Genomic DNA, 53,537 nt, shown 5'->3' with positions numbered 1-53,537 from the left:
TAATCGTCCACCACCAACGCCCCCCGCACCTCTCCCAGGCGCTCAAAGCGCCGCCCCACCCCGGGGAAGCGGGCGAGCCCCCGGAGGATGGCCCCTTCTTCCACCCCGAAGGCCAAGGCGGCCAAGGCGGCGGCCAGGGCGTTTTTCACGTTGTGCGCCCCGGGGACCTGGAGCCTGGCCTCCCCCAGGTCCTTTCCCTGGTAGACCAGGCGGAAGCGGCTTCCCGTGGGCGTTAGGGCCACCCCTTCCGCCCAAAGCTCCCCACCCTCCCCGAAGCGAAGGGGCCTGAGCCCATGGGCTGCCTGGGCCAAGAGGGGGTCATGGGCGGGGAGGACGGCCACCTCCGCCTTCCCCAGGAAGCCAGCCATGGCGGCCAGGAGGGCCTCGAGGCTCTCGTGGTAGTTGGGGGCCTTCCTTCCCTCGGGGGCCACGTGCTCCTTCTCCAGGTTGGTGGCCACCGCCACCCTTACCCGCACCCCTTGGAAGAGGGGGTCCGACTCGTCCACCTCCGCCAGCCGAGGGCCCAGGCCGAAGCGGGCGTTCCCGGGAAGGAGGGAAAGCTCCCCCCCAAGGAGCACCCAGGGGTCAAGCCCTGCCTCCAGGAGGATGCTCGCCAGCATGCCCGTGGTGGTGGTCTTCCCGTGGGTGCCCGTGACGCCCAAGGAGGGCTGTTGCGCAAGGAGGTGGGCCAAAAGTTCCATGCGCCTGATGACCCGCAGGCCCCGCCTCCTGGCCTCCAGGACCTCGGGGTGGTCCAAGGGGATGGGGGTGGGGACCACCAGGGTGTCCTCCTCCCCCAGATGGGCGGGGTCGTGCCCCCGGTGCACGGGGACCCCAAGGGCCTCCGCCCGCTTGCCTGGGGCCAGGTCACACCCCGTCACCGCCACCCCTTCCTCCAGGAGGAGGCGGGCTAGGGCGCTCATCCCCACCCCTTCTATGCCCATGACGTGTGCCCGTTTCATAGGAACTCCTCCAGCCAATCCGCGATGCGGCCTGCCGCCCCTTCCGGGGAGAGGCGGGCCATGCCTTCTTGGTAAGCCTCCCGCCGGGTGAGCATGGCCTGGACCTGTTGGGGTAGCCTGGCATAATCCCCGAGTTCCGCCCCCCCTGCCTTCCGGTAGGCCTGGGCGTTGGCGGCCTGGGCGCCCCCGTCTAGCCGAGGGTCCAAGGGGAACAGGAGGGCGGGCAGGTGGTGGAAGGCGGCCTCCGCCAGGGTGCCCGCCCCGGCCCGGGCCAGGAGGAGGTCGGCGGCGCTCATGGCCAAGGGCGCATCCACGAAGCCGGCGATGCGGTACTCCTCCTCCTCCAGGAAGCGGTAGCGCTCCACCCACCGTTCCCCCACCTGGTGGAGCACGGGAAGGCCCAAGGGTTTGAGGAGGGGAGGGAGCCGCTCGTTGAGCTCCAGGCTCCCTTGGCTTCCCCCCAGGGCCAGGAGGAGGGGCTTGGCGGGGTCGAAGCCCAAGCGGGCCTTGGCCTCCGCCTTGGGGTAGCGCACCTCCCGTACCGGGTAGCCCAGGACCCGGGCCTTGCGCCTAAGCCAGGGGGGAAGGCCCACGGGAACGCTTAGGGCGAGGCCCTCGGCCCAGGGGGTGAGGGCCTTGATGGCCAGGCCCAGCTTGGCGTTTTGCTCGTGGAGGAGGAGGGGAATGCCCCTAAGCCCCGCCAGGAACGCCCCGGGAAAGCCGGCGTAGCCCCCGGTGGAGAGCACCGCTTGGGGCGGGTGCTCCCTAAGGACCTGCCAGGCGGCCTGAAGCCCCTTGACCAGCTTGAGGGCTTCCCCTGGCCGAAAGGCGCTCCGGTCCAGCTTGCCTGCGGGGATGAGGGCGTGGGGGAGGGGGCTTTGCGGGAGGAGGCGGGCCTCGAGGCCTCCCTCGCTCCCCAGGTAGAAGACGGCGTGGCCCCGCCTTCGCAACGCCTCGGCCACCGCCAGGGCGGGGAACAGGTGCCCCCCCGTGCCTCCCCCGGTCAGGAGGACCATGCGCCCACCTCCTTCCTCGCCCCCTCCTTGGCCAGGCGCAGAAGCACCCCTAGGGCGAAGCCGGAAACCAAGAGGGAGCTTCCCCCGTAGGAGACGAAGGGCAAGGGTACCCCCGTCACGGGCAGAAACCCCACGGTAACCCCGATGTTGATGGCGGCTTGCAGGGTCAGGTACAGGGTGAGGCCCAAGGCCAGAAGGCTCAGGGGCCCCTTGAGGCGGAGGGCCAAGGCCAAGCCCCGCAGGAACAAAAGCAGGTAGAGGAAAAGGACCACCATGCCCCCAAACCAGCCCGTGGCGAAGACCACGCTGGCGAAGACCATATCGTTATGGGCCTCCGGAAGGTGGGGGAGCTCCCCCCCAGGGCCTTGCCCCAAAGGACCCGCCAGGAGGATGGCCTTTTGCGCTTGCAGGACCTGGTAAGCGGTGTGGGCAGGGCTGGCTTCTCCCTGAAGATAATCCAGAAAATTCGTGAAGCGCTCGGAAACGTAGCGGAAGCGGGCCAGGTAGTAGCCGGAGAAGGGGAAAACCGCCAAGAACCCCGCCAAGCCCACCATGAAGAGCCTGCGCCAAGGTACCCCGGCCAGGATGAAAAGGAGGGCGGCCAAGGTCACCAGGAAAAGGGCGGTGGCGAAGTCCGGCTCCACCAGGACGAGCCCCGCGGTGACCCCCGCCAGAACCGCCGCCCCCACGATGGGGGTATCGTTCCCCTTGCGGCCCACGAAGGAGGCTAGGTAGAAGACCAAGACCACCTTGGCCAGCTCGGAAGGCTGGAAGGCCACCGGCCCCAGGTAGAACCACCGCCTTACCCCTCCGGGCCCATCCCCTAGGAAAAGGACCAAGAGCAAGAGCCCCAGGGTGAGGAGGAGAAGCCCGAGGGCGTAACGGAGGAGGCGGGCCGGGGGCAGAAGGAACCCGAAGAGCATGGCGGCTAACGCAAGCCCTACCCGCACGAGGTGGCTCGGGAGGAGGCTCGGCTCCGCTACCCCCACCCCCAAAAGGCCAAAGGCCATGAGGAGGAGGCCGCTTAAGAGGAGGACGGGGTCCATGGCTCACCTCCTAGGGCCAAGACCGCTTCCCGGAAGGCCTGGGCGCGGTCTTTGTAGTCCTTGAACTGGTCAAAGCTGGCGGCCAGGGGGGCGAGGAGGACGGAGCCTTCCCTTAGCCGGGCCAAGGCCTCGGCCACCGCCTGCCGCATGGCCTTGCGCCCCTCTTTTTCCTTCACCACCACCACCTCCACCCCCCCGCCCAAGGCCTCCGCCATGCGGGCCCCGTCCCGGCCCAGGGCCACGATGACCCGCACCCGAAGGAGGAGGGGCCTTAAGGGGGCAAGGTCGGCCCCCTTGTCCTCCCCCCCCAGGATCCAGGCGATGGGGGCGGGGGCGGCCCTCAAGGCGGCGGCCACCGCCGGGGTGCGGGTGGCGATGGAATCGTCGATGAAGACCACTTTCCCCTTCCTGGCGAAGACCTGGAAGCGGTGGGGGGGACGGGGGAGGGTTCTTAGGCTTTCCGCAAAGGCCCCTTCGTCCAAGGGGCGGCCCAAAAGGTCTAGGTAGGCCCGGGTGGCGGCCAAGGCGGCCCGCAGGTTGCTCTCCCGGGGGTCTTCCGCCGGGAGGAAGGGGTAGAGGCGGGCCGGGCTCCTTTCCGCCGCTTGGCGCACCCTGGCGTCGTGGGCGTTGTAGACCAGGGCGTCTTCGGGGGTGAGGTTCTTGAGGAGGTTGAGCTTGGCGGCGTGGTAGGCCTCGAGGCTCCCGTGGCGGTCCAGGTGGTCCACCCCCAGGTTGAGGAGCACGGCCACCCGGGGACGGAGGGTGGACACCCGTTCCAACTGGAAGCTGGAAAGCTCCGCCACCGCCACCTCCGCCTCGTCCACCACACTCACCAGGGGAGGGTCCACATTCCCCCCCTCCAGGGCCTTTAGGCCTTGCCCCCGCAGGAGGTGGGCGGTGAAGAGGGTGGTGGAGGTCTTCCCCGCGGTGCCGGTGATGCCGAGGATGGGGGTTGGGGCGAGGCGGTAGGCCAGCTCGGCTTCCCCCATCACCTCCGCCCCCCCCTCCCGGAGGCGCTTGAGGTTGGGGTGGTCTAGGGGTACCCCGGGAGCGGCCACCACTTGGGCGTAGCGGCCCTCCAGGGCGAAGTCGGGGGTGAAGCCCAGGGCCAGGGCTTCCCGCACCTCCTCTTCCTTGGGCCGGTCGTCGTGGAAGCGGGCGGGGAGTCCCCGCCGCTTCAGGAAGCGCAAGACCCCAAGGCCGCTCCGTCCCAGGCCGTAGACCAGGATCATGCCCCACCTCCCAAGCCGAAGGCCAAGGCGGTGGCCAAGGCGGTGAGGACGGCGAAGCGGAAGACCACCTTGGCCTCCTCCCAACCCATGAGCTCAAAGTGGTGGTGCAGGGGGCTCATGCGGAAGAGCCGTTTTCCCGTGCGGCGGAAGTAGAGGACCTGGGCCACCACGGAAAGCACCTCCAACACGGGGACGATGGCGGCTACGGGCAGGAGCCAAAGCTTCCCCGTAAGGACGAAAAGCCCCGCCACCATGGCCCCCAGGGCCTGGCTGCCCGTGTCGCCCATGAAGACCTTGGCCTTGGGGGCGTTGTGCCAGAGGAAGCCCAGGAGGCTTCCCAAAAGGGTCTGGGCGAAGGGGTAGGGGTAGAAGGGGAGGAGGAGGATGGTCGCCACGCTGGCCAGGAGCCCGTCCAGGCCGTCGGTGAAGTTGAAGGCGTTGGCCGCCCCCACCACGGTCAGGAAGACGAGAAGGACGTCCAGGATAGGCCAAGGGGTGTAGGCCACCTGCCTTGCGGCGTAGAGGGCGAAGACCAAGGCCATAAGGCTTTGCAGGGCGAGCTTCTCCCGCGCCTTGAGGGGCCGGGAGAGGCTACCCGCCAGGTCGTCCAAAAGCCCCAAAAGGGCAAAGCCCAGGCCGAGAAGCCAAAGGGGAAGGAAAGGGTCTTTGCCCTCGAGGTAGTAGGCCAAGAAGGCGGCGAGGAGGAAGGCCACCCCTCCCATGCTGGGGGTCCCCTCCTTGGCCAGGTGGGTTTGGGGCCCCTCCTGGCGCACCCGCTTGCCCAGGCCCAGGCCCCGCATGAAGGTGATCCAGAAGCCGGTGAAAAGCCAGGCGAGCAAAAGGGCTAGGGCCATACCACCTCCCGGCAGGAAAGGACGCGTTCCCCCGGCACCAGGTAGACCTGTTCCCCAAAGGCGGCCATGTCCTCTGCCTCGGCCAAGGCCTTCACCCCTTCCTTCCGCACCAGATAGACCTTCTTCCCCAAAAGCGCCACCACCCCGCAGGCCCCCGCCTGGGCTTTGAGGGCGGGGGAGGGGAGGGGGAGGGTTCGGCCCTCGGGGTAGAAGAAGGCTTCCTCCCCGAGGGCCACCGCGCCCTCCCAGGCCACCACCTGGGCGTACCTTCCCCGATGGAGAAGGGTTCTTTCCCGATAGAGCCCTTCTTGGCCCACCCAGAAGAGCCCCTCGTCGCCAAGGAAGGCGTCCTTGGCCGGGTAGGGAAGGAGGCCCCCTTGGGTCCACACCGCCTCCCCCAGGCCCACGGCGAGCCGAGGGCGTGCCCGAAGGAAGCGGGGAATGCCAGGAAGGGGAAGGCTTTCCAGGCGGCCTTCCCTGAGGACCAAGAGCTGGTAGGGGTAGGCGGCGTACAGGGCTTCCCCGTCGGCGTCCAGGAAGAGGGGGGAGCCAGGGAGGATGGCCTGGAAGCGGCCCTCCACCAAGCCCCCTCGGGCGAAGCCTCCGGGGTAGGGAAGGGCGGGGGGGGTGGCCTGAAGGGGAGCGCAGGCGGCGAGGAGGAGGAGCAGGAAACCTAAGCGTTCCATAGGTCTAGGATCCTTTCCAGGCCCACGGCCCTCGAGGCCTTGAGGTAGACCAGGTCCCCCGGCAACACCCGGGCCTTGAGCCAGGCCACCGCCTCTTCCAGGCTTTCCACCGCCTCGCCCCCTAGGGCGGCTTGGGCCTTGGCGAAGGGCCCCAGGTACAGGGGCTTAAGGCCGAGCCTCGCCGCTTCCTCCGCCACCTCCAGGTGGAGGCGCTCTGCCAGCCCACCCAGTTCCCGCATCTCGCCCAAAACCACCCACTTCCGCCCGGGCTGGGCGGCAAGCCAGGCAAGACCCGCCTTTACAGAAAGGGGGTTGGCGTTGTAGGCGTCGTTCAGGAAGACCACCCCCCCTAAGGCCCGCCGCTCCATGCGGCCCGGGGGCAGGCGGAGGTGGGCAAGCCTTTCCACCACCCCTTCCAGTTCCTTTCCCAAAAGTTCCGCCGCCGCCAGGGCGGCCAAGGCTCCCAGGGAGGGCCCCAGCCCAGGGTAGGGCACCCGAACCTCCCTTCCCCGGTAACGGAAGCGGCTTTCCGCAGGGAGGAGCTCCAGGTCTTTGCCGGCAAAGGTGGCTTCCCCGAAGCCATAGGTGGGCTCCCCTTTGTAACGGCCGAAGGCCTGGAGCACCTCCTTGGCTTGTAGGCTCACCAGGGTCTGGGGAGCTTGTAGGAGCCCCGCCTCTTCCCGCACCACCCCTTCCAGGCCGCCGAAGGCCAGCAGGTGCTCCTCTCCCAAGGCGGTGAGGACGGAAAGGGTGGGCCTCGCCAGCCCCATGAGCTCCGCCATCTCCCCCACCCGGTCTATCCCAAGCTCCACCACGGCCCCTTTCGCCCCAGGGCTTAGGTGGAGGAAGAAGCGGGCCAAGGGCGGGGCGGTGTTCTGGTTGCCCATGGGGGCGGGGAACCCTAGGCCTTGGGCCAGGGCCTCCTTGGTGGTGGTCTTGCCCGAGCTCCCCCCCACCGCCACCACCGCCCCTGGGAAGAGCTCCCTCAGGGCGCTTCCCAGGCGGAGAAGCGCTTCGTAGGGGTCCTTCACCTCCACCGTGGCCTCGCCGGGGACGTCCGCCAGGATGAGGCTCGCCCCCTTGGCCCGGGCCTCGGGGATGAAGGAACGCCCGTGGGTCTTGGCCCCGGGGAGGGCGACGAAGAGGCTTCCTGGGGTGACCTCCCGGCTATCCCAGTGCAGGTCCCGCACCGACGCCCCCCCCGGGTGGAGCCGCCCTCCCGTGGCCTCCGCCACCCACCTGGGCGTTAGTTCCCTAACATGCGCAAGATACACAACTACCTCACCGCTCCTCAGCATAGGGGGGAAGGCCCCGGTAGGCCAAGAGACGGGCGGCGATCTCCCGGAAGATGGGGGCGGCCACCTGGCTGCCGTGCACCTCCCCCTTGGGGTGGTGCACCGCCACCACCACGGTGTACAGGGGCTTGTCCCCGGGAACGAAGCCGGCAAACCAGGCGGTGAACACCTCCCGGGAGTAGCGCCCGTTCACCACCACCTGGGCGGTGCCCGTCTTGCCCGCCAGGCGGTAGCCCGCCAGGTGGGCCCGGGGGGCGAGGCCTTCCTCCAGGGCTTGCCGCACCGCCTTCGCCGTGGCTTCAGAAAACACCCTCTCCCCCTGCCGGAGGCTTCCGGCAAAGAGGATGGGGGGGCGGTAGACGCCGTCCACCAGGGCGTTGAAGGCTGCCGCCAGGTGCAAGGGGGTGATGAGGAAGCCTTGACCGAAGGTGTGGTTGGCGTAGGCGGCCCGGCTCCAGGTTTCGGGGGGCTTCACCACGGGGGACGCCACCCGGATGCCGGGGAGAAGCTCGGGGTCGGTGAAGTGGAGCTTCTCCAGGTATTGGTGGAAGATTTCCTTGGGCAAAGCCTCGGCTAGCCGGCTAATGCCCACGTTAGAGGAGTACTTGAGCACCTCCGCCAGGGTGAGGACGGGGGGGTGGGGGACCACGTCGCGGATGGTCCAACCGTCCACCACCCGGTACATGGGGGCCTCCACCCGGGTGTGGAGGCTGGCCCGTCCTTCTTCCAGGAGCATGGCGGCGGTGAGGGCCTTCATGGTGGAGCCGGGCTCCAGGGCCACCAAGAAGGCGTGGTTGCGCCAGGAGAGGTCCTTTTCCGGGTCCTTGCGCGGGGCCAGGGGATCGAAGGCGGGGCCGTTGGCCACGGCCAGGAGCCTGCCCTCCCGGTCAAGGACGAGGGCGGTGGCGAAGCTTCCCTGGCTCTTCTCGAGGCCTTGCCAAAGGGCCCGCTCCGCCATGGCCTGGATCCAGGGGTCCAGGGTGAGGGTGAAGGAGCGACCCTGGGCCAGGGCGGCGTTCAGGTCTCGCTCCAGGCCCTCGAGGCCCCTACCCGTGCTCCTCTCCCCGAAGCCGAGGAGTTGGCTTGCGCTTTCCCCCAAGGGATAGTAGCGGCCCGTTCGCAGGGTGAGGGCCAGGGGGGTGCCATCCTGGGCGTAGAGGGCTCCCCGGGGTGGGGGTGGCGGGGGTGGAGGTGGGTTGAGGCGGGGCGGGTGGGTAAGGAGGGCGTAGATGCCCAGGGCAAAGAGGAGGAACCAAAGGGCGAGCCCGGCGAAGACCAAAGGCACCCGACTCACCGCCGTCATGGCGCCCACCTCCCTTGGCTCATGGGGATAAAGCCCTCCTGTTCCGCCCACTCCAGAACCTCCAAGGGGCGGCTTGACCGCCAAGCCTCCTTGCGGAGGGCTTCCTCCTCCGCCTGGAGCTTGGCAAGCCGTTCCTCCATCCGGGCGAGGGCCGCCTTTTCCGCCTGGTTGCGGTGGCCCAAGGCGAAGAGGAAAAGAAGGGTCAAGAGGTACAGGAGCCCAAACCGCACCGCCGTTCTCACGCCGCCTCCTTTTCCGCCGCCCGCAGCTTGGCGCTCCTCGCCCGGGGGTTCTTGGCCACCTCCTCGGGGCTTGGGGTGAGGGGTTTTTTGGTGAGCACCTTGAGGCCGCTTCCCTTCAGGAAGCGCTTGACCAAGCGGTCTTCCAGGGAGTGGAAGGTGATGACCACCAGCCTGCCCCCAGGTTTGAGCACCCCCTGGGCTTGCCGCAGGAATTCCTCCAGGGCACCAAGCTCGTCGTTCACGTACATGCGCAGGGCCTGGAAGGTCTTGCGGGCGGGGTGCCCCGCCTTGCGGAAGCCCACCGCCTCTTGCACCACCTGGGCCAGCTGGGTGGTGGTGCGGATCCTCGCTTTCTTCCTGGCCTCCACGATGGCCTTGGCGATGCGGTACGCCTGCTTTTCCTCGCCCAGGTCCCGCAGGATGCGGTAAAGCGCCTCCAGGGGAAGGGTGTTCACCACCTCCTCGGCGGTGGGGCCCGTAAGGCCCATGCGCATGTCCAAGGGGCCTTCCTTGTGGTAGCTGAAGCCTCGCTTGGGGTCTTCCAGGTGGAAGCTGGAAACCCCAAGGTCCGCCAGGATCCCCGCCACCTCCTTCACCCCGGCTTCGGCCAGAACCTCCTGGAGGTGGCGGAAGTTCTTCTGGAACACCCTTAACCCAGCCAGGCCAAGGGCTTCCGCCCGGGCTATGGCCTCGGGGTCCTGGTCCAGACCCAGAACAAGCCCCCCCCGGGCCAAAATGCCCCGGGTGTGGCCAGCCCCGCCCAAGGTGGCGTCCACGTAGACCTCCCCCGGCTTCACCGCCAGGAGGTCCAAGGCCTCTTGGTACATCACGGGAATGTGCTCGGCAATACCTTCCATAAATCCCTAAATCCCTATCCGATAAGTCCCCGCAGGGCCTCGGGGGCCGGCGGGTTGTGCAAAATTTCCTCGATGGCCTTCCACCAGCGCTCCAGGCTCCAAATCTCCAGCCTTCCCGGGGCTCCGGCGATGACCACTTCCCCTCCTTCCGCAAGCCCGGCGAACTGGCGCAGGGGCGGGGGGATGAGCACGCGGGAGGCGTTGTCCATGCGGGTCTTGTGGGCGCCCGAGTAGAAGAAACGCACGAAGGCCCGGGCCTCCTTGTCCGTGAGGGGCAAGTTGACCAGCTGTTCCTCAATCTTGCGCCAGCGGTCGGAGGGGAAGACGTAGAGGCAACCCTCCATGCCCCGGGTGAGCACCAGCCCGTCCTCGAGGAAATCGCGAAAAGGGCCGGGGATCACCACCCGCCCCTTGTCGTCCAGGCTGTACTGGTACTCGCCGAAGGGCATTCTCCCACCTGCTCCCACCTTCCGGTGGCCAGACCCGGTGCGCCTGGATCGCGGATGGCCGTGGCCGGGGAAGGTTTTCGCCGGGAAGTATACCACGGACTCCCCACACTTTTCCACTCTCTCCCACTTGTGACCCACTTCTGTCCCACCTTGGGGGAGTAAAAAAACCCCGAGCCGAAGCTCGGGGTCCGGGATAGGGCGTAAGCCGGGTTCTGTTTCTGCGGTCATCTCTCTGGGACCGGTGTCGCCACCGGCCTCAAGCGGCCCATCCCAGGGGTTCTGACGGGCCGGGCAAGCCCTTCCCCTCTACTGGGCCTTGCACCGGGTGGGGTTTGCCGTGCCCCAGCCTGTTGCCAGGCCAGGCGGTGGGCTCTTACCCCACCGTTTCACCCTTGCCCGCACCGGAAGCCTCCGGCCGCTGGCGGTCTTTTCTCTGTGGCACTTTCCGTCGGGTTACCCCGCCCAGCCGTTAGCTGGCACCCTGCCCTATGGTGCCCGGACTTTCCTCACCCAAGGGGGGTTGGCCCCTCGAGCGCGACCGCACCCCTATCCCGGGGCATCCTTTAGCTTAGCAGCTTTTTTTGCTAGGGTGAAGGGGTGGACACGCGTCTAGCCTGGTACGTACCCTTGGCCCTACTCCTTCTAAGCTTGGTGGGCCTTGGGGTTTTGGCCACCTTGTGGTTTTTAGGGGCGCTGGCCCTTCTGGGAGGCGCTACTTTGTTGGTGGCGCGAAGGCTTCGGCGGCTTTGGGGTCCCCGCTGGCGCAGGTTGCCCCCACCCCGCTAGCCCTTGCGCCGAGGCCGGGTGCGCCCTACACTAAGAAGCGGTTTTCGCACGGCCAAGACCGTGCGGGAGGAGGCAAGCGTGAAAGAAGGCATCCATCCCAAGCTGGTTCCCGCCCGCATCATCTGCGGTTGCGGCAACGTCATCCACACCTACTCCACCAAGCCCGAGATCCACGTGGAAGTCTGCAGCAAGTGCCACCCTTTCTACACGGGCCAGCAGCGCTTTGTGGACACGGAGGGGCGGGTGGAGCGCTTCCAGCGCCGCTTCGGCGACTCGTACCGCAAGGGGCGCTAAGTCCACCGGACCCGGCCGGGGGCTTAGGCCCCCGGTTCTCTTTAAAATGCCCCCTGGAGGAACGCATGCCCCCGGTACTTCACCGACAAGGCTGGATTGAGGTCATCGCTGGGCCCATGTTCTCCGGCAAGAGCGAGGAGCTCATCCGGCGGGTGCGGCGGGCCCTGATCGCCCGGCAAAGGGTCTTGGTGTTCAAGCCCCGGTTGGACGACCGCTACCACGAAAGCCACGTGGTGAGCCACGATGGGGAGAAGGTGGAGGCCATTCCCGTGGAGCGGGCGGCGGAGATGGAGGTCTACCTTGTGCCCCTGCCCCAGGTGGTGGCGGTGGACGAGGTGCAGTTCCTGGACCGGGGCTTTTTGGACTTGGCGGAAAGGCTGGCCCAGGAGGGGGTGCGGGTCATCGCCGCGGGGCTGGACCTGGACTTCCGGGGGGAGCCTTTCGGCATCATGCCCGAGCTCTTGGCCCGGGCGGAGTTTGTGGAGAAGCTTACCGCCATCTGCCCCCGTTGCGGGGCTCCCGCCACAAGGACCCAGCGCCTGGTGGACGGGAAGCCCGCCCGTTATAGCGACCCCGTGATCCTGGTGGGGGCCATGGAGCGCTACGAGCCCCGTTGCCGCGCCTGCCACCAGGTGGTCTACTGAGCCAGGGGCAACGGAGCGCCCTTCTTTTTCCGGAAACGCACCTCCAGCACCCCCTGGCGGAGGCTCGCTTGGGCGGTGCCCTCTTCGATGGGACCGGGCAGGTCCAGGGTGCGGCGGAAGGTGCCCATGGGCCTTTCCTCCAGAAGGTAGGTGCCGGGGAGGGGGTGGCGTACCCCGGCCAAGGTGACGCGGCTTCCTTCCTCCAGAAGCTCCAGGTCCTCGGGGCGGACCCCGGGTAGGTCCACCAGGAGCACGTAATGCTCCTCTTCCTCTAGAAGGTCCACCCGGGGCACCCAAGCGGCGGGCTCCTCCCCCGTGAGCTGGTAGGCCAGCTCGGCGATGCGCTCCTGTAGCTCTTTTAGCTTGCGCAGGGTTTCCAGGCGGTCCAGGCGCTCCAGCATGCCCTTAGCATAAGGGATGTGGAAGCGGTGCCGGTGTTGGCGGGCCCCACGGGAAGCGGGAAGACCCTCCTCGCCTTGCGCTTAGGGGAGGAGCTACCGCTGGAGGTGGTGTCCGCCGACGCCACCATGGTTTACCGGGGGTTAGACATCGGCACGGACAAGCCGAGCCCGGAGGAGCAGCGAAGGGTGCCCCACCACCTGGTGGACGTGTTGGAGCCTTCCGAGGCCATGAGCGTGGCCCGCTTTCTGGACATGGCGGAGGAGGCCATTGGCAGCGTTCTCGCCCGGGGCCGCCTCCCCCTGGTGGTGGGGGGAACCGGCTACTACATTCGTGCCCTTTCCGAGGGGCTTTATGACCTCCCCCCGCCCGACCCTGAGGTCCAGGCCCGGCTTTGGCAGGAGCTGGAGGCCAAGGGGTTTGCGGCGTTAGCGGCGGAGCTGGCCCAGGCTAGCCCTTCCGATGCCTTACGGGTGGGGAAGAACCCCAGGCGGCTGGTGCGGGCCCTCGAGGTCCTACGCCGCACCGGCATGCCCCCCGCCCGCTTCCCCAAACGCCCACCCCGCTTTCGCTACAAAAAGCTGGTGCTTTGGCCCGAGCGGGCTTGGCTTTGGCCCAAGCTCGAGGCCCGGGCCCGCTCCCAGTTCGCCCGGGGCCTGGTGGAGGAGGTGAGGGCCCTCCTCGCCCGCTACCCCACCATGCCCACCGCCCTCCAGGCCATTGGCTACAAGGAGGTGGTGGGTTACCTCAGGGGAGCGTACTCCTTGGAGGAGGCCTTAGAGCGGGACATCCAGGCGGTGAAGGCCTACGCCAAGCGGCAGTACACCTGGTTCCGCCACGAGCCGGGGGACGTCACCTACCTGCCCCGGGGTGGGGAGGAGGCCTACCCCGGTTTTCGCGACTGGCTACGCCTTCACTTCGGGCTATAGTGGGGGCATGTTGGCCTATGAGATCCGCGCCCGGGTGGCCCGAGGGGAGCTCACCCCGAAGGAGGTGGTCCAGGCGTACTGGGAACGGGTCCAGCGGCTTGACCCAGAACTCGGCGCTTTCCTGACCTTGAACGAGGCGCTCTGGCAGGAGGCGGAAAGGCTCGATCCCACGCTGCCCTTGGCGGGGGTCTTGGTGGCGGTGAAGGACAACATCGTCACTAAGGGGCTTCGCACCACGGCGGGAAGCCGCCTTTTGGAAAACTTCGTCCCTCCCTACGAGGCCACGGCGGTGGCCCGGCTGAAGGCCCTGGGGGCCTTGGTCCTGGGCAAGACCAACCTGGACGAGTTCGGCATGGGCTCCTCCACGGAGCACTCCGCCTTTTTCCCCACCAAAAACCCCTTCGACCCGGGAAGGGTCCCGGGGGGGTCCAGCGGGGGAAGCGCCGCTGCGGTGGCGGCGGACCTGGCCCCCGTGGCCCTGGGCTCGGACACGGGGGGAAGCGTGCGCCAGCCTGCGGCCTTTTGCGGCGTCTACGGCCTCAAGCCCACCTACGGCCGGGTGAGCCGCTACGGCCTCATCGCCTACGCCTCCAGCCTGGACGGGATCGGCCCCCTGGCCCGCTCCGTGCGGGACCTGGCCCTCCTCATGGACGCCATGGCGGGCCCCGATCCCTTGGACGCCACCAGCCTGGACCTCCCCCCTCGCTTCCAGGCGGCCCTGGAGGAACCCCTTCCCCCCTTGCGCCTGGGGGTGGTGCGGGAGGGTATGGCGGGCAACAGCCCCGGGGTGGAGCGGGCCTTGGCGGAGGCGGTGGAGGTGTTCCGCCGCCTGGGGTTTCGGGTGGCGGAGGTGTCCTGGCCCTCCTTGCCCCTGGCGCTAAACGCCTACTACATCCTGGCCCCGGCGGAGGCCAGCTCCAACCTGGCCCGCTACGACGGGACGCTTTACGGCCACCGGGCGAAAGGGGAGGAGCTTTGGCCCATGGTGGAGGCTACCCGGGCTAGGTTTGGCCTCGAGGTCAAGCGCCGCATTCTGGTGGGCACCTTCGTCCTTACTAGCGGCTACTACGAGGCCTACTACGGCCGGGCCCAGGCGTTCCGGCGCAGGCTTAAGGCGGAGGCCAGGGCCCTGTTCCAGGAGGTGGACCTCCTCCTCCTTCCCACGGCTCCCCATCCCGCCTTTCCCTTGGGGGGGCGGCCCGACCCCTTGGCCATGTACCGGGAGGACCTCTACACCGTGGGGGCGAGCCTGGCGGGCCTGCCTGCCCTTTCCTTCCCCGCAGGGTTTGAAGAGGGGCTTCCCTTGGGGCTTCAGCTCCTCGGCCCCTGGGGCCAGGATGAGGTTCTCCTACGGGCGGCGTTGGCCTTTGAGGAGGCCACGGATCGGGCTTTCCTAAAGACCCCCCTGGGCGAGGCCCTCTAGCCCTATGGAGGAGCCTTTCCTGCGCTACCGTTTGGCCACGCGGCTGGCCCGTACCCTGCGGGCGTGGGGCCAGCCCCTGCCCTTACCCCGCCTGGGAGAGACCTTGGGTCTTAGGGGGCCGGTGGAACGGGTGGTGCGCCCCCTTCTGGACGGGCGCTTCCTTGTGGGCGAGGAGGTGGGCTTGTGGGAGTGGCACTACCCCTTTCCCCACCCGGGGGAGGCGGTGGTGGTCCTGGACCTGGAGACCACGGGCTTAGCCCCCGGCGTGAACGAGATCATCGAGGTGGCCCTGGTGCGCCTGGAAGGGGAAAGGCGCATCCCCTTTCAAAGCTTGGTGCGGCCCACCCGCCCGCCAAGCCCGTTTATTGAGCGCCTTACGGGCATCCGGGGGGAGATGCTGGAGGACGCCCCTCCCCTGGAGGCGGTCTTGGAACGGGCCTATCCCCTCTTGTCTGGGGCCACCTTGGTCATCCAAAACGCCCCCTTCGACCTCTCCTTCCTGCGCCCGGCCCTGGAAGGCATGGGCTACCGCTTGGAAAACCCCGTGGTGGACTCCGTGCGCCTAGCCCGCAAGGCTTTCCGGGGGCTAAAGCGCTACGGCCTGGACGCCCTTTCGGAGGTGTTGGAGCTTCCCAGGCGGGAGGCGCACCGGGCCTTGGCCGACGTGGAACGCACCCTTGCCGTGGTCTACGAGGTGTATTATATGCTCACTTCAGGGAGCCCCCGCCCGCTTCAGGACCTTGGGAGGTGATATGACCGCACGGTATGTCCTTACCAGCACCTGTATTCAAACCGGGACCATGGCCCTCACCCTTTCCCTGCGCCAGCGGCTTCTGGGCCGGGAGCGGGTGCGCTTTGTAGACGAGGACGGGGAGGTCTACGAGGCGGAGGTGGATTGGAAGGCGGGGGTGGTGCGGGGGCTTGGCCCCTATTACGCCAAAAGGCGGCTGGCGGTGAACGAGGCCATCCTCCTCCACTTCCGGGGGGAGGAGGTGGAGCTGAAGGCGGCCCCGAGGAGCCACGGGCGCTCCCCTGTCCCCGAGCCCGCCCGCCCGGAGCGCCAGCCGGAGAAGGAAGAGGGCCGGCTGGAGAAGCGCCGGGTCCGCGTGACCCCCTACCCCAAGGAGGTGCTTTTTCCCCACGAGCCGAAGGCGCTAGAACCCCCGGGCGTCACCGAGGACCTGCGGCGGCTCGGCTTTGTCCTGGAGGGGGGGCTTCCTTGGGTCTACAAGGCGCCCTTGGGGCGGAGGCAGGTGGTGCTCGCCCTTCTGCGCCTGGGGGAAGGGGAGCCTGGCCTTCTCAAGCCCTACCGCCAGGAGGGGAGCTATGCTGTGTACCTGGCCCCCGAGTCCCAGAAGGAGGCGGTGCCCCCTGGCTTTGGCTACCTTTCCCCGGAAGCGGTAAGCCGCTTGGTGCGCCTGAAGGGCCGTTTCCCCCTTTCCGCCTTGGACTTGGAGGACCTCTTGAAGGCGGGCCAGGTGGACCTCGAGGCGGTGGAGGCCCTGGAGGACCGGCTGGTGGCGGAGCTGGCCGAGCGGGGGGCCTTTGCCGCCTTGCTCCTACTTCTCGCCAAGAAGCCCTTGGGGGAGGTGTTTTTGCTTTCCGAGTTGGAGGCGGAGGCCCTGGAGGAGGGGCTCATCCCCGAGGTGGTGCGCAAGGGGGTGGAGCTTCTGGCCCAACCCCCCTTCCTGGTGCTCAAGCGCCTTTCCCCGGGGGAGTTCCTCTTGCGGCAGGAGGTGGAGGAGGCCTTAAGCGACCTGCAAGCCTTCGCCCAGGGGCTCAAGGGGAGGCTTAGCCGCGTCCGTGAGGGCGCTTGACCAAGGGAGCTTCCCCCAGAGCCAGGTCAAAGCTCTGCCGGGCCCGCTCCTTCAGGGCCGCCACCTTCTCCCAGTCCGGGCCACGGCCGTAAAGGGCGGCCTTGGACAGGGTGGTGGGGTCCCCGGGGAGGTCTTGGTAGTAGGCCCCCATTTCCTTGGCGAAGGCGGCCACCTTGGGGTCGTAGGCTACCCCGGCGAAGGGGGTGCCTGCGGCCGCCGCCAGGATGAGGCCGTGTAGGCGCATGGAGATCACGTACCCCGCCTGGGCCGTCAGGTAGAGGAGGCGGCGGGGGTCTGCGGTCTTCTCGATGCGGTGCAGGTAGAAGACGCTGGCCACCTCGTCGTCGTAGCCGGGCTGGAGCAGGAGGACGATCACCTGCTTGCCCTCGTGCACCAGGTGGTTGGCGGTGATATAGAGGTTTTTCAAGGACTCGGGATCCACCCCGGCGCGGGGGATGACCAGGACCAAATCCTCCTCCCGCTTGACCGGGGGCGGGGTGAGGAGGAGGGCGGGGTCAGCCCCGAGAAGGGGGTCCAGGCCGAGGCGCTTGGCGTAGGCATAGGAGTCCTGGTCGCGGACGATGAGGGGCACGCCCCTCAGGGCCCGGCGCACCCGCTCTTCCCCCCAAGGGGAGAGGGGCCCCAGGGACTGGTTGAAGACCACTACCCTCTTGCGGAAGGCCCGGGCCAGGCGCAGCACGGAGAGGTAATAGAGGAGGCTTACGGCGCTGGTGGCGTCCTGTAAGAGCCCCCCGCCCCCGAGAAGCCAAAGGTCCGCCTTAAGGAGGGCCAGGGGGTTGAGGCGGTGGTAGGCGCGGATGCCGTGCTCCTCCCGGGTGCGCCTCGGGTCCCCGGAAAGGGCCACCACGGAATGCCCCCGGGCCTTGAGCTCCCGGACGATGGCCTCGAGGATGGCCTCATCCCCCGTGTTCCTAAAACCGTAGTAGCCCGCTACCCCAACCACCATGCCCTTAGCCTCCTTACCAGGATAACCCCAAGAAGCCCCAAGAAGAGCCCCAAGATGGCCCCGTTCACCACCCGGAAGAAGGAGATGGGAAGGGGGGTGTGGAAGTGGCTGAAGGTGTTGAGGATGGAAGCCACCCCCAAGGCGGCCAAAAAGAGAAGGCCGTTTTGCACCCAGCGGGGCCAAGGGAGGAAAAGGGCCAAGGGAAAGAGGGCGTGGCCGAAGACCTCCTTGAAGCGGGGCCGGACCATGACGTCTTGGAGGAGGCTACGGAGCTTTAGCTCCAGCTCCGGGACCAAGGGCGCCTCGTTCCCCCGGCGCAGGAGGGCAAGGGCGAGGAGCAAAAGGGCGAGCCCCGCCAAGGCCACCTCCCCTAGGCGCAAGGGGTGCTGGAAAAGCCGGGTGAGGGCTCGCTTGAAGTCCTTCTCCAGGAAGCTATAGGCCACCAGGAGGGGGGGCACGAGGAGGGTGAGGGAAACCCCCTTGAAGGGGGTAAGGCCCAGCACGGTGGCGGGGGTGGAGCCCAGGGCGGAGAGGAAGACCGCACCTGCCAGGGCATAACCCAGGGCCCGCAGCCACATCCAAAGCCCATTTCGCGGGCCCAAGAACCCCAGGACGGGGAACACCAAGGCGGCCAGGAGGGCCCCGGCCTGGCTTCCGGCGTAGCCCAAGGCCAAAAGAAGGAGGGCGAAGGCCACGAGGGGCCCGTACACGGGCAGGCCCAGGGCCAAAAGCCCAAGCCCCGCCAAGACCCCTACCCAGGCGGCATAGCGCAGGGGGCTTGGGGTGAAGTCCCGGGGGCGGGGCGTTCCCAAGGGGATGCCGCTGGCCTTCAGGCCCTCTTGGATGCGGTTCAAAAAGACCCGGGTGTCCTCGGGGTAAGGGTAGGGCCTCAGGTAAAGGAGCTGGTGCCCCCGTTCCCGGGCGGCCAGGACGTACTTGTCCGCCGCCTCCTGGGGGCTTAGGGTGAGCTGCCACTCGTAGCGGAGGCTAAAGAGCCTAAGGATCCCCTTTTCCCGGAAGGCCTGAAGGCCGGGCTGGGGCGTGCCCTCGATAAGGGCCACTGGGGCGTGCACCAAGGCCTTGGCCTCCTCCAGGCGGTACGGGTACCCCAGGGCCTCGAGGCCCGCGAAGACCACGGCCTCCGCCTCCTCGGGCACCACGGGCAGGGTGGGGTCAAGCCGGCGCAGGCGGTGGTTGATGGGCCGCGCCACCACGTAAAACCCCGCCTCCTTGGCCTCTCGCATCTCCTCTAGGGGATAGAAGGCGGGGAAGGCCTGCACGTCCAGGGGAAAGCCGAGCCAGTCCCCCAGACGGTGGGTGGGGAGGGCGTAGGCCTTTTCCAAGAGGGCCTGGAGCCAGGCCTCCCCCTTCACGTAGTACCACCCTTTTCGGGCGGGAAGCCCCTCCTCCAGGAGCTCGCTCCCAGAGCGGTAGCGCAAAACCCCCAGGTCCACCCATTCCTTGAGGAAGTGCTCGGGGAAGGCCACCCCCATAACCCCTTGGGCCCGGTAGTCTTGGAGAACTTCTAAAAGGCTTTTGCCCTGGGCCCGGGCCTCCTCCCGCACGGACTCGGCGTCCACCACCAAGACCACGGGCCCCGGCCGCTCCGCCCTTAGCCGGGGCGAGAGGGCGAGGAGGGAGGGGAAGAGGGCAAGGAGGAGGGCGAGGTTGAGAAAGGCCCTCATGCCGCCTCCATCTGCGCCAGGCGGCTAAGGGCCTTGGCCTTAAGCATCTCCAAGGCCACGGGGTTTTGTCCGCCCCCCGGCAGGATCACGTCCGCATGGCGCTTGCTGGGCTCCACGAAGGCCAGGTGCATGGGTTTCACCTTGGTGAGGTACTGGGTCACCACGCTTTCCAGGCTCCGCCCCCTTTCCCGCACGTCCCGCTCCAGGCGGCGGATAAAGCGCTCATCGGCGTCGGCGTCCACAAAGACCTTGAGGTCCATGAGGGCGCGGAGCTCGGGAAAGTGCAGGACCAGGATGCCCTCGAGGATCACCACCGGGGCGGGGGAAACCCACTCCGTCTTGGCCCCCCGGGTGTAGGCCTTGAAGTCGTAGGTGGGCATCTCCACCCCAGTTCCCGCCAGGAGGGCTTGGGCGTGGGCCAGGTAAAGGGGGAGGTCAAAGGCCTCGGGGTGGTCGTAGTTCAGCGCCAGGCGTTCGTTGAAGGAGAGGTGGGAGAGGTCCTTGTAGTAGTGGTCCAGGGGCAAGAGGGCCACCCGCTCCCCCAGCGCTTCCGCCAGGGCTCGGGCCAGGGTGGTCTTGCCGCTTGCGGTGCCTCCGGCGATCCCCAGGACAAAGGGCTTGGGCAAAGCTACCACCCCTCCATCATAAAGGCGGGGAGGCTTCCCTCCCCGCCCGAAGCGCTTTCCCTAGCGGGCCACCGCCGCCTTTTCCTGGGCGTGGCCGATGGTCTCGTCGGTGTCCACGTCGAAGGCGTGGAGGCGGGAGGTGTCCGCCAAAAGCTCCACCTTGTCCCCGGGCTTCACCGGGGCGTGGCCGTCCACCTTGGCCACCAGCACGGTGCCGTCCACGCTCACGTGGATCTCCGTTTCCGCCCCCAAGGGTTCGGCCACCTCCACCTCGCCCCGGATAACGTTCTCCTCCTCCGGGATGACCGTGTAGCCCTTAAGCCCCAGGTGCTCCGGCCTTATGCCCATCCACACCTCTTTCCCGGCGTAGGGCCTTAGGGCTTGGGCGAGGACCGGGTTCACCCGGATGCGGAAGCCCGGGGCGAAGAGGTAGACCTTGTCCCCTTGGGCTTCCACCCGGGCCCGGATGAAGTTCATGGAAGGGCTGCCGATGAAGCCAGCCACAAAGCGGTTGGCGGGGAAATCGTAGAGGTTCAGGGGGGTGTCCACCTGCTGGATCTCCCCGTCCTTCATCACCACGATGCGGTGGCCCAGGGTCATGGCCTCCACCTGGTCGTGGGTCACGTAGATGGTGGTGACCCCAAGCCGCCTTTGCAGCTTGGCGATCTCCGCCCGCATCTCCACCCTTAGCTTGGCGTCCAGGTTGGAGAGGGGCTCGTCCATGAGGAAGACCTTGGGCTCCCGCACGATGGCCCTGCCCATGGCTACCCGCTGGCGTTGCCCGCCGGAGAGCTCCCGGGGCTTGCGGTTGAGGAGGTGCTCGATCTTCAGGATGCGGGCCGCCTCCTTCACCCTCCGCTCAATCTCCTCCTTAGGGTAGCGGCGCAGGCGTAGCCCAAAGGCCATGTTCTCGTAGACGTTCATGTGGGGGTAGAGGGCGTAGTTCTGGAAGACCATGGCGATGTCCCGGTCCTTGGGGGGAACGTCGTTGACCAGGCGGTCGCCGATGTAGATCTTGCCCTCGGAAACCTCCTCCAGCCCGGCGATCATGCGCAGGGTGGTGGTCTTGCCGCAGCCCGAGGGCCCCACGAAGACCACGAACTCCCCGTCCTCGGTTTCCAAGTTGAAGTCCTTGACGGCCACCACCTTGCCGAAGCGCTTCCACACGTGCTCCAGCTTGACCTTAGCCATGCGAGCCTCCTTAAGCCCCACGCTTTGAGCCACGCTTGGGCTCATCGGGGGTCAGACCCATTGTACCAGGGCTTTCCTGGGTGCTTGTCGTAGTATGGGAGGACCAAGAACCGAGCCTGGGTTGAGGAGGGAGCTATGTTGCAGGGGTTCAAGAACTTTCTCATGCGGGGCAACGTGGTGGATTTGGCGGTGGCGGTGGTGATCGGCGGCGCCTTTGGCCAGGTGGTGAACTCCTTGGTGGCGGACGTCCTCACCCCCCTGATCGGCGCTCTGGGGGGCGCGCCCGACTTCTCTGCGGTAAAGCTTGGGCCCATCGCCTTGGGCAAGTTCCTCAACGCCGTCTTGAACTTCGTGGTGGTGGCGGCCGCCATTTACTTCCTGGTGGTGGTGCCCATGCAGGAGGTGCAGAAGCGCCTGAAGAAGGAGGAGGCCCAGGCGGCTCCCCCCGGGCCTCCGGAGGAGGTCAGGCTTCTTCGGGAGATTTTGGAAGAGCTGCGGAAGAAGGCCTAAGGCGGTTCCATAGGAAAAGGGCCAGGTAGGCCAGGCCAAGCCCGGGGACCGGGGTTAGGGTCACGGAGAGGGCGAAGGCGTGGAAGAGGAGGCTTTCCAGGGCGTGGCGGGGGCTATGCAGGAAGATGTCCTTTAGGGCTGGGCCCTGCCGCACGGCCAAAAGCCCTAGGTAGGGAAGGTAGGGCCAAGGCCCCGTGGCTAGGCCTAGGGCGGAAAGGCCCAAGGAGGCGAAGGCCAAAGCTCTGAGGGGCGGCAGCGGGTCGGGCCGCAGGGCCTGGAGCTCTTGCCAAAGGAGGGCTTCCTCCCCGGGCCAAGGGGCTTTGAGGAGAAGGAGGCGCCGCCCCTCGTGCCCGCCCAGGTAAACCCTGGGCTCGGGGGCCACCCCTAGGGGAAGGAGGTGGGCGGGGTTTTCCTGGAGGGCGTGGAAGAGGTGGGGGTCTAGGGGAAGGCCGTCCACCAGAAACCAGGTGTGGGGCCTTCCCGAGAGCAGGAAGCCCAAGGCCCTTTCCACCTTGTGCCCGCGGTGGGCCAGGATCCCGGGCCAGGCCTCCGGGGGCTCCTTCAGGAGGGCCTTTGCCCAAGGGGGGGTTTCCCGAAGGGGGTGGGGCCTGAGGCGGAAGCGGAGCGCTACCGTTTCCCCCTCCTCGAGGGCAAAACGGGCCAGGAGGTTGCCCCGGGCCTCGTACACCTCCAGGGGCTTATGGGACAGGAAAAGGTCCTCCACCGCCTGGCCGGGGAGGTTTTGGGGTAGGGGCAGGAGGTGTTCCCCCGGGGTGGGGGCGCGGAAGCGGAGGGCCAGGTCCACGGGTCTACGATACACTTTTCCCATGGAGTGGCTCCTGACCCCTGGTCCCGTGCGGCTTCACCCCAAGGCCCTGGAAGCCCTCTCCCGTCCCCAGCTCCACCACCGCACCGAGCCCGCCCGGGCCCTCTTCCTAAGGGCGCGCGCCCTGTTGCAACGGGCCTTCGGCACGGAAGGGGAGGTCCTCCTCCTCACGGGAAGCGGCACCCTGGCCATGGAGGCCCTGGTGCAGAACCTCTTCGCCCCGGGGGAGCGGGTTTTGGTCCCCGTCTACGGCAAGTTCTCCGAGCGCTTTTACGAGGTCGCCCAGGCGGCGGGGCTCAGGGCCGAGCGCCTGGACCTTCCCTATGGGCGCGTGCCCCGGCCCGAGGACGTGGCGAGGAAGGGCTTTGCTGGCCTCCTCCTCGTCCACTCGGAAACCTCCACCGGAGCCTTGGTGGACCTGCCCGCCCTGGCCCGGGCCTTCAGGGAGGAAAACCCCGAGGGCCTGGTGGGGGCGGACATGGTGACGAGCCTTTTGGTGCGGGAGGTGGCCCTGGAGGCCTACGGGGTGGACGCCGCCGCCTCGGGAAGCCAGAAGGGGCTCATGTGCCCCCCAGGCCTGGGTTTCGTGGCCCTTGCCCCAAGGGCCCTGGAGCGCCTGAAGCCTCGGGGCTACTACCTGGACCTGGCGCGGGAGCTCAAGGCGCAAAGGGAGGGGGAGAGCGCCTGGACCCCGGCCATCAACCTGGTGGGGGCGGTGGAAGCGGTGTTGGAGGCGGTGATGCCCCAGCTCGAGGCGCACCTGGCCCTAAAGGCCTGGCAGAACCAGCTCCTTTACCAGGTGGGGGAGGAGCTTGGCCTCAAGGCGGTCCCTGAGGTGCGAAGCCCCGCCGTGGCCGCCTTCTACCTGCCCGAGGGGGTGCCCTACGGGGCGGTGAAGGAGGCCTTCGCCCGGCGGGGAGCGGTCATCGCCGGGGGGCAAGGGCCCTTGAAGGGCAAGATTTTCCGCCTTTCCCTCATGGGCGCCTACGACCGCTACGAGGCTTTGGGGGTGGCGGCGCTTTTCAGGGAGGCGCTTAGCGATATTCTTCCAGCTTCCTGAGCATCTCCTCCCGGGTGTAGACCGCCCGGGCCCCCCCGACGAGCTTGGGCCGGGTTTTGGCAGCCAGGAGAACCGCCTCCCCCAGCTTGCGCACGGAAAGGCGCAGGGGCACGGCCACGGGCCTTAGGTGCATCCCGATGAGTACCCCGCCGATGTCCATCCCCCCGTGGGCCTGGGCCTTAAGGGATTCCACCATGATGGGTTCCCGGAACCGGAGGAAGGCCGCCGTGGCCAAGGCCCCGCCCGCCTTGGGGTGGGGGAAGACCGTGACCTCCTCGAGGCCATAGGCCCGGGCCGCCTCTCGCTCCACCACCAGGGCCCGGTTCAGGTGCTCGCACCCCTGGACCGCCACGTACACCCCCCGCTCCAGGAGGGGGGGTAGAAGCCCTTCCAGGATGGCCTCGGCCACCTCCAGGCTCGGCCTTGTGCCCACCCTTTCCCCCAAGACCTCGCTGGTGGAGCCCCCCAGGACAAAGAGGCCTCCCTGGGGCAGGGGGAAAAGCTCCAAAAACTCCCGGATGGCTGCCTCCGCCTGCCGCTTTAGGCCTTCCATGCCCTAAGGCTACCCCATGAGGAGAAGGTCCAGGAGGATGAAGAGGAACATTCCCAGGCTCACCCCCACGTTGGCCTGGAAGAAGGCCACCTCCACCTTGGAAAGGTCCTCGGGGGATACCAGGCGGTGCTCCCAAAGGAGGAGCCCCCCCACCAGGAAAAGCCCAAGAAAGTAAAGGGGCCCCGCCCCGTAGCTCAGGCCGGCCAGGAGGAAGGCGAGCCAGGCCAGGAGGTGGGTGAGGCGGGCCAGGATGAGGGCCTTGGGGATGCCAAAGCGGGCCGGGATACTTTTCACCCCAAAGGCCCGGTCAAAGGCGTAGTCCTGGGTGGCGTAGAGGATGTCGAAGCCGGCAATCCAAAGCCCCACCCCAGCCCAAAGCCAGTAGGCGGTGGGGGCGAAGCTTCCCGTAACAGCGATCCACCCCCCAGCGGCGGCCGCCCCAATGGTGAGGCCCAGGACGTAGTGGCAGAGCCAGGTGAAGCGCTTGGTGTAGCTGTAAACGGTGAGGAAAAAGACCGCCACCGGGAGTAGCCTGGCGGTGAGGGGGTTTAGGGAGAGGCCTGCGTAGACCAAGAGCAAAAGGCCCACAAGGGCCAAAAACAGGGTTTCCCAAGGCTTCACCAGGCCCTTGGGCAGGTGGCGGTTTTGCGTGCGAGGGTTCAGGGCGTCTATCCGCCAGTCGATGAGCCGATTTAGGGCCATGGCCATGGTCCTTGCCCCCACCATGGCCAGGGTGACCAGGAGGAAGGTGGGCCAGCCCGGCCAGCCCCCCGCCGCCAGGAGCATCCCGCCGTAGGCAAAGGGGAGGGCGAAAAGGGTGTGCTCGAAGCGCACCAGTTCCAGGTAGAGCCTGAGGCGGTTCACCCTTTTCTTACCTCTACGATGCGGTTTTGCTCGTCTACCAGGACCACGGTGGGCTTGAGCTCCCTGGCCTCCTCCTCGTCAAAGACGCCGTAGGCCACCAGGATCACCAGGTCCCCCGGCTTCACCAGGTGGGCCGCCGCCCCGTTGATCTGCACCACCCCCGAGCCCCGGGGGCCGGGGAGGGCGTAGGTGGTGAGGCGGGCCCCGTTGGTGATGTCGTAGATGTCCACCTGCTCGTAGGGCAAGATGCCGGCGGCGTCCAGGAGGTCTTGGTCCACGGTCACCGAGCCCACGTAGTGGAGGTCGGCCTGGGTCACGGTGGCCCGGTGGATTTTGGCGTGGAACATCACCCTCTTCACGGGGTCTAAGTTTAGGGGAGAACCGGACACCGGGCAATCTCCTGGGACAGGCCTGCCCGGCCCACCCAAGGGTGCGGGGGCCTTTTCCCCACGCCCACCGCCTAACAAGGGGAAACAGCATCAATCCCCTGACGGGGAAGCATCTCGTGCAACCAACAAGCGGGGCGGCAATGTAAAGCTTTGTCCTAATTGTCGTAGTCGCAATCCCCTGACGGGGAAGCATCTCGTGCAACTGGCCTTTTGGCGGTCGTGGCTGTGGTCGTTTCTACGTGGTGTCGCAATCCCCTGACGGGGAAGCATCTCGTGCAACCTGGGGACCCATGACAAGGCGGTCCTCAGGGCTGCCAGGCGCTACGTCGCAATCCCCTGACGGGGAAGCATCTCGTGCAACCTCGAAGCCGTCCTCCATGACGGTGTAGGCCACTACGCCTAGTCGCAATCCCCTGACGGGGAAGCATCTCGTGCAACTGGAGGTCCTGAGCCCCCACAAGGCGGCGGACTTCAGGGGTCGCATGTATCTTCCCCCATGAGGGAGGCTCTACCGCTCAGGTTGCCGGGCCACCACGCCCGCGGGATTGATGGGTAGCCACCCGCCCCGGCCTCCCTGCCGCACCGTATCCCGGTCTTCCACGACCGCATCCACATGGACGGCACACGGGGTCGGGTGGCCACCTCCCTCAGTCTAGCAAAGGAGGTAAAGCATGCTCTTCGCAGGCATTGACGTCAGCAAACCCCACCTGGACCTGGCCTTGGTCTCCCCCTCTGCCAAACCCACCCGTCTCCGCTTCCCCAACACCGAGGAAGGCCGCCAAGCCCTCCTCTCCGCCCTGGCCCACCACCGCCCCACCTGGGTGGCCCTGGAACCCAGCAGCGTCTACCACCTCCCCCTCCTCAACCTCCTGGTGGCCAGGGGCTTCCACGTAGCCCTGGTCAACCCCTACCACCTGGCCGCCTTCCGCAAGGCCATGGCGGAGCGGAACAAGACCGACCGCCAAGACGCCTTCCTCCTCGCCCGCTACGCCCAGGTTTACCGGGAGGAACTCCGGGCCTACACCCCTCCCCCCCAGGCCCTCCAAGAGCTCAAGGCCCTGGTGGGGTACCAGGAAGACCTGGCCCGGCGGGAAAGGGCCATCCTGAACCAACGGGAGGCCGCCACGTGGGCGGGAAGCCAGGGGGTCATGGCCCTCCTCCAGAGGGAGCTGGCCTTGGTACGGGAGCTCCTAGAGGAGGTGGAGGAAAGAATCCGGGCCCTTCTGGAGACCTTCCCCGAGTCCGGGGTTCTCCTGGCGCTCCCGGGAGTAGGTCCCCAGGTGGCGGCGGCGGTGCTGGCCCTGGTGCCGCCCCACCTTTGGGGCCGGGCCAAGGAGGCGGCCTCCTACGCCGGGCTCATCCCGGAGCGGGAGGCGTCGGGGAAGACGGTGGAGCGGAGCCGGCTTTCCAAGAAGGGGCCTAGCCTCTTGCGGAAGCGGCTTTACATGGGGGCTTTGGTGGCGGTGCGGCATGACCCAAAGATGCGGGCCTTCTACCACCGGTTGCTTTCCCGGGGCAAGCGGAAGAAGCAAGCCCTTTTGGCGGTGGCCCACAAGCTTTTGCGCCGGATGATGGGGCGGCTCAGGGCCTACTACGCCGGTCGGCTGGAACCGGTGGCTTGACAAAGAAGACCGTATCAATCCCCTGACGGGGAAGCATCTCGTGCAACTGAGGGCCTGGCGGGGGGAGGCCCCCTACCCCACGGGGGTCGCAATCCCCTGACGGGGAAGCATCTCGTGCAACGGCACCCCCTTTTCTGCTACGTCCTGGACGGCACTCCTGGAGGGGGTTTGTGAGAAAGATGAAGCTTGGAATATGCACACGCCGTATAAGGGCGGTTTTTGGGGGTTTAGCGCGTTCGCAAGCCACTTGCGGAAGGGTCGATGAGAAGGGAAAAGCGCATATTCGCCTTCCTCAAGGGGAAAACTGGCTTTCAAGAACCCCGTCGGCCAGGGCCGACACCCCAAGTATAGCACAAGACCGAAAACGTTGACCAAGTCCAAACACAGGGCAAGAAGGAGCCTGGCATCAACCCTTCGCTTTAGTGAAGTGTCAAACGTGCCTGTTCGGTCGTATTTAGGCAGATTAGGGAAGTAGCTATCTCACCTGCAAGCGAAGGGGGTCAAGATTCCCTTGGCCTGGGCCGCATTGGGCGCAGCGGAGGGTGGGGAAGGGCTCGCTCCTTCCCGTAGGGTCAGGTTATTCAGCGCCCTCCTCCCCCTGGGCGCCGGCCGGGAGGGTACCTTCCACGAACAGGGTCTTGGCCTGGGTATAGAGCACCTGGCCGGGGGCCGCCTTCCGGGGCCGCCACACGTGCTTCTTGCGGGTGTAGTCCACGGGCACCTGCCGCTCGCCCCGGGCCTTGGAGTGGTAGGCGGCGAGCTGGGCGGCGAAGAGGAGGTCCTCTAGGGGGGGGTTCTTGCCCTCGGCCTTCAGGATCACGTGGCTTCCCGGCACCCCCTGGGCGTGGAACCAGAGGTCCTCCGAGTGGGCGAGGCGGGTGAGGAGGTCGTTTTCCTTGGCGTTCCGCCCCACGAGGACGGGGAAGCCCGAGGGGGAGGTGTAGCGGAGGCCAAGCCGGGGCCCTTTGCCCTCCTTGGGCCTTTGGGAGAGGGCGAGGAGGGTTTGGAGGTCCGCCTCCTTCACCCGGGCCATTTCCGCCTCGAGGGCCTTTAGCCTGGCCTCCGTCTTGGGGATGAGGTCCAGGGCCCGCTCCGCCAGCTCCTCAAGCCGCCGGGCCCGCTCGTAGAGCTTCTTGGCGTTTTCCTGGGGCGAGAGGGCGGGGTCTAGGGGGATTGCCACGGGCTCGCCGTCAAAGCCCTCCAGCACCACCTGGCTCGCCCCCTTGGGCACCTCCTTGAGCCGGGCCAGGAGGAGGTCGCCTTTTTGGCGCAGGGCCTCCGCCTCCTCCAGGCGCTCTAAGGCCTTGTGGTAGTCGGCGAGCCGGGCCCGAAGCGTTCTGGCCTCCCGGGCCAGGGCCTCGAGGAGGGGCTTCCTCAGGGCCTCCTTCTCCTCCTCCTGCCACTTTAGGCGGAGCTCCTCAGAAAGCTCGGTGCGCAGGGAAGGGTCTTGCACCAGGCTCGTCAGGGCCCGGTGGAGGGCCTTGAGCTCCTCCTCCCCCAAGGGGCTTTCCGGCGTGAGCCCGGCCCGGCGGGCGAGCTCCCGCATGAGCTCGAGCCCCACCCCGTCCACGTGCCGCACCACCTCCTTGAGGGGCTTACCCAAGAGCACCCGGAGGTCTTCCGCCGTTAGCGTCCTCGGGTCCAGCTTGGCGTAGGGGGGAGGGGGGGTGTAGGGGAGGCCGGGCTTTAGCTCCCGGTAGCGGTTCACCTCCTTGGTGATGACCCGGTCCACCCCCAGGATGGTGCCCTTCTCGTCCAGGAGGAGGAGGTTGGCGTTCCGCCCCGTGGCCTCGAAGACCAAAACCGAGGGCGCCATGTCCACGAAGCCCTTCTCCCCGGCGAAGTGGAGGTAGACCACCCGGTCTAGCTTGAGCTGCTCCGCCTTGACCAAAGGCCCCTTGACCCGGGCGGCGAGTTGCCGTTGGAAGGGGGTTTTGGGCTCCCCCAGGATCGTGCCCTCCTCCAGGACCAGGCTGGGGTTGGGGGGGCGGTAGTGGAGGATCAGGTTGAAGATCCGCCCCCCTTTCCCCTTGAGGAGGACGGCCAAGGTACCCTCCTCGGGAAAGGCCAGGCCGAGGTTTAGCGCGGGAAGCTCCCCTTGGAGCTCCCGCAGCAGGGCGTGGATCAGGAGGCCTTCCATTTGCGAAAAACCACCAGGAACGCCGTGTGCCCCACCTGCTGGAAGCGGGGATGGGCCACGGGGAGCCGCACCTCCCACTCCCGCCAGCCCACCTCCAGGACCCTTTCCAGGCGGAGGGGTAGCCCCTCCGCCGCCCGTACGGTTTCCAACACCTGGGTGATGTTGGGGAGGTAGGCCACCAGGAAGCGGTCCGGCATCAGGGCCTCCGCCGCCTTGCCCAGCACCTTCCAGGGCTCCATGAGGTCTAAGGCCACCCCGTGGAAGCCCTCCTGGGGGAGTTCCGCCTCCTCCAGGCCCAGGGGGTGGAAGCGCACGTTTTCCACCTGCCAGAAGGCCCTCACGTTGTCCTCCGCCTGCTTCAGGTGGTGGGGCCGCTTCTCGTAGCTTTCCACCAGGCCCTCCTTCCCCACCGCCCGGGCCAGGAAGAGGGTGAGCCCCCCCGAGCCCGTGCCCGCCTCGAGGACCCGCATCCCCGGGGAAAGGTCCAAAAGGGTCACCATGGCGCTAGCGTCCTTGGGGTAGGTGGGGGTGGCGCTTCGTCGCATGTGCAGGACGTACTCTTCCAGGGTGGGGCGGTGGACGGAAAGGGGCTCCCCCAGGTGGGTCCGCACCACCCCCCCGGGCCCCGCCTGGAGGATGGCCTCGTGGGGGACGCTTCCCCTGTGGTGGTGGAAGACCCCCCCGGGCTTCAGGCGCACCAGGAAGGCGCGGCCTTTTGCGTCTTTAAGCAGGAACAGCTCGCCTTCCACCCCGCCCACTTTAGCGGGCGGGTTCCAGGGAGTCCAGTACCCGGGGTAGGTCAAGGGTTAGGGGGCCCGTAGGGGCCGGCGAAGGCGGTGGGGGTGCCGCAAAGGCCTAGGCGCCAGCCCCAAGGCAGGAGCCCCCTCACACCTTGAAGAAGCCTTCCACCGGCAGGACGAAGACCACGGCGCCCCCCACCTGCACCTCCACGGGCTGGGCCAGGAAGGGGTCGGGGGCCTCGGAAAGGGGGAGGCCCCGGGTTACCAGGCGGGTGCGGGTGCGGCACTTCTCCCGTACCAGTTCCAGAACCTCCGCCACCCGCTCGTCCTCTACCCCGATGAGAAGCGTGGTGTTTCCTTCCCGCAAGAAGCCCCCCGTGGAGGCCAGCTTGGTGGACTGGAGGCCCCGCTCCAAAAGGGCCTTGGTGAGGCCGGGGGCGTCCGTGTCCTGCACGATGGCGATGATGAGCTTCATTGCCGCCTATTGTACACCCGCCTGCAGCCGGGTGTGCCACTCCTGGAGGCTCTCCACCCCCAGGGCCTTTTCCCGCGCCTTTAGGATGGCCTTTAGGCTCCACCAGGCCCCTTCCAGGGTGGTGATGAAGGGAAGCCCCTTCTCCACTGCCCGCCGGAGCTCGGGGTGGGGAACGGGGCTGATGAGGAGGTCGTAGCCCTCCTGGCTCAGGCTAAACCCCGCCTCCTGGTAGGCCCGCTTCAGCGCCTCCAGGCGGTCCCGTTCCTCAGGGCGAAGCCCTTCCCCAATGAAGCGCACCCGGCCCTCCAGGGGAAGCGTTTGCCCAGCCCCGAGCTCCGCCTTGTAGTAGGCCAGGTAGGGGTCTTCGTCTAGGCCCATGCTTTCCCCCGTGGAGCGCATCTCCGGGCCCAGGACCGGGATGACCCCGGGGAACTTGAGCCAGGGGATCACCACCTCCTTCACGGCGTAGTAGGGGGGCACGGGCTCCAGGTCCTTCACCCCGAGCTCCTTCAGGGTCTTCCCCACGGCGATGAGGGCGGCCAGCTTGGCCAGGGGCACGCCGATGGCCTTGGACACGAAAGGTACGGTGCGGCTCGCCCGGGGGTTGGCCTCGAGGATATACACCTCCTCCCCCACCACGGCGTACTGCACGTTCAAAAGCCCCTTCACCCCTAAGGCCAGGGCCAGGCGGCGGGTGTAGTCCTTCACCTTGGCCAAGGCCTCGGGGGAGAGGTGCACGGGGGGCAGGACCGTGGCCGAGTCCCCCGAGTGGACCCCGGCCCGCTCCACGTGCTCCATCACCCCGGCGATCATCACCGCTTCCCCATCGGAAAGGGCGTCCACGTCCAGCTCCAAGGCCCCTTCCAGGTAGCGGTCTAGAAGGATGGAGGGCTTTTCCTCCAAGGGCGCATAGACTTCCTCCAGGTAGCGCAGAAGCTCCCCCTCGTCCCTGAGGACCCGCATGGCCCGCCCCCCCAGGACGTAGCTGGGCCGGGCGAGGAGGGGAAAGCCCAACTCCCGGGCAAGCCGCAAGGCCTCCTCCGGGCTCCCCGCCACCCGGCCCTCGGGCTGGGGGATGCCCAGGGCTTGGCAGAGCTCGTGGAAGGCGTGGCGGTCTTCCGCCTTATGGATGGCGGCGTACGGGGTGCCGAGAAGCCTCACCCCGGCCTCCTCCAACCCCTTGGCCAGCTTCAAGGGCGTCTGCCCTCCCAAGGTGGCGATCACCCCCAGGGGCTTTTCGTGCTCCACCAGGTTGAGGACATCCTCGAGGGTCAGGGGCTCAAAGTAGAGGCGGTCGGCGGTGTCGTAATCCGTGGATACCGTCTCCGGGTTGGAGTTCACCATGATGGTCTCGTACCCCGCCTCCTTGAGGGCCCAGACGGCGTGCACCGTGGCGTAGTCGAACTCCACCCCTTGCCCGATGCGGATGGGCCCCGAGCCCAGGATCACCACCTTGGGTTTCTCCGAGGGCCAGACCTCGTCCTCCTCCTCGTAGGTGGAGTAGTGGTAGGGGGTGTAGGCCTCAAACTCGGCGGCGCAGGTGTCCACCGTCTTGTAGACGGGGGCCACCCCCAGGGCCTTGCGCTCGGCCCGCACCTCCTTCTCCCCCCGGCGCAAAAGCTCCCCCAGGCGCCGGTCGGGGAGGCCCAAGGCCTTGTAAAAGCGCCAGTCCTCCCGGTCCTTGGGGGGGTGGTCCTGGAGCCAGGCTTCCGCCTCGGCGATCTCCTTCATCTGGTGGAGGAACCAAGGGTCTATGCGGGTGGCCTGGTGGAGCTCCTCTATGGGCATGCCCCGCCTGAGGAGTTCCAGCACGGCGTAGATGCGGTCAGGGTTGGGGTAGAGCTTTTTCTCCAGGTCCTCCGTGCGCACCCCCGCCAAGGCCCTCACGTCCCGCTCCAGCCCCCGGAGGGCTTTTTGAAGCGCCTCCTTGAAGGTGCGGCCAATGGCCATCACCTCCCCCACGGACTTCATCTGGGTGCCAAGCTCGTCCTTGAGCTCCCCTAAGGTGTTGGGAAGGTCCTTGAACTTCTCGAAGGCGAAGCGGGGGATCTTCACCACCACGTAGTCGATGGTGGGCTCAAAGGAGGCGGGGGTCTTGCGGGTGATGTCGTTGGGAAGCTCGTCCAGGCGGTAGCCCACCGCCAACAAGGCGGCGATTTTGGCGATGGGGAAGCCCGTGGCCTTGGAGGCAAGGGCGCTGGAGCGGGAAACCCGGGGGTTCATCTCGATCACCACCTGGCGGCCCGTCCTGGGGTCCACGGCGAACTGGATGTTGGACCCCCCCGTGTCCACCCCGATTTCCCGGATCACCGCCTTGGCGGCGTCCCGCATCCTCTGGTACTCGGCGTCGGAGAGGGTCTGGGCCGGGGCCACGGTGATGGAGTCCCCGGTGTGGACCCCCATGGGGTCCACGTTTTCGATGCTGGTGATGATGACCACGGTGTCGGCGTGGTCCCGCATCACCTCCAGCTCGAACTCCTTCCAGCCCAAGACCGATTCCTCCACCAAGGCGGTGTGCACCGGGGAGAGGGTGAGGCCCCGGCCCAGGACCTCCACCAGCTCCTCTTCGCTTCGGGCGATGCCGCCCCCCGTGCCCCCCAGGGTGAAGGAGGGGCGCACCACCACGGGGTAGCCCACCTCCCGGGCGAAGTGGAGCCCTTCCTCCACGCTTCCCACCATGAGGCCCCGGGGCACCTCGAGACCGATCTTCCGCATGGCCTTTTGGAACTCCTCCCGGTCTTCCCCCTTCTTGATGGCCTCCGCCTTGGCCCCAATGAGCTCTACCCCGTAGCGCTCCAGGACGCCTTCCTCGTAAAGGGCCATGGAGAGGTTGAGGGCGGTCTGGCCCCCCAGGGTGGGCAGGAGGGCGTCGGGACGCTCCTTGGCCAGGATGCGCTCCAAGGACTCCAGGGTTAGGGGCTCGATGTAGGTGCGCTCGGCCAGCTCGGGGTCGGTCATGATGGTGGCGGGATTGGAGTTCACCAAAATGGCCTCGTATCCCGCTCCCCGAAGCGCCTTCACCGCTTGGGTGCCGGAGTAGTCAAACTCGGCGGCTTGCCCGATGGTGATGGGTCCCGAACCGATGATGAGGATTTTCTTGAGGTCTCTTCTCGGCGGCATCGCGTACCCGGTGGAAGAGCTTACCACACACCCGGGGCAAATCCAAGGGCTACTTGCGGAGATTATGCACAATATGCCGGTATAAATGCATAGAGTTGCGATAGGCCCCGGTCCCGTGGCCGGCTATACTCAGGCCATGCGCAAGGTGCGCCCCGAGGAGCTTCCCGCCCTCCTGGCCCAAGGGGTGAAGGTGGTGGACGTCCGCCCCCCCGACCGCAGGACCACCTCCTTGCCCTTCCCGGCGGAGTGGGTGCCTTTGGAGAAAATTCAAAAAGGCGAGCACGGCCTGCCCAAGGTACCCCTCCTCCTGGTGTGCGAAAAGGGGCTTTTGAGCCAGGTGGCCGCCCTCTACCTGGAGGCGGAAGGCTATGAGGCCATGAGCCTGGAAGGCGGGCTTCAGGCCTTGACGGAGGCGAGATAGCTCCTTAGAATGGCGGATGCTGAGCGTGGTGAGCGTAGCTCAGCTGGTTAGAGCACCGGACTGTGGATCCGGGGGTCGTGGGTTCAAGTCCCATCGCTCACCCCAAAACCACCACCCCGCAAGGGGTGGTATTTTGAAGGGGGGCCTCGCCCCCATGCGAGGATGGCGGAACCGGTAGACGCGCCGGACTTAGGATCCGGTGGGGCAACCCGTGCGGGTTCAAGTCCCGCTCCTCGCACCAACCGGGCGGGGCCCCTGCAACTGCGAGGTGTGGCGTGGCGGAGATCCTGGAGCGTTCCGGCTATCTGGTGAAGGTCCGGGTGGAAGTCCCGGCGAAGAGGGTGGAGGAGAGCTACCAGGCCCTCCTCAAGGACCTGGCCAAGCGGGTGCGGATTCCTGGCTTCCGCCCGGGGAAGGCCCCTTTGAAGGTGGTGGAGGCCCGCCTGGGGCGGGATGAGCTTCTGGCCGACCTCAAGGAGCGCTTGGTGGAGGAAACCTACCCCGAGGCGGTGCGGGAGCTGGGCCTAATCCCCGTGGCCGCCCGGGTGGTGGAGGAGGAGCTCAAGGAGGGGGAGGGTTTCCGCTACGTGGCCGAGGTGGAGAACTACCCCGAGGTGAAGCTCCCCGACTGGCGGGGCTTCACCCTGGAGGTGTCCCCTCCCGAGGTCACCGAGGAGATGGTGGAAAAGGCCCTGGAAGAGCTCCGCCAGCGCTACGCCGAGCTCGTTCCCGTGGAGCGGGAAGCCCAGGAGGGGGACCACGTCTTCGTGCGCACCGAGGAGGGGGCGGAGTTCCCCATCGACCTTTCCAAGGCCCTGCCCCACGTGCGGGAGGCCCTTTTGGGCAAGCGGGCGGGGGACGTGGTCCTGGTGCCCGTCCTTAACGAGCAGGGCGAGAAGGTGCGGGAGGTGAGGACCGAGGTCTTGGAGGTCAAGACCCTCGAGGTTCCCGAGCTGGACGAGGAGTTCGCCAAGACCCTCGAGGCGGAAAGCCTGGAGGACCTCAAGGCCAAGGTGCGGGAAAGCCTGAAGCGCCAGGCGGAAGCGGCTTACCAGGAGGCCCGGGAGCGGGCCTTTTTGGAAAAGCTCGCCGAGGGGATGGAGGCGGACGTCCCCCCCTCCATGCTGGAGGCGGAGGAGCGCCACCTCCTGGAGCACCTGGCGGAGGACCTCCTGCGGCAAGGGATTGGCCTCGAGGCCTACCTCAAGGCCCTGGAGGAGCGGGGCGAGCTAGAGAAGTTCAAGGAGGAACTGCGCCAGGAGGCCCTCAAGCGGGTGCGCCGCTCCCTAGCCAAGGAGCGCCTGGCCGAGGAGCTCAAGCCCGAGCTTTCGGAGGAGGAGTGGCAGGCCTACCTGCAGGCGGTGGCCCGCTCCTACGGCCTTTCCCTCCAGGAGCTCAAGCGGGAGTTCGGCGAGCGGGGCCTCGCCCGGCTCCAAGCCGCCTACCTCCAGGACAAGGCGGTGCGCCAGGCCCTGGCGGAGCTGGCCTAAAGGGGCATGGTGGCCCAGGGGGGATTTCCCCCTGGGCTTGCCCTTAGAATGAGAAACGGTATGGTCATACCCTACGTCATAGAGCAGACCGCCCGCGGCGAGCGGGTCTACGACATCTACTCCCGCCTCCTTAAGGACCGCATCATCTTCCTGGGCACCCCCATCGACGCCCAGGTGGCCAACACCGTGGTGGCCCAGCTCCTCTTCCTGGACGCGCAAAACCCCAACCAGGAGATCAAGCTCTACATCAACTCCCCCGGGGGGGAGGTGGACGCTGGGCTTGCCATCTACGACACCATGCAGTTCGTCCGGGCCCCGGTGTCCACCATCGTCATCGGGCTTGCCGCCAGTATGGCCGCGGTGATCCTGGCCGCCGGGGAGAAGGGGCGCCGCTACGCCCTGCCCCACTCCAAGGTGATGATCCACCAGCCCTGGGGTGGGGCCAGAGGCACGGCCAGCGACATCGCCATCCAGGCCCAGGAGATCCTCAAGGCCAAGAAGCTGTTGAACGAAATCCTGGCCAAGCACACCGGCCAGCCCTTGGAAAAGGTGGAAAAGGACACGGACCGGGACTACTACCTCTCGGCGACGGAAGCCTTGGAGTACGGTCTCATTGACCAGGTGGTGACCCGTGAGGAAGCCTAGGCCCCACTGCAGCTTCTGCGGCCTGCGTCCCCCCGACACGGGAAGGCTTCTGGAAAGCCCCCTGGAGGACGTCTTCATCTGCGAGGACTGCGTGGCGCGGGCCCAGGAGATCCTCCGGGGGGAAAGCGCCAAGCCCAAGGGGCCGAGCCGCCTGCCCAAGCCCCAGGAGATCAAGGCCCACCTAGACCAGTACGTGGTGGGCCAGGAGGCGGCGAAGCGGGCCCTTAGCGTGGCGGTCTACAACCACTACAAGCGCCTCCTCCACCCCGAGGCGGAGATTGGCAAGGCCAACATCCTCCTCATCGGCCCCACGGGCACGGGGAAGACCTTGCTGGCGGAGACCTTGGCCCGCTTCCTGGAGGTGCCCTTCGCCATCGCCGACGCCACCACCTTGACCGAGGCGGGGTACGTGGGGGAGGACGTGGAGAACGTCATCCTCCGCCTCCTGCAAAACGCCGACTTCGACGTGGAGCGGGCGGAGATGGGCATCGTCTACATCGACGAGATCGACAAGATCGCCCGCAAGTCGGAAAACCCCTCCCTCACCCGGGACGTTTCCGGGGAAGGGGTGCAGCAGGCCCTTCTAAAGATCATCGAGGGCACCATCGCCAACGTGCCGCCCCAAGGGGGCAGGAAGCACCCCCACCAGGAGTTCATCCCGGTGAACACCAGGAACATCCTCTTCATTTTAGGAGGGGCCTTTGAGGGCCTGGAGAACATCGTGAAGGCCCGGGTGGGCCGCACCGCCATCGGCTTCACCGGGGGGAAGGAGAAGGGGGAAGAGCCCCTGGAGGTGATCCCTGAGGACCTGGTGAAGTTTGGAATGATCCCCGAGTTCGTGGGCCGGGCCCCCCTCATCGTCCAGCTCCACCCCCTCACGGAGGACGACCTGGTGCGCATCCTCACCGAGCCCAAGAACGCCTTGGTGCGGCAGTACCAAGAGCTTTTCCGCATGGAGGGGATAGAGCTTCGCTTCACCCCGGCGGCCCTCAAGGAGGTGGCCCGCAGGGCCCTCAAGCGGGGTACGGGGGCCCGGGGGCTCAGGGCTATTCTGGAGAAGGCCATGGTGGACCTCATGTTTGAGGCCCCGGGGAGCGGGGTGAAGGAGTTGGTGGTGGACCTCCCCCACCTGGACCACCCCTTGAGGGCCCTGGAGGAGGCCCGGCTCAAGCAGGCCTCGTAGGGCTAGCCGGCAAGCCGGGCCACCAAGGCCTCTTTCAGGGCGAAAAGCCTTTCGCTCAGGGAAACGTGGTAAATATGGGGGTTCACTAGGCGCCGCACCCCCGGGTCCAGGCGGGCCACGTCCTTTTGGCGCCTTTCCCGCAGGACCTCCAGGGGTAGGGGGGCGAAGAGTCGCTTGCCCCGGAAGGCTTCTTCCAAGAGGGGCTCGAGGGTGAACTCCCCGGGCCTTAGGGTCCTGCGCTTGGTGGGGTCGGTAGGGTGGCGGAGGGTGAGGGGGGTATCTTCCCGCACCGCCTCGTCAAAGGTGGCCAGGAGGTCCGCTGTGGCCAGGCCCCGGTGGTCGTAGACCCGGTAGACCTTCTTGTGCCCGGGATTTAGTACCTTTTCCAAGGAGTCGGAAATCTTTATGGCCGGGGCCCAGGTCCCGTTTTCCCGGATGGCCACCAGCTTGTACACCCCCCCTAGGGCCGGGTAGCCCCAGGAAACCACCATCCGCGTTCCCACCCCGTAGACCAGGCGCTTGAGGAGCCTCTCCGGGTCTACGCCGTAGCGGGGGGCCTCCTCCAGGATTTGGCTTTTGATCTGCCAGATCACGAGCTCGTCCAGGTCGCCCGAAAGGACGATGAGGGTATCGGCAAAGCCCGCCTTGTCCAGCTCCTTGGCCACCAGGATGGCCAAATGGGCCAGGTCCCCAGAGTCGATCCGTACCCCCACGGGGCGGTGCCCCTTCTTCCGCAGGGCTTCAAAGACCCGGAGGGCGTGGGGTAGGCCGGAGTGGAGGGTGTCCACAGTGTCCAGGAGAAGGATGGTGTCGTCGGGGAAGACCTCGGCGAAGGCCTGGAAGGCGTCTTCCTCCGAGTAGCCCAAGGCCAAGAAGGCCTGGACCAGGCTATGGGCGTGGGTGCCGGAAGAGGGGAGGCCCAGGAGGTGGGAAAGGCTCACGGCGCTGGAGCGGTTGGCCCCGCCGATGAGGCTCGCCCGGGTGGCGCTCTCCCCCCCTTTGCCGGGGGCGCGGCGCAGGCCGAACTCCAGCACCACCGCCTCCTCCCCCGCCGCCTCCCGCACCCGACTCGCCTTGGTGGCGATGAGGGTTTCGTAGCTGATGCGGTTCAAGAGGGCGGTTTCCAGGAGCTGGGCCTGGAGGAGGGGGCCCTCCACGCTGAGGAGGGGCACCTGGGGGTGGGCCACCCGGCCCTCGGGGAGGGCCCTCACCGTGAGGCCGGCGAACCCGCCCATGGCCTTTAGGTAGCGGAGGTAGTCCTCGGCGAAGAGGGGTTTGCCGGAGCGGCTCTTTAGGGCGCGGAGGGCGTCTAGCTCCGCCTCCCCGAAGCGGGCGCTTTCCATCCAGGAAAGTAAGGGGTCAAGCCCGGCGAAGACGGTGTAGCCCGCCTGGTGGGCCCCGTAGTCCGGGTTTTTGCGGTAGAAGGCCTCGAAGAGGGCCTCCCGTTCGTGAAGCCCCAGGCGGAAGTAGACCTGGCCCATGGTGAGCTGGTAGAGGTCGGTGTAGAGGATGCCGAAGGGGTCCATGGGCCTAGCATAGCCCTCCGGTTTTGGCTACACTAGCGGGATATGGTGGAGGTCCACACCTGCAGTCCCGGTTGCCGCCACCACCTGGGGGGGGCGGGGTGGGGGGATGCCCCCTTGGTGCGCCTGGGCTACAACAAGGAGGCCCGGGCCAAGAAGTTCCCCTACCTAAGGGCCCTCCTGGAGCGCCCCGTGGTCTTTGACGGGGCCATGGGTACCGAGTTGCAAAAGCGGGACCTTTCCCCCGAGGACTACGGGGGGGAGGCCTACTTCGGCTGCCCCGAGGTGCTCAACCGCACCCGGCCCCAGGTGGTGCAGGAGATCCATCGGGCCTACCTCGAGGCCGGGGCCGAGGTGATCGAGACCAACACCTTTGGCGCCCTACGCCACGTCCTGGCCGAGTATGGGCTAGGGGAGGAGGCGGAGGCCCTGGCCTATTTGGGTGCCAGGCTCGCCAAGGAGGTGGCCGAGCCCTACGGGGCCTTCGTGGCGGGGGCCTTGGGGCCCGGGACCAAGCTCATCTCCTTGGGGCAGATTTCCTGGGACGAGCTCTACCAGGCCTACAAGGAGGCGGTGCGGGGGCTACTCCGGGGCGGGGTGGACCTCATCCTTTTGGAAACCGCCCAGGACATCCTGCAGGTGCGCTGCGCCGTCCTTGCCGCCCGCGAGGCCATGGCCGAGGTGGGGCGGGAGGTCCCCCTCCAGGTCCAGGTGACCTTTGAGGCCACAGGCACCCTCCTGGTGGGCACGGACGAGCAGGCGGCCTTGGCCGCCTTGGAGAGCCTGCCCATCGACGTGGTGGGGATGAACTGCGCCACGGGGCCCGACCTCATGGACAGCAAGGTGCGCTACTTTGCCCAGAACAGCACCCGCTTCGTGGCCTGCCTGCCCAACGCCGGCCTGCCACGGAACGAGGGGGGGAGGGTGGTCTACGACCTCACCCCCGAGGAGCTGGCCAAGTGGCACCGCAAGTTCGTCCTGGAGTACGGGGTGAACGCCGTGGGGGGGTGTTGCGGCACGGGGCCCGAGCACATCCGCCAGGTGGCGGCGGAGGTCAAGACCCTTCCGCCCAGGCCTAGGCCCCAGGCCTTCCCGCCCCAGGTGGCCTCCTTGTACCAGGCGGTTTCCCTCCGCCAGGAGGCAAGCCTCTTTCTGGTGGGGGAGCGCTTGAACGCCACGGGGAGCAAGCGCTTCCGGGAGATGCTCTTTGCCCGGGACCTGGAAGGGATCCTCACCCTGGCCCGGGAGCAGGTGGCGGAAGGGGCCCACGCCCTGGACCTCTCCGTGGCTTGGACGGGGCGGGACGAGCTTGCGGACCTCAGGTGGCTCCTCCCTAGCCTCGCCACCGCCGTCACGGTGCCCGTGATGGTGGACTCCACCTCCCCCGAGGCCATGGAGCTCGCCCTGAAGTACCTGCCGGGCCGGGTCCTCCTGAACTCCGCCAACCTGGAAGACGGCCTGGAGCGGTTTGACCGGGTGGCCTCCTTGGCCAAGGCCCACGGGGCGGCCCTGGTGGTCTTGGCCATCGACGAGAAGGGGATGGCCAAGACCAAGGAGGAGAAGGTGCGGGTGGCCCTGCGCATGTACGAGCGCCTCACGGAGCACCACGGCTTCCGCCCCGAGGACCTCCTCTTCGACCTCCTCACCTTCCCCATCACCCAAGGGGACGAGGAAAGCCGCCCCTTGGCCAAGGAGACCCTCTTGGCCCTAGAGGAGCTTTCCCATCGCCTTCCTGGGGTGGGGTTTATCCTGGGGGTGTCCAACGTTTCCTTCGGCCTGAAGCCCAGGGCCCGGCGGGTCCTGAACTCCGTCTTCCTGGACGAGGCCCGGAAGCGGGGCCTTACCGCCGCCATCGTGGACGCCGGGAAGATCCTCCCCATCTCCGAGATCCCCGAGGAGGCCTACGCCTTGGCCCTGGACCTCATCCACGACCGCCGCAAGGAAGGGTACGACCCCCTTCTGGCCTTCATGGCCTACTTCGAGGCCCACCGGGAGGACCCCAGGGCCAAGGAGGACGCCTTCCAGGCCCTGCCCCTTTTGGAGCGGCTCAAGCGGCGGGTGGTGGAGGGGAGGAAGGGGGGCCTCGAGGCCGACCTGGACGAGGCTCTGCGCCAAGGGTACAAGCCCTTGGACCTCATCAACGGCCCCCTTCTCGCCGGGATGAAGGAGGTGGGGGACCTCTTCGGGGCGGGGAAGATGCAGCTTCCCTTCGTCCTCCAGGCGGCGGAGGTCATGAAGAAGGCGGTGGCCCACCTGGAGCCCCACATGGAAAAGCGGGGCGAGGGCAAGGGCAAGATGGTCCTGGCCACGGTAAAGGGGGACGTGCACGATATCGGCAAGAACCTGGTGGACATCATCCTCAGCAACAACGGCTACCAGGTGGTGAACCTGGGCATCAAGGTGCCCATCGAGGAGATCCTGCAGGCGGTGGAGGCGCACAAGCCCCACGCCGTGGGCATGTCGGGCCTCTTGGTGAAGAGCACCCAGGTGATGAAGGAAAACCTGGAGTACATGCGGGATCGGGGCTACACCCTCCCCGTGATCCTGGGCGGGGCGGCCCTCACCCGGAGCTTCGTGGAGGAGGACCTTCGCCCCATTTACCCCAACGTCTACTACGCCGAGGACGCCTTTGAGGGCCTAAGGCTCATGGAAGAGCTCACGGGCCAGGTTCCCCCTAAGCTTACCCAACGAGCCTCTCCCCGCCCCAAGCGAGAGGCGCCCAGGGTGGAGGTGCGCTCCAAGCCCGTGGGGGAGGCTCCCTTCATCCCCAGGCCGCCTTTTTTCGGGGTCCGGGTGGAGGAGGACCTGGACCTTCCCACCATCGCCCACTACGTGAACAAGCTTGCCCTTTACCGGGGCCAATGGGGGTATAGCCGCCAGGGGATGAGCCGGGAGGACTGGCAGGCCCTGGTGGAGCGGGAGGCGGAGCCCGTGTTCCGCCGCCTCCTCAGGGAGGCGGTGGAGGAGGGGTGGCTTAGGCCTAAGGTGCTTTACGGCTTCTTCCCCGTGGCCCGGGAGGGGGAGGAGCTTTTGGTCTTTTCCCCGGAAACCGGGGAGGTGCTGGAGCGCTTCCGCTTCCCCCGGCAGCGGGGTGGGGGGCTAAGCCTTGTGGACTACTTCCGCCCCCGCCACGCCGCGCCCTTGGGGGACGAGGCGGACTGGCTTCCCGCCTTCGGGCAAGGGGCGCGGGACGTGCTTGGGGTGCAGCTGGTGAGCATGGGGGAGGAGCCTGCGAGGAAGGCGCGGGCCCTCTTTGAGGGGGGCGCCTACCAGGACTACCTCTTCGTCCACGGCTTCGCCGTGGAGATGACGGAGGCCTTGGCGGAGTACTGGCACAAGCGGATGCGGCAGATGTGGGGCATCGCCGGGAAGGACGCCACGGATATCAGGAAGCTTTTCCAGCAGGGCTACCAGGGAGCCCGTTACTCCTTCGGCTACCCCGCTTGCCCGGACCTTTCGGACCAGGCCAAGCTGGACCGCCTCATGGGTTTCGCCCGCATCGGGGTGCGGCTTACGGAGAGTTTCCAGCTTGAACCGGAGCACGCCACCAGCGCCCTGGTGGTCCACCACCCCGAGGCCCGCTACTTCAGCGTGGACTGAAAAAGCCCCGGGAAGTCCCGGGGCCTTCCCTTACTCCTCCCCTTTGGCGATGGGCACCCCCACCAGGTTGCCCCACTCCGTCCAGGAGCCGTCGTAGTTCTTCACGTGGGGGTAGCCCAGAAGGTACTTGAGGACGAACCAGGAGTGGCTGGAACGCTCGGCGATGCGGCAGTAGACCACCACGTCCTTGTCCTTGGTGATGCCTAAGGGCTCGTACAGGGCCCTAAGCTCTTCCGGGCTCTTAAAGGTGCCGTCTGGGTTCACCGCCTTGGCCCAGGGGATGTTCTTGGCCCCGGGGATGTGCCCGGCCCGCAGGGCCCCTTCTTGCGGGTAGTTGGGCATGTGGGTGAGCTCGCCCCGGTACTCCTCGGGGCTCCGCACGTCCACCAGGGCCCCCTTGCCCTCTTTCACCTTCAGGATGTGCTCCAGGACGTCATCCCGGTAAGCGCGGATGGACTCGTCCCGGTAGGGGACCTCGTAGCGGCCCGGGGGGTAGCTGGGGACCTCGGTGGTGAGGGGCCGGCCCTCCTCCACCCACTTCTGCCGCCCGCCGTTCATGAGGCGCACGTCCTTGTGGCCGTTGTACTTGAAGAACCAGAAGGCGTAGGCGGCCCACCAGTTGTTCTTGTCCCCATAGAGGACCACGGTGGTGTCGTTGGAAATGCCAAGCCGCTCCATGAGCTGGGCGAACCCTTCCTCGCTGATGAAGTCCCGCACCACCGGGTCCCAGAAGTCCTTCTGCCAGTCGATCTTCTGGGCCCCGGGGATGTGGCCCGTGTCGTAGAGGAGGATGTCCTCGTCCACCTCGAGGACCCGCACCTGGGGGTTCTTTAGGTGCGCCTCTACCCAGTCCGTGCTTACCAGAACCTCAGGGTGTGCGTAGCCCATGCTTCACCTCCCGGCCCCACTATACCCTTGAGCGTTTTCATGCAAGAAACCGCGGGCACAATCCGCAAAGGCACCTTGCCAAGGGGGATGGGTTCTGGTATAAAGGTACCTGCGGGGAGTAGCCGCCCCCACAGGGGGCCAGCCGGTCGTCAGTACGGGAGCCATCCCCGGTCGGCTGGGGCGCCTTGGGCGCATGGCGAGACCACCTAAAAGGTGGCCTCGGCATTTTTGCTACACCCCGCAGGGAGGGAAACATGGACGTGCTCGCCATTGTGCTCATGGGACTGGTCTTCGTGGCCAGCCTAGCCATCCAGGGAGGGTTGCAGGCCACCTTCGCCCGCTTTAGCCGGGTGGCCAACGCCCGGGGCCTCACCGGGGCCCAGGTGGCCCGGGCCATCCTGGACGCCCACGGGCTCACCCAGGTGCGGGTGGAGCCGGTGCCGGGAGCCCTCACCGACCACTATGACCCCCACGCCAAGGCGGTGCGCCTCTCCGAGCCCAACTACGCTTCCCCAAGCCTCGCCGCCCTGGCGGTGGCGGCCCACGAGGTGGGGCATGCGGTGCAGGACGCCCAGGGCTACGCTTGGCTTAGGGTGCGGGCGAGCCTCTGGCCCGCGGCCAGCTTGGGGAGCAACCTGGGGCCCATCCTGGTGATCCTGGGCCTCATGGTGGGGGCCTTGGGCCTGGCCAAGCTGGGGCTTTACCTCTACCTGGCGGTGGCCCTCTTCCAGCTCATCACCCTGCCCGTGGAGTTCGACGCCTCGAGGCGGGCCCTGGACTTCCTGAAGCGCATGGGTTTCCTGGACGCCCGGGAGATGGGCCCGGCCCGGCAGGTGCTTACCTGGGCGGCGCTCACGTACGTGGCGGCCTTGGCCAGCTCCTTGGCTACCATCCTCTACTACGCCAGCCTTCTCATGGGCCGGAGGGAGGAGTAGATGCCCCTTCTGCTTTGCCCCCAGTGCGGCGTGGGCATGAAGGAGGTGGAGCGCCGGGGGGTACTCCTAGACGTCTGCCCCCAGTGCGGCGGGGTGTGGCTGGACCGGGGCGAGCTGGAAAAGCTCCTGGCCGAGGCCCGCCAGGTGGAGCGGGACTACGAGGCGGAGCGGGAGGTCTACTACCGCAAGGAAGGCAAGCCCTACAAGAAAAAGAAGGGCTTTCTCGAAGTCTTCGACCTCTTTGACTGAGGGCTGGAAACCCCCTGGGAAGGACCCAGGGGGTTTCCCTTACTCCGCCTTCTTCAGGCGCAAGTACCAGCGGCGGTATTCCGCGTACTCGTTCTTTTTCGCCTCGTCAGCTTTGAGCTCGCTTAGGGTGGCGGGGGGTTTGACGATGCCGGGCTCCCCGGGCTGCCAGTCGGCGGGGGTGTTGAGCCCGGTGCGGTCCGTGAACTGCAGGGCGCGGATGAAGCGAAGGATCTCGTCGATGTTGCGCCCGGTGGTGAGGGGATAGTAGAGCATGCCCCGGAGGATGCCGTTTGGGTCAATGATAAACACGGCTCGTACCGCAGCGGTTTCGCTAGCGGCAGGGTGGATCATCCCGTAGAGCTTGGAGACCTTCATGTCCAGGTCGGCGATCACGGGGAAGTCAATGGTGATCCCGGACATCTCCTCCAGGTCCTTCAGCCAGGCCAGGTGGGCGTGGATGGAGTCTATGGAGAGGCCCACCAGTTGGACCCCAAGCTCGCTGAACTCCTTTTGTCGCTTGGCGAAGGCCAGGAACTCCGTGGAGCACACCGGGGTGAAATCGGCGGGATGGCTAAAGAGCACCACCCATTTGCCCTTGAGGTCGGAAAGCCGGAGCTCGCCCGCCGTGGTCTTGGCCACAAAATCCGGGGCGGGCTCATTGAGCCTGGGTAAAGCGAAGGTGTCTTCCATAGGGTCCTCCTCGCCAGGCCTTGCCTGGCGGAGGCGATTATACCCCGGAAGGGTATTTAGTGCAAGTGAGTCTTGTTAGCGAGTGTCCCCGGACCCGGAAAGGGTTCCTCGCTCCTGGCGGGAGCGGAGCTTGGCCAGGTTGGCCTGGGCCACGGCCTCGAGGCGCTCCCCCAGGTCCGTGGCCACTTGGGCCACGTACCAAAGCACGTCCCCAAGCTCCTGCAAAATGGCCTCCCGCGCCTCTGGGGTCAGGGTGCCCCCGTGGTCGCGCAGGACCTTCTTCACCTTGTTGGCCAGCTCCCCCGCCTCCCCCGCCAGGCCCAAAACGGGGTAGAGGAGGCGGTAGGCCTCGGGGTACAGGGCGGTCTTCTTGGCCTCTTCCTGGTAGGTGTCAAAGGTCATGGGTTACCTCCTTGCGGATGGCGTACACGCGGCTTATGCCCCCCTCCGCCGTGACGCCGTAGAGGGCCTGGCAGGCCTCCATGGTGCGCTTTTGGTGGGTGACCAGGATGAACTGGCGCCCCGAGGCCAAAAAGCGGGCGAAGCGGAGGAGGTTGGCCTCGTCCAAAGCAGCGTCCACCTCGTCCAAGACCGCCAGGGGTAGCCCCCCCTGGAGCTCCCCCAGGGCGAAGAGGAAGGCCAACGCCCCCAGGGTCTTCTCCCCCAGGGAAAGGAGGCGGAGGTCTTGGGTGCGCTTGCCCGGGGGCACCATCAAAAGCCTAAGCCCCCGCCCTTCCCGCCGCACCTCGGCCCGCGCCCCCAAAAGGGCCTTTGCCTGCTGGCGGAAGGCCTCCTGGAAGCGGTGAAAGCTTTCCTTGAGGCGCTCGGCGTAGGCGGCTTCCACCGCCTTGGCCTCTTTTTCCAGGCGGAGGAGGGCCTCCAGGGCCTCCGCCACCTCTTTTTCTTGGTGGGAAAGCCGCTCCTGAAGGGGGAGAAGCTCCCGCTCCGCCAGGGCGTTCACCGGGCCCAAGCCCTCCCGCTCCCGTTCCACCTGGGCCAGTCGGGCCTGGAGGGCCTTGGGGGTGCCCGGTATCCTCTCCAGCTCGGGCAAGGCGCCAAGCTCCCGGGCAAGCTCCTCCAAGGTGGCTTCCCGCCGGGCCATGAGGAGGCGGAGGTGCTCCCGCTCCGCCAGGAGGGCGTTGGCTTGGGTGAGGGCGCGGGCTTCCTTCTCCTCCAAGGCCTGTCGCTCCCGCCGCACCTGGCCCAGGCGGGCTTCCAGGGTCCTCCCCTCTTCCACCAGGGGCAAGGTGGCTTGCAGGCGGCTTTCCAACTCGTGAAGCCGCGCCCTAACCCGCTCGGCCTCCTCCTTCGCCCTTTGCCAGGCGCTATAGGCGGCGGCGAGGAACAGGTAGCGCTCGTGGGCCTCCGCCTGGGCCAGGAGGGCTTCTAAGGCTTCCCGTTCCGCCTGCAGGGCCTCGAGGCGGGCCTCGTCCCAGTTCCCTTCGGGGGGCGTGGGGGGCTTGGGCGGTAGGGGGAGGGGGGCTTGGCGCCGGGCTTCCAGGGCGGCCACCCTGGCCTTGGCCTCGGCAAAGGCTTGGGGGGAGGGAAGCCCCCGAAGCGCCGCCTCCAGCTCGGCGACCCTTTGGGCGAGGGCCGTTTCCTCCTCCGCTAAGGCCTCCACCCGGCGGCGGAGGAGGAGGGTTTCCCCGCTCCCCTTGGCCTTTCCCCCGGTGAGGGCCCCGGAGCGCTCCAAGACTTCTCCTTCCAGGGTCACGAGCCGCTCCCGTCCCCCGGCGCGGCGGTAGGCTAGGGCGGCCTCGAGGTCCCGGAAGACCAGGGTGTCCCCCAGGAGGGTGAGGAGGATGGCCCGCTCCGGAAGCCCCCCAAGGCGCAAGGAGGCCAGGCGGTAAGCGGGGCCCAGGAGCCCGGGGGCGGGCTTGGGGTTCGGGGCAGGGGGTGGGGTGAGGAGGGTGAGGGGCAGGAAGGTGGCCCGCCCCCCTTCCCGCTTGAGGAGGGCGATGGCCGCCTTGGCCGCTTCCTCGTCCTGGGCTAAGACCCACTGGAGCCTGGGGCCCAAGGCCACTTCCAGGGCCAGCTCCAACCCCGGCTCGGGCCGCACCAGGTCCGCCACCACCCCCAGGATCCCCTTTAGCCCCCGCACCCGCCTGGGGCCTTCCTGCAGGTCGGCACCCGCCGCCAGGAGCCTTTCTAACCGCTCCCGCTCCCGCAAGGCCCCTTGGCGCAAGGCCTTGGCCTCGGCCAGGGCGGCCTCCAGGGCCTTGCGCTCTTCCCAGGCTTCCGCCAGCCGGGCCAAGGCTTGCTTGGCCTCGGCGAGCTCCCCTTCCAGAAGGCTCCGCTCCGCCAGGGCTTCTTGGTGGTGGCGAAGCCGTTCCTCGTAGCGGGCAGCTTCCGTTTCGTAGCGGCGCCAGGCCTCTTCCAGCCGCTTTTTCTCCGCCAGGAGCCGCTGCTCTTCCCCTTTGAGCCGGGCCAGCTTGGCCCGCACCGCCTCTGCCTTGACCCCGGGGTCGGGGACGGGGGGGCCGGGGTCCTGGGGTGGGGGGCGGTCCAGGGCCTTCAGGATGCGGTAAAGCTCTTGACGCTCCCGTTCCAGGGCCTCCCGCTCCTTGAGGGCGAGGCGCACCGCCTCCAGGCGGGTCCGGAGGTGTTCCTCCTCGGCCTTTAGGGCTTCCTTCGCCGCCTTGAGCTCCTTTTGCTCCCCTTGCAGGTGGGTTTCCTCTTCCGCCAGGGCCAGGAGGCGGGCTTGGGCCCTTTCCAGGTCCTTTTGCGCCTCCTCCGCCCGGGCCAGGAGGAGGCTTCGCTTGAGCCTTAGGGCCTCGAGGTCCAAGGCCTGGGCGCGGGCGGCCCGTTCCGCTTCCTGTTGCAAGCGGCTTGCCTCCTTCTTGAGTTGGGCCAGGGCGTTTTCCCGCTCTTCCAGAAGGGCCAAGGCCTCCTTGAGCCGCTCCTCCGTGGCCTTAGCCGCCTCAGCCACGGGCTTAAGCCCCGAGGCCTCCTCCAGGTGGGCCAGGAGCACCTCCTCCGGGGCCTCCAAAAGGGCCCCGATCTCCCCTTGCCCCACGATGGCGTACCCTCCCCGGCCCAAGCCCGTGCCCGCCAGGTGCAGGGCTAGGGCCTTGGCGCTTGCCGGGCGGCCGTTCACCTTGAGGAGGGTGCGTTCCCCCTCCAGGCGCCGTTCCACCCATAGCCGCTCCCGCCCCCGGGAAAGCTCCAGCCGCACCTCGGCGAAGCCCAAGGGGGGCCGCCCCTCCGCCCCGTGGAAGAGGAAGGCGGAAAGCTCCTGTCCCCTCAGCTCGTGGGCCCGGGCCCCGGTGACGAAGCGGAGGGCCTCCACCAGGTTGCTCTTGCCCGAGCCGTTGGGGCCGATGATGCCTGTGACCGCATCGGGAAAGTCCAAGGTGGTGCGCTCGGCGAAGGATTTAAAGCCTTGCAGGGTCAAGCGGTCGATGCGCCAGGTTTCCTTCATGGTAGGCGGATGGGCTTTGCCAAATCCAGGTGGGCCAGGCCGGGGGAGGGCTTGCCCTCCAGCAAAAACCGCACCTCCTCCGCCCCGGGGAAGGTGGCGAGGAGGGTGTAGGCCAGGCTATAGAGCCGGAAGGCCTCTTCCGTGGCGTCCAGGCCTTGGGCGAAGCCGGCGGGAAGGTCCACCACCAAGGCCTTTTCCAGGCGGAAGAGGGACTTGGGAGCGGGGGACTGGGTGGCCTCGGCCCAAGCGGCCAGGGCCCGGCCCTCGGGGCTTTCCCCCGGGCCTAGGGTGAGGGTGTGGTTCTCCTTGAGGAAGCCCTGGGGAGGGTCGGGGCGGTAGAGGACCAGGACCAGGGTGTTGGGCTTAGCCTCGCCTTCGGCGGGCAGGGGCAGGGCCCCCGGGGCTTCGCTTCCGGCGCTTTTCCAGTAGACGAAGGCCCCCAGGAGGAAGACGAGGAGGCCGAAAACGTTCCAAAAGGTGAAGAGTCCACGCACGCTCATTCCTCCAGGTAGCTCCGTATGCCTTTAGCGATGGCCTCGGCCAGGGCCTGGCGGTCTTGGGGGGTTTTGAGGCGGTCTGCGCCGATTTCCAGCAAAACCGCTGCCCCGGGAAGGTCGGTGAGGGCGTAGGGGCCTTCCGCCTTGGCCAGGACGAGGCCCAAGGCGGAAAAGGCGCTTTCCAAGGCCTGGGCCAGGCGGCGGGGGTCGCCGGCAAAGGCCTTGAGCAGGGCTCTTTGCTCTGGAGGGGCGGTGGCCAAGAGGGTTTCGGCGTTCTTGGCCAGGGCCAGGGAGCGCTCCTTGGGCAGGTAGAGGTTGAGGGCGCTTCCCCGGGTGACGTGGAGGGAGAGGAAGACCGCCGCCCCTTGGGCCTGGGCCAGGCGGGCCTCGAGGGGAAGGGTGGCGTCCTGGTTCCGGGTGAGGCGGCTACCCGGGAGGCGGGCCGCCACCCGGCGGGCCAGGTCCAGGGTGAGGTCCTTCTCCCAAACCCCGCCCAGGTTAATCCCCGTGTCCTTCCCCCCGTGCCCCGGGTCCAGGAGGATTAGGGGGCTCGCCTTGGGCAAGGGGCCCCACTCCAGGGCCACCCGGCCCCCTCCCGGGTAGTAGAGGCGGTCGGGAGGGGTGTCCAGGGGGAGGAAGAGCCCCAAGGCCTCCTGGCGAAGCTCCGGCGAGGCCCCCTTGGCCAGGAGGAAGAGCACCCCCCCATCCCGGTAAAGGGCGTTCACTTCCCGGGAGAAGCGGAGGGTGAGCCTGGTCCCTTCCCGCTCCACCCCCAGGAGGTCCGCCCAGGGAAGCTCCAAGAGGATTCCTTCCTGGGCCCGGTAGGTGAGGCCCAGGGCCTCCGCCAGGGGGCGCAAGGGAACGTAGACCTCATCGCCCCGCCGCCAGGCCGCTCCTTGTAGGGCGGCCTTGGCTTCCTCCCCTACGAGGGGAAAGACCTTCTGCCGGCTTCCCAAGCCCAAGGCCAGGCGGCCTTCCCCTTGCCACAAGGAAAGCCCCAGGCCCTGGGCCACCAGGCGGGCAGGCCCGTAGGCTACCCCCCGCCCCCCGGGGTAGACCGCCTCCCCCGTGAGGCTTCCTGCCTTCAGGGGCTTGGGGGCCTGGGCCCAGGCCAAGGCGGTGAAGAGGAGGAGCAGGAGAACCCTCATAGCTCCTCCAGAGCGCGGCGCACCGCCTTCTTCTTGTCGTCTTCCTTCTTCTGGTAGGCCTTCTTCCCCCGGGCCAGCCCTAAGAGCACCTTGGCGTAACCCCGCTCGTTGAAGTAGATCTTCAGGGGCACCAGGGTGAGCCCCTTTTGCTCCACCTTGCCCCGGAGGCGGTTGAGCTCGTGGCGGTGGAGGAGGAGCTTGCGCTTGCGGCGGGGGTCCACGTTGGTGTAGGAGCCCTTCTCGTAGGGGGCGATGTAAAGGTTTTCCAGGTAAAGCTCCCCGTCTTCAAACTTGGCGAAGCTTCCCGTGAAGTCCACCTTCCCCGCCCGGATGGACTTCACCTCCGTCCCCTTGAGGACCAGGCCCGCCTCGTAGGTTTCCAGGATCTCGTAGTCGTGCCGCGCCCGGCGGTTCTCCAGCACGGGGGTCATCTTACCGCAGGGAAAGGCCAAAGGTGAGGCTCAAGCCCAGGGTTTCATCGTACTGCCCCCGCAGGACGTTTAGCGCCCTTAGCTCGTAGGCGAAGCAGCCGTCGTAGTAGCGGAAGGTGAGGCCGTAGCGGCTCAAGCCGCCTCCCGTTAGGCCCACCTCGGGGGCGAGCCAAAGGGCCTGGCAGCAGGCGCGGTCGGGGAGGGGCATGGCGTAGGCGAGGCGGAGCTCCTCCAGGCTTCCCCGCACGTAGGCTACCCGTGCGCTTCCGAAGCCATCCTCCTGGAAGCGTCCTTCCAGGCGCTCTAGCCGATTTCCCAAGGGGTTTTCCAGGGTGTAGCTTAGGCCCACGGGGCCATAGGTGCCTTCCAGGAAAAACCTTTGGAACTCGTCCCGGTTTTCGTAGGTGAAGGGAGGGGTGGGGTTTAGGGGCTCTAGCCGGCCGGCGTAACCTGCCCGGAGGCGGAGGTCGCCTTCCCGGAACTCCCCTTCCAGGCTTCCTCCCAGGGCCAGGTAGGGCTCGTACCCACTGCCGGGGTAAAGGGTGAAGAGGAGGGAAGGGGAGAGGGAAAGGCGGAAGGGGCCTTCCTGGAAGGCGGTTCGGTACCCCGCTTCAAGCCCCAGGGTCCAGCCTTGGCTCCTTTGCGTTTCCGCATAGCGCAGGAAGGGGCTTAGGGTAAGGCCTTCCCGGCGGAAGGTGGGGCGGTAGCGGGCTTCGAGGCGGGGGGTGTCGGCGTCGGGGGGGGTGGGGCTTGCGGCGAAGTAGAGGTCGTCAAAGAAGGCCCGCACCCCGGGGGCATAGCCCAGCTGGGCCTCCATGCCCCGGCCCCCTTCCCGGTAGCCCAGGACCAGGGCCTCCTTGGCCGTCCCAAGCCCCGTGGCCAGGAGGGTGAAGCGCCGTTCCCAGCGCCCGATCTCCTCCCCGGGCCCAGGGAGGGGGAAGCTCCTCACCCCAAGGCTCCACCCCCCCTCCGGGGTGCTCCCCACCACCAGGGGGCTTTCCAGGGCGGGCTTGCGGTGGGCGTTGGCCCGGGCCTCCCCGATGGGGAGTTCCAGGCCCCAAAGGCCCAGGCTGGCCTCTCCCAACAGTTCTCCTGTGGCCACGTCGAAGCGGGCCTCCTCCATGCTGAGGCGCACGTCCTCCCCGCAGGGGCACGGGGTGGCCAGGAAGCCTTTCAGGAGGACTTCCTTTTGGCTGAAGCGGGCCTCTTCCGCCTTCAGGCGGTAGGCGGGGGTTTCCAGATAGACCCCTTGGCCCAAGGGAGGCCTTTCTAGCAGGACGCTTTCCGCCTCGGCCCGAAGCCTTCCTTGGGCAAGCCGCACGCCCTTTAGGGTCTTGCCCTCCAGGCGCTTGGCCTCCAGCCGCCACCCTTCCGCCTCTCCGCTAAGGTTCTCGGCGAAGAAGGCCTTTTCCGTTTCCCGGTAGCGGATGAGGGGGGCCTCGAGGAATAGCCCCTCCCGCTCCAAGCAGGCTTGGCCTTCAAAGACAAGCTCCTCCCCATCGTAGCTGAGCTCCTCCCCGCCCAAAAGCCCTTCTTCGGTTTCCAAGGTGTAGGGCCGCTGAGCGCAAGGGCCTGCCAGGGCTAGGCCACCCCAAAGAACCAAAAGGAGAAGAACACGCCCCATGGCCAAGTAAGGATACCAGCTTAAGGCGCCCAGCCCGAGGGCTTTGCCGGGTAAGGCGGGGCCTGCCCTGGCTTGAGCTCTACCCGGAAGAGCTGGGAAAGGGTGAGGGTGCCCCCCGTGGCCCGGGCCTGGGCCAAGGCCTGTTCCAGGAACTGGCTTAGCCCCAAAAGGAAGCGGTCCTGCACCGCCTTTTCTACGGGCAAGGCCCCGAAGGTGAAGCAGGCTAGGTTCACCTGGGGGCAGTGGGGTTCTAGCCGGAGCCTTCCCCCAAGGAAGTAAAGCCGCCAGCTTCCGAGGTCCACCCGGTACCCCGCCCGCAGGTGGTCCCGGTACTGGAGGGCGAGCTTCTGCCAAAGCTCCCGCCCCGCCCGGTCCGCCGGGCTTAGGGTGTACCGCCAGGCCTTAGCCCCTTCCTGGGTGAGGCTTTGGCTTCGGGTGAGCCGCCACTCTTGGGCCTGGGCCGGAAAGAGGAGAAGCGACAAAAGGACAAGCCAAACCTTTCCCATGCCCTTTAGTTTGCCCCTCCGTGCCCTGGAGTCTTGGCCATTTGCACCCAAGGAGGCAGCGGGAGTGTGCTAAGCTTTTCGCCGATGACGTCTGCACCCGTTGGCTTCGGCAATGAAGGCTTCTGGGGGGTGATGGCCCAGGATTTCCCCTTGGCTACCCTCCACCCTCTGGCTCTGGGGGTGGGTAGGGGCGAAGTCATCTCGGTGGTCATCGTGCGGGCAGGTAAGGTTACCGCTATTCCCTGTGCAAGCCAGATAGCTAGACTTAAGGGAGTGTCGCAGAATGCGGCTACTTTAGAGGTGGAGCTTTGAAACGGGTGGTGGGTGGGGTCTACGTGAGCTCGAGGGAGTTTGGCAGAAGCCTTTCTCCTATCGTCTGCCTCTCCTTGTCCCAGGACGACCCTAAGCAACGGCGGCCAGACATCACCTTGGCCAATTGGCTTTTGGGCGGGGAGCCCCGCACCCCCGTGCGGGAGGGGCTTGAGCTAACCATTGCCTACTTCCGGGGGGTGGTGGGCCATTCTTAGCGCAGGCCGCTTGCGCCGCTTTATTGGCTTCCTCTTGCATTCCGGGACCGGTCGGAACCTCTTCTATCTCTACCTTGTCCAGGGGGCGAACTACCTTTTTCCCTTGCTTACCCTCCCGTACCTGTCTCGAGTTTTGCGCCCAGAAGGCTTTGGGGTTCTGGCGGTGGGTCAGTCCCTGGCGTTTTATTTGCAGCTCTTGGTGGAATACGGTTTTTCCCTTTCGGGAACCCGAGAGGTGGCGCGGCATAGGAACGACAAGGCGGCTTTGGCTAGCATTTTTGCGGGGGTTATGGCGGCAAAGCTTATCCTTGTTGTTCCCGCCTTTTTGCTCGCCCTAGCGGCACTTCTCTTGCCTGCTCTTCGGGGCAGGGAAGAGGTGGTCCTAGCTGCTTTCTTTTGGGCTGTGGCTTGGGGCCTGAGCCCAGTCTGGTTTTTCCAGGGACTCGAGCGGATGCGGGAGGCGGCCCTTTTGGAGGTTTTGACCCGCGGGTTAGCCACCCTGGGAGTTTTCCTCCTGGTTCGCTCGCCCGAGCAGGCGTATCTGCCCCTCCTTCTCAACGGGGTGGGGGCTTTGGTGGCGAGCGGCTTGGGGGTGTTTTGGCTTGCCCGCCACTTGCCCTTGCGGTGGCCTGCTTTGGGGGAAGGAGTGATGTTTTTAACCATGGGAAGGGATCTTTTTTTCTTCCGTGTGGCCGTGAGCCTTTACACGGCGGCAAACCCTCTTATTTTGAGCTTCTTCGCGCCTTCTTCCCAAGTG

At 67.3% G+C, this 53,537-nt stretch carries 52 protein-coding genes, 2 tRNA genes, 1 other RNA gene and 1 CRISPR repeat array (1 of these 56 running past the window's edge); of the genes, 20 read left to right on the top strand and 35 right to left on the bottom strand.

All coding sequences use genetic code 11. The features are described 5' to 3' along the window. The 12 genes from murC to rnpB all read right to left on the bottom strand — a co-directional run. Positions 1–962, bottom strand: the 5' portion of a protein-coding gene (murC, locus tag ABXG85_RS07385) for a UDP-N-acetylmuramate--L-alanine ligase (protein WP_353513074.1). Its footprint begins 379 nt before the window's first position; 962 of the gene's 1,341 nt are visible here — the first part of the coding sequence; it begins with the start codon at positions 960–962; its stop codon lies off the left edge, out of view. Continuing rightward, positions 959–1,978, bottom strand: a complete 1,020-nt coding sequence (locus tag ABXG85_RS07380) for a UDP-N-acetylglucosamine--N-acetylmuramyl-(pentapeptide) pyrophosphoryl-undecaprenol N-acetylglucosamine transferase (protein ID WP_353513073.1) — start codon at positions 1,976–1,978, stop codon at positions 959–961. The genes murC and ABXG85_RS07380 overlap by 4 nt, the downstream gene beginning before the upstream one ends. Then, entirely contained in the window at positions 1,966–3,024 is a 1,059-nt protein-coding gene (locus ABXG85_RS07375; protein WP_353513072.1) for an FtsW/RodA/SpoVE family cell cycle protein, read from the bottom strand. Before ABXG85_RS07375 ends, ABXG85_RS07380 begins: the two co-directional genes overlap by 13 nt. Next, the gene (locus ABXG85_RS07370) at positions 3,003–4,256 is read right to left on the bottom strand and encodes a Mur ligase family protein (RefSeq protein WP_353513071.1); all 1,254 of its coding nucleotides are present in this window, start codon (positions 4,254–4,256) and stop codon (positions 3,003–3,005) included. Before ABXG85_RS07370 ends, ABXG85_RS07375 begins: the two co-directional genes overlap by 22 nt. Further along, on the bottom strand, positions 4,253–5,110 hold the full coding sequence (locus ABXG85_RS07365; RefSeq protein ID WP_353513070.1) for a phospho-N-acetylmuramoyl-pentapeptide-transferase: 858 nt from the start codon (positions 5,108–5,110) through the stop codon (positions 4,253–4,255). The genes ABXG85_RS07370 and ABXG85_RS07365 overlap by 4 nt, the downstream gene beginning before the upstream one ends. After that, a complete protein-coding gene (locus tag ABXG85_RS07360; protein ID WP_353513069.1) occupies positions 5,101–5,796 on the bottom strand; it encodes a hypothetical protein in 696 nt (231 codons plus the stop codon). Before ABXG85_RS07360 ends, ABXG85_RS07365 begins: the two co-directional genes overlap by 10 nt. Then, positions 5,784–7,094: a UDP-N-acetylmuramoyl-tripeptide--D-alanyl-D-alanine ligase gene (locus ABXG85_RS07355; RefSeq protein WP_353513068.1), complete on the bottom strand. Its 1,311-nt coding sequence runs from the start codon at positions 7,092–7,094 to the stop codon at positions 5,784–5,786. Before ABXG85_RS07355 ends, ABXG85_RS07360 begins: the two co-directional genes overlap by 13 nt. After that, entirely contained in the window at positions 7,078–8,394 is a 1,317-nt protein-coding gene (locus ABXG85_RS07350; protein ID WP_353513067.1) for a peptidoglycan D,D-transpeptidase FtsI family protein, read from the bottom strand. The genes ABXG85_RS07355 and ABXG85_RS07350 overlap by 17 nt, the downstream gene beginning before the upstream one ends. Next, the gene (locus tag ABXG85_RS07345) at positions 8,391–8,636 is read right to left on the bottom strand and encodes a hypothetical protein (RefSeq protein WP_353513066.1); all 246 of its coding nucleotides are present in this window, start codon (positions 8,634–8,636) and stop codon (positions 8,391–8,393) included. The genes ABXG85_RS07350 and ABXG85_RS07345 overlap by 4 nt, the downstream gene beginning before the upstream one ends. After that, positions 8,633–9,493 carry a 16S rRNA (cytosine(1402)-N(4))-methyltransferase RsmH gene (rsmH, locus tag ABXG85_RS07340; protein WP_353513065.1) on the bottom strand — a complete coding sequence of 287 codons (861 nt, stop codon included), beginning with the start codon at positions 9,491–9,493 and terminating at the stop codon, positions 8,633–8,635. The genes ABXG85_RS07345 and rsmH overlap by 4 nt, the downstream gene beginning before the upstream one ends. A gap of 14 nt (positions 9,494–9,507) precedes the next feature. Continuing rightward, positions 9,508–9,942 carry a division/cell wall cluster transcriptional repressor MraZ gene (gene mraZ, locus ABXG85_RS07335; RefSeq protein ID WP_039456837.1) on the bottom strand — a complete coding sequence of 145 codons (435 nt, stop codon included), beginning with the start codon at positions 9,940–9,942 and terminating at the stop codon, positions 9,508–9,510. Positions 9,943–10,127: 185 nt separating this feature from the next. Then, positions 10,128–10,496: RNase P RNA component class A (gene rnpB / locus ABXG85_RS07330), an RNA gene on the bottom strand. Between the two features lie 310 nt (positions 10,497–10,806). On the opposite strand from rnpB, the gene rpmE reads away from it, so the two are divergent. Both rpmE and ABXG85_RS07320 read left to right on the top strand, forming a co-directional pair. Next, on the top strand, positions 10,807–11,022 hold the full coding sequence (rpmE, locus tag ABXG85_RS07325) for a 50S ribosomal protein L31 (RefSeq protein ID WP_026234242.1): 216 nt from the start codon (positions 10,807–10,809) through the stop codon (positions 11,020–11,022). Between the two features lie 65 nt (positions 11,023–11,087). After that, positions 11,088–11,666 carry a thymidine kinase gene (locus tag ABXG85_RS07320; protein WP_353513064.1) on the top strand — a complete coding sequence of 193 codons (579 nt, stop codon included), beginning with the start codon at positions 11,088–11,090 and terminating at the stop codon, positions 11,664–11,666. On the opposite strand, the gene ABXG85_RS07315 is transcribed toward ABXG85_RS07320, so the two are convergent. Next, positions 11,660–12,067 carry an Hsp20/alpha crystallin family protein gene (locus tag ABXG85_RS07315; RefSeq protein WP_353513063.1) on the bottom strand — a complete coding sequence of 136 codons (408 nt, stop codon included), beginning with the start codon at positions 12,065–12,067 and terminating at the stop codon, positions 11,660–11,662. The genes ABXG85_RS07320 and ABXG85_RS07315 overlap by 7 nt on opposite strands. A gap of 18 nt (positions 12,068–12,085) precedes the next feature. Here ABXG85_RS07315 and miaA point away from each other — a divergent pair, with 18 nt between their 5' ends. The 4 genes from miaA to ABXG85_RS07295 are packed head-to-tail and all read left to right on the top strand — an operon-like array spanning position 12,086 to position 16,234. Then, positions 12,086–12,994 (top strand): tRNA (adenosine(37)-N6)-dimethylallyltransferase MiaA, encoded by a 909-nt coding sequence (gene miaA, locus ABXG85_RS07310; protein ID WP_353513062.1) that lies wholly within the window; start codon positions 12,086–12,088, stop codon positions 12,992–12,994. Between the two features lie 7 nt (positions 12,995–13,001). Next, entirely contained in the window at positions 13,002–14,417 is a 1,416-nt protein-coding gene (gatA, locus tag ABXG85_RS07305) for an Asp-tRNA(Asn)/Glu-tRNA(Gln) amidotransferase subunit GatA (protein ID WP_353513061.1), read from the top strand. Positions 14,418–14,421: 4 nt separating this feature from the next. Continuing rightward, complete coding sequence (locus ABXG85_RS07300; protein ID WP_353513060.1) at positions 14,422–15,168, top strand: 3'-5' exonuclease; 747 nt, start codon at positions 14,422–14,424, stop codon at positions 15,166–15,168. 1 nt (position 15,169) lies between these two features. Continuing rightward, on the top strand, positions 15,170–16,234 hold the full coding sequence (locus ABXG85_RS07295) for a hypothetical protein (protein ID WP_353513059.1): 1,065 nt from the start codon (positions 15,170–15,172) through the stop codon (positions 16,232–16,234). Here ABXG85_RS07295 and csaB read toward each other — a convergent pair. From csaB to ABXG85_RS07275, 4 genes are read right to left on the bottom strand one after another with little or no spacing between them, the layout of a single operon-like run. After that, positions 16,209–17,201, bottom strand: coding sequence for a polysaccharide pyruvyl transferase CsaB (gene csaB, locus ABXG85_RS07290; RefSeq protein ID WP_353513058.1), 993 nt, complete (start codon positions 17,199–17,201; stop codon positions 16,209–16,211). The genes ABXG85_RS07295 and csaB overlap by 26 nt on opposite strands. Continuing rightward, positions 17,186–18,886 carry a DUF5693 family protein gene (locus ABXG85_RS07285; RefSeq protein ID WP_353513057.1) on the bottom strand — a complete coding sequence of 567 codons (1,701 nt, stop codon included), beginning with the start codon at positions 18,884–18,886 and terminating at the stop codon, positions 17,186–17,188. The genes csaB and ABXG85_RS07285 overlap by 16 nt, the downstream gene beginning before the upstream one ends. Continuing rightward, positions 18,883–19,521, bottom strand: coding sequence for a uridine kinase (gene udk / locus ABXG85_RS07280; protein WP_353513056.1), 639 nt, complete (start codon positions 19,519–19,521; stop codon positions 18,883–18,885). Before udk ends, ABXG85_RS07285 begins: the two co-directional genes overlap by 4 nt. Positions 19,522–19,572: 51 nt before the next feature. Continuing rightward, positions 19,573–20,703, bottom strand: coding sequence for an ABC transporter ATP-binding protein (locus ABXG85_RS07275; RefSeq protein WP_353513055.1), 1,131 nt, complete (start codon positions 20,701–20,703; stop codon positions 19,573–19,575). A 135-nt stretch (positions 20,704–20,838) separates the two neighbouring features. Here ABXG85_RS07275 and mscL point away from each other — a divergent pair, with 135 nt between their 5' ends. After that, positions 20,839–21,213 (top strand): large conductance mechanosensitive channel protein MscL, encoded by a 375-nt coding sequence (mscL, locus tag ABXG85_RS07270; protein WP_353513054.1) that lies wholly within the window; start codon positions 20,839–20,841, stop codon positions 21,211–21,213. On the opposite strand, the gene ABXG85_RS07265 is transcribed toward mscL, so the two are convergent. Continuing rightward, entirely contained in the window at positions 21,167–22,018 is an 852-nt protein-coding gene (locus ABXG85_RS07265) for a hypothetical protein (RefSeq protein WP_353513187.1), read from the bottom strand. The two genes, mscL and ABXG85_RS07265, sit on opposite strands and share 47 nt — an antisense overlap. Before the next feature lie 22 nt (positions 22,019–22,040). Here ABXG85_RS07265 and ABXG85_RS07260 point away from each other — a divergent pair, with 22 nt between their 5' ends. After that, on the top strand, positions 22,041–23,099 hold the full coding sequence (locus ABXG85_RS07260; RefSeq protein WP_353513053.1) for a pyridoxal-phosphate-dependent aminotransferase family protein: 1,059 nt from the start codon (positions 22,041–22,043) through the stop codon (positions 23,097–23,099). Here the strand turns inward: ABXG85_RS07260 and ABXG85_RS07255 are convergent. From ABXG85_RS07255 to panD, 3 genes are read right to left on the bottom strand one after another with little or no spacing between them, the layout of a single operon-like run. Further along, positions 23,074–23,652 (bottom strand): TIGR01440 family protein, encoded by a 579-nt coding sequence (locus ABXG85_RS07255; protein ID WP_353513052.1) that lies wholly within the window; start codon positions 23,650–23,652, stop codon positions 23,074–23,076. The genes ABXG85_RS07260 and ABXG85_RS07255 overlap by 26 nt on opposite strands. Positions 23,653–23,661: 9 nt before the next feature. After that, positions 23,662–24,516, bottom strand: coding sequence for a menaquinone biosynthesis prenyltransferase MqnP (mqnP, locus tag ABXG85_RS07250; protein ID WP_353513051.1), 855 nt, complete (start codon positions 24,514–24,516; stop codon positions 23,662–23,664). Continuing rightward, the gene (gene panD / locus ABXG85_RS07245; RefSeq protein ID WP_353513186.1) at positions 24,513–24,863 is read right to left on the bottom strand and encodes an aspartate 1-decarboxylase; all 351 of its coding nucleotides are present in this window, start codon (positions 24,861–24,863) and stop codon (positions 24,513–24,515) included. Before panD ends, mqnP begins: the two co-directional genes overlap by 4 nt. A 133-nt stretch (positions 24,864–24,996) precedes the next feature. After that, positions 24,997–25,343: direct repeats of the CRISPR family, unit length 32 nt; unit sequence CAATCCCCTGACGGGGAAGCATCTCGTGCAAC. Between the two features lie 233 nt (positions 25,344–25,576). Between panD and ABXG85_RS07240 the strand changes: the two genes are divergently transcribed. Then, complete coding sequence (locus tag ABXG85_RS07240) at positions 25,577–26,527, top strand: IS110 family RNA-guided transposase (RefSeq protein ID WP_353513050.1); 951 nt, start codon at positions 25,577–25,579, stop codon at positions 26,525–26,527. A 577-nt stretch (positions 26,528–27,104) separates the two neighbouring features. Here ABXG85_RS07240 and ABXG85_RS07235 read toward each other — a convergent pair. The 4 genes from ABXG85_RS07235 to carB form a co-directional block, all read right to left on the bottom strand. After that, positions 27,105–28,667 carry an Rqc2 family fibronectin-binding protein gene (locus ABXG85_RS07235; protein ID WP_353513049.1) on the bottom strand — a complete coding sequence of 521 codons (1,563 nt, stop codon included), beginning with the start codon at positions 28,665–28,667 and terminating at the stop codon, positions 27,105–27,107. Then, complete coding sequence (locus ABXG85_RS07230; RefSeq protein ID WP_353513048.1) at positions 28,652–29,416, bottom strand: tRNA (adenine-N1)-methyltransferase; 765 nt, start codon at positions 29,414–29,416, stop codon at positions 28,652–28,654. Before ABXG85_RS07230 ends, ABXG85_RS07235 begins: the two co-directional genes overlap by 16 nt. 136 nt (positions 29,417–29,552) lie before the next feature. Beyond that, positions 29,553–29,882 carry a cyclic-di-AMP receptor gene (locus ABXG85_RS07225; protein WP_353513047.1) on the bottom strand — a complete coding sequence of 110 codons (330 nt, stop codon included), beginning with the start codon at positions 29,880–29,882 and terminating at the stop codon, positions 29,553–29,555. A gap of 6 nt (positions 29,883–29,888) precedes the next feature. After that, positions 29,889–33,002, bottom strand: a complete 3,114-nt coding sequence (gene carB, locus ABXG85_RS07220; RefSeq protein WP_353513046.1) for a carbamoyl-phosphate synthase large subunit — start codon at positions 33,000–33,002, stop codon at positions 29,889–29,891. 136 nt (positions 33,003–33,138) lie between these two features. On the opposite strand from carB, the gene ABXG85_RS07215 reads away from it, so the two are divergent. The 6 genes from ABXG85_RS07215 to clpX all read left to right on the top strand — a co-directional run bounded on the left by ABXG85_RS07215 (position 33,139) and on the right by clpX (position 36,741). Further along, positions 33,139–33,423, top strand: a complete 285-nt coding sequence (locus tag ABXG85_RS07215; protein ID WP_353513045.1) for a rhodanese-like domain-containing protein — start codon at positions 33,139–33,141, stop codon at positions 33,421–33,423. Positions 33,424–33,451: 28 nt separating this feature from the next. Continuing rightward, positions 33,452–33,528 (top strand) — tRNA-His (locus ABXG85_RS07210). A gap of 51 nt (positions 33,529–33,579) precedes the next feature. Next, positions 33,580–33,664 (top strand) — tRNA-Leu (locus tag ABXG85_RS07205). A gap of 34 nt (positions 33,665–33,698) precedes the next feature. Next, complete coding sequence (gene tig / locus ABXG85_RS07200; protein ID WP_353513044.1) at positions 33,699–34,913, top strand: trigger factor; 1,215 nt, start codon at positions 33,699–33,701, stop codon at positions 34,911–34,913. Between the two features lie 60 nt (positions 34,914–34,973). Further along, positions 34,974–35,558, top strand: coding sequence for an ATP-dependent Clp endopeptidase proteolytic subunit ClpP (gene clpP, locus ABXG85_RS07195; protein WP_353513043.1), 585 nt, complete (start codon positions 34,974–34,976; stop codon positions 35,556–35,558). Continuing rightward, entirely contained in the window at positions 35,545–36,741 is a 1,197-nt protein-coding gene (gene clpX / locus ABXG85_RS07190) for an ATP-dependent Clp protease ATP-binding subunit ClpX (RefSeq protein ID WP_353513042.1), read from the top strand. The genes clpP and clpX overlap by 14 nt, the downstream gene beginning before the upstream one ends. A gap of 2 nt (positions 36,742–36,743) precedes the next feature. Here clpX and ABXG85_RS07185 read toward each other — a convergent pair whose 3' ends face one another. Beyond that, positions 36,744–38,267 (bottom strand): nicotinate phosphoribosyltransferase, encoded by a 1,524-nt coding sequence (locus tag ABXG85_RS07185; protein ID WP_353513041.1) that lies wholly within the window; start codon positions 38,265–38,267, stop codon positions 36,744–36,746. 42 nt (positions 38,268–38,309) lie between these two features. Here ABXG85_RS07185 and metH point away from each other — a divergent pair, with 42 nt between their 5' ends. Continuing rightward, entirely contained in the window at positions 38,310–41,864 is a 3,555-nt protein-coding gene (metH, locus tag ABXG85_RS07180) for a methionine synthase (protein WP_353513040.1), read from the top strand. Between the two features lie 30 nt (positions 41,865–41,894). Here the strand turns inward: metH and ABXG85_RS07175 are convergent, their stop codons facing one another. Further along, the gene (locus tag ABXG85_RS07175) at positions 41,895–42,752 is read right to left on the bottom strand and encodes a sulfurtransferase (protein ID WP_353513039.1); all 858 of its coding nucleotides are present in this window, start codon (positions 42,750–42,752) and stop codon (positions 41,895–41,897) included. A 254-nt stretch (positions 42,753–43,006) separates the two neighbouring features. On the opposite strand from ABXG85_RS07175, the gene ABXG85_RS07170 reads away from it, so the two are divergent. Further along, a complete protein-coding gene (locus ABXG85_RS07170; protein WP_353513038.1) occupies positions 43,007–43,687 on the top strand; it encodes a zinc metallopeptidase in 681 nt (226 codons plus the stop codon). Further along, complete coding sequence (locus ABXG85_RS07165; RefSeq protein WP_353513037.1) at positions 43,688–43,936, top strand: TFIIB-type zinc ribbon-containing protein; 249 nt, start codon at positions 43,688–43,690, stop codon at positions 43,934–43,936. It abuts the gene before it with no gap. Between the two features lie 39 nt (positions 43,937–43,975). On the opposite strand, the gene ABXG85_RS07160 is transcribed toward ABXG85_RS07165, so the two are convergent. The 8 genes from ABXG85_RS07160 to ABXG85_RS07125 form a co-directional block, all read right to left on the bottom strand. After that, positions 43,976–44,626, bottom strand: coding sequence for a peroxiredoxin (locus ABXG85_RS07160; RefSeq protein WP_353513036.1), 651 nt, complete (start codon positions 44,624–44,626; stop codon positions 43,976–43,978). Between the two features lie 75 nt (positions 44,627–44,701). Next, on the bottom strand, positions 44,702–45,028 hold the full coding sequence (locus ABXG85_RS07155) for a nucleoside triphosphate pyrophosphohydrolase family protein (RefSeq protein ID WP_353513035.1): 327 nt from the start codon (positions 45,026–45,028) through the stop codon (positions 44,702–44,704). Further along, on the bottom strand, positions 45,018–48,047 hold the full coding sequence (locus tag ABXG85_RS07150) for an AAA family ATPase (RefSeq protein WP_353513034.1): 3,030 nt from the start codon (positions 48,045–48,047) through the stop codon (positions 45,018–45,020). The genes ABXG85_RS07155 and ABXG85_RS07150 overlap by 11 nt, the downstream gene beginning before the upstream one ends. After that, positions 48,044–48,547, bottom strand: coding sequence for a GerMN domain-containing protein (locus tag ABXG85_RS07145; protein WP_486401643.1), 504 nt, complete (start codon positions 48,545–48,547; stop codon positions 48,044–48,046). The genes ABXG85_RS07150 and ABXG85_RS07145 overlap by 4 nt, the downstream gene beginning before the upstream one ends. Continuing rightward, entirely contained in the window at positions 48,544–49,692 is a 1,149-nt protein-coding gene (locus tag ABXG85_RS07140) for an N-acetylmuramoyl-L-alanine amidase family protein (RefSeq protein ID WP_353513033.1), read from the bottom strand. The genes ABXG85_RS07145 and ABXG85_RS07140 overlap by 4 nt, the downstream gene beginning before the upstream one ends. Further along, on the bottom strand, positions 49,689–50,123 hold the full coding sequence (gene smpB, locus ABXG85_RS07135) for an SsrA-binding protein SmpB (RefSeq protein ID WP_353513032.1): 435 nt from the start codon (positions 50,121–50,123) through the stop codon (positions 49,689–49,691). The genes ABXG85_RS07140 and smpB overlap by 4 nt, the downstream gene beginning before the upstream one ends. Before the next feature lies 1 nt (position 50,124). Continuing rightward, positions 50,125–51,747 carry a hypothetical protein gene (locus tag ABXG85_RS07130; RefSeq protein WP_353513031.1) on the bottom strand — a complete coding sequence of 541 codons (1,623 nt, stop codon included), beginning with the start codon at positions 51,745–51,747 and terminating at the stop codon, positions 50,125–50,127. Between the two features lie 20 nt (positions 51,748–51,767). Beyond that, the gene (locus tag ABXG85_RS07125; RefSeq protein WP_353513030.1) at positions 51,768–52,253 is read right to left on the bottom strand and encodes an FHA domain-containing protein; all 486 of its coding nucleotides are present in this window, start codon (positions 52,251–52,253) and stop codon (positions 51,768–51,770) included. A gap of 308 nt (positions 52,254–52,561) precedes the next feature. On the opposite strand from ABXG85_RS07125, the gene ABXG85_RS07120 reads away from it, so the two are divergent. Both ABXG85_RS07120 and ABXG85_RS07115 read left to right on the top strand, forming a co-directional pair. After that, on the top strand, positions 52,562–52,780 hold the full coding sequence (locus ABXG85_RS07120; protein ID WP_353513029.1) for a hypothetical protein: 219 nt from the start codon (positions 52,562–52,564) through the stop codon (positions 52,778–52,780). Further along, positions 52,746–53,537: oligosaccharide flippase family protein (locus tag ABXG85_RS07115; RefSeq protein ID WP_353513028.1), on the top strand; the 792-nt coding region annotated here is incomplete at its 3' end. The genes ABXG85_RS07120 and ABXG85_RS07115, both read left to right, overlap by 35 nt.

The organism is Thermus sp. LT1-2-5 (assembly GCF_040363165.1).
Classification (GTDB): Bacteria; Deinococcota; Deinococci; order Deinococcales; family Thermaceae; genus Thermus.
Note: the sequence above shows the minus strand (reverse complement) of the source record. Positions and strands in the feature narration are given on the sequence as shown.

What these genes read in the sequence shown, in the direction of transcription:
- ABXG85_RS07215 (WP_353513045.1), top strand. Translation starts at nt 33,139, where the DNA reads ATGCGCAAGGTGCGCCCCGAGGAGCTTCCCGCCCTCCTGGCCCAAGGG.
- ABXG85_RS07130 (WP_353513031.1), bottom strand. Translation starts at nt 51,747, where the DNA reads ATGGGGCGTGTTCTTCTCCTTTTGGTTCTTTGGGGTGGCCTAGCCCTG.
- ABXG85_RS07375 (WP_353513072.1), bottom strand. Translation starts at nt 3,024, where the DNA reads ATGGACCCCGTCCTCCTCTTAAGCGGCCTCCTCCTCATGGCCTTTGGC.
- mscL (WP_353513054.1), top strand. Translation starts at nt 20,839, where the DNA reads ATGTTGCAGGGGTTCAAGAACTTTCTCATGCGGGGCAACGTGGTGGAT.
- csaB (WP_353513058.1), bottom strand. Translation starts at nt 17,201, where the DNA reads ATGGTGGTTGGGGTAGCGGGCTACTACGGTTTTAGGAACACGGGGGAT.
- ABXG85_RS07140 (WP_353513033.1), bottom strand. Translation starts at nt 49,692, where the DNA reads ATGAGGGTTCTCCTGCTCCTCCTCTTCACCGCCTTGGCCTGGGCCCAG.
- ABXG85_RS07165 (WP_353513037.1), top strand. Translation starts at nt 43,688, where the DNA reads ATGCCCCTTCTGCTTTGCCCCCAGTGCGGCGTGGGCATGAAGGAGGTG.
- ABXG85_RS07380 (WP_353513073.1), bottom strand. Translation starts at nt 1,978, where the DNA reads ATGGTCCTCCTGACCGGGGGAGGCACGGGGGGGCACCTGTTCCCCGCC.
- ABXG85_RS07285 (WP_353513057.1), bottom strand. Translation starts at nt 18,886, where the DNA reads ATGAGGGCCTTTCTCAACCTCGCCCTCCTCCTTGCCCTCTTCCCCTCC.
- ABXG85_RS07365 (WP_353513070.1), bottom strand. Translation starts at nt 5,110, where the DNA reads ATGGCCCTAGCCCTTTTGCTCGCCTGGCTTTTCACCGGCTTCTGGATC.
- ABXG85_RS07155 (WP_353513035.1), bottom strand. Translation starts at nt 45,028, where the DNA reads ATGACCTTTGACACCTACCAGGAAGAGGCCAAGAAGACCGCCCTGTAC.
- ABXG85_RS07185 (WP_353513041.1), bottom strand. Translation starts at nt 38,267, where the DNA reads ATGGACCCCTTCGGCATCCTCTACACCGACCTCTACCAGCTCACCATG.
- ABXG85_RS07350 (WP_353513067.1), bottom strand. Translation starts at nt 8,394, where the DNA reads ATGACGGCGGTGAGTCGGGTGCCTTTGGTCTTCGCCGGGCTCGCCCTT.
- ABXG85_RS07260 (WP_353513053.1), top strand. Translation starts at nt 22,041, where the DNA reads ATGGAGTGGCTCCTGACCCCTGGTCCCGTGCGGCTTCACCCCAAGGCC.
- rsmH (WP_353513065.1), bottom strand. Translation starts at nt 9,493, where the DNA reads ATGGAAGGTATTGCCGAGCACATTCCCGTGATGTACCAAGAGGCCTTG.
- gatA (WP_353513061.1), top strand. Translation starts at nt 13,002, where the DNA reads ATGTTGGCCTATGAGATCCGCGCCCGGGTGGCCCGAGGGGAGCTCACC.
- smpB (WP_353513032.1), bottom strand. Translation starts at nt 50,123, where the DNA reads ATGACCCCCGTGCTGGAGAACCGCCGGGCGCGGCACGACTACGAGATC.
- ABXG85_RS07235 (WP_353513049.1), bottom strand. Translation starts at nt 28,667, where the DNA reads ATGGAAGGCCTCCTGATCCACGCCCTGCTGCGGGAGCTCCAAGGGGAG.
- ABXG85_RS07150 (WP_353513034.1), bottom strand. Translation starts at nt 48,047, where the DNA reads ATGAAGGAAACCTGGCGCATCGACCGCTTGACCCTGCAAGGCTTTAAA.
- carB (WP_353513046.1), bottom strand. Translation starts at nt 33,002, where the DNA reads ATGCCGCCGAGAAGAGACCTCAAGAAAATCCTCATCATCGGTTCGGGA.
- ABXG85_RS07125 (WP_353513030.1), bottom strand. Translation starts at nt 52,253, where the DNA reads ATGGGAAAGGTTTGGCTTGTCCTTTTGTCGCTTCTCCTCTTTCCGGCC.
- mraZ (WP_039456837.1), bottom strand. Translation starts at nt 9,942, where the DNA reads ATGCCCTTCGGCGAGTACCAGTACAGCCTGGACGACAAGGGGCGGGTG.
- ABXG85_RS07240 (WP_353513050.1), top strand. Translation starts at nt 25,577, where the DNA reads ATGCTCTTCGCAGGCATTGACGTCAGCAAACCCCACCTGGACCTGGCC.
- ABXG85_RS07145 (WP_486401643.1), bottom strand. Translation starts at nt 48,547, where the DNA reads ATGAGCGTGCGTGGACTCTTCACCTTTTGGAACGTTTTCGGCCTCCTC.
- ABXG85_RS07315 (WP_353513063.1), bottom strand. Translation starts at nt 12,067, where the DNA reads ATGCTGGAGCGCCTGGACCGCCTGGAAACCCTGCGCAAGCTAAAAGAG.
- ABXG85_RS07295 (WP_353513059.1), top strand. Translation starts at nt 15,170, where the DNA reads ATGACCGCACGGTATGTCCTTACCAGCACCTGTATTCAAACCGGGACC.
- ABXG85_RS07320 (WP_353513064.1), top strand. Translation starts at nt 11,088, where the DNA reads ATGCCCCCGGTACTTCACCGACAAGGCTGGATTGAGGTCATCGCTGGG.
- ABXG85_RS07370 (WP_353513071.1), bottom strand. Translation starts at nt 4,256, where the DNA reads ATGATCCTGGTCTACGGCCTGGGACGGAGCGGCCTTGGGGTCTTGCGC.
- panD (WP_353513186.1), bottom strand. Translation starts at nt 24,863, where the DNA reads ATGTTCCACGCCAAAATCCACCGGGCCACCGTGACCCAGGCCGACCTC.
- ABXG85_RS07170 (WP_353513038.1), top strand. Translation starts at nt 43,007, where the DNA reads ATGGACGTGCTCGCCATTGTGCTCATGGGACTGGTCTTCGTGGCCAGC.
- ABXG85_RS07300 (WP_353513060.1), top strand. Translation starts at nt 14,422, where the DNA reads ATGGAGGAGCCTTTCCTGCGCTACCGTTTGGCCACGCGGCTGGCCCGT.
- ABXG85_RS07360 (WP_353513069.1), bottom strand. Translation starts at nt 5,796, where the DNA reads ATGGAACGCTTAGGTTTCCTGCTCCTCCTCCTCGCCGCCTGCGCTCCC.
- ABXG85_RS07275 (WP_353513055.1), bottom strand. Translation starts at nt 20,703, where the DNA reads ATGGCTAAGGTCAAGCTGGAGCACGTGTGGAAGCGCTTCGGCAAGGTG.
- clpP (WP_353513043.1), top strand. Translation starts at nt 34,974, where the DNA reads ATGGTCATACCCTACGTCATAGAGCAGACCGCCCGCGGCGAGCGGGTC.
- ABXG85_RS07175 (WP_353513039.1), bottom strand. Translation starts at nt 42,752, where the DNA reads ATGGGCTACGCACACCCTGAGGTTCTGGTAAGCACGGACTGGGTAGAG.
- metH (WP_353513040.1), top strand. Translation starts at nt 38,310, where the DNA reads ATGGTGGAGGTCCACACCTGCAGTCCCGGTTGCCGCCACCACCTGGGG.
- ABXG85_RS07225 (WP_353513047.1), bottom strand. Translation starts at nt 29,882, where the DNA reads ATGAAGCTCATCATCGCCATCGTGCAGGACACGGACGCCCCCGGCCTC.
- ABXG85_RS07355 (WP_353513068.1), bottom strand. Translation starts at nt 7,094, where the DNA reads ATGCTGAGGAGCGGTGAGGTAGTTGTGTATCTTGCGCATGTTAGGGAA.
- ABXG85_RS07160 (WP_353513036.1), bottom strand. Translation starts at nt 44,626, where the DNA reads ATGGAAGACACCTTCGCTTTACCCAGGCTCAATGAGCCCGCCCCGGAT.
- ABXG85_RS07255 (WP_353513052.1), bottom strand. Translation starts at nt 23,652, where the DNA reads ATGGAAGGCCTAAAGCGGCAGGCGGAGGCAGCCATCCGGGAGTTTTTG.